We start from the raw sequence: 56941 nt of genomic DNA, 5'->3' as shown, positions 1-56941 counted from the left end.
ACATCGGGCGGCAGGCGGGCCATCGTCTTCGAGATCACGGTGGCGTGATCGGTGGAGATCTCCCCCGCGGTCAGGGCGGTGTGGGTGGCCGGCATCGACCGTGATGCGCGTGGCCCGGCGGCGGGGTTAGCGGCGTAGTCCTCGACCGGAGCGGGTGGAGTGAGCCGGTGCGCCAGATCCACGTTCGTTTTGGCGGTGCCGGGGCGCATGCGTAGCGCATCACGCAGCCACGCCGTGGTGGACGACGCGCCGAGGCGGCGGCCGAGATCGCGGGTGTCGGCCTCGGCGAGAAGCCGCAGGAACAGCTCGGCCTGCTTCGCCGCCAGCGCGTGCGCACGCACCAGCACCTCAGCCAGGTCCTCATCGCCCAGCCCCCGCGCGTGCACCTCCCGGCCGTCCGCGAGCACAGCGTCCGCAGCGTCGAGCACACCCACCACCGGGTGCACCCCACCCCCACCGCTGCTGTAACCGCCATCCTCAAACATGTGTTCGAGCATACCGGCAGCCACCGACAAGGTTCGGAGCCAAGCCGGGACCGTCGTAGGCAAACGCGGAGCACCGTGACTAAGTCAAGAAGGACTAGACAAACTGGGAAGCGAGCTCAGCTTGCGTGGACCTAGTTTGTCGCCGAAGGAGGAGCGACAGCTGATTCCACAATCAGCCGCTCGCGTGACGAACACCGCCCGCAAATGTCGGCCGCGGCCTCGCATCAGAGACCGGCGCGGCCATTGAAGACGTTCGTCGTTCGATACCGTGCAGGACTGGCCGCGTAAAAAAGGTCATATGAGGCAACCACGTCCGGCGGATGTCGCGAAGCTCACGGGACATGGCAGTGATGCGACTCCCCCGCGCCCTGTCCGCCGCATAGGCTCAGCCGCATGACCAGCAGCGTCACCACTGAAGACCAGTCGCCGCCGCTCTCGCCGCGGCCAGGCATAGGCGCCTCCCCCGTAACCGCCGTCCCGCAGCCTCACCGTCCGATGCCCAAGCGCATTTCGCAGGCCTCCTCGCTTATGGGGCTTCGCGCTGGCATCGGGCAATGCGCACACGTAGACACGGTGAGTGGGCGCTGAACGCCGCGCCGCACACGCGACGCGGAAGAGCTCAGTCGTCCAGGTCAGCACCAAGAGACCACGCCGGGTCGACCAGGTCCGAGCTGCCCGGGCCGATCTGAACGATCTGGTTTCCATCTCGCTCGATCGGCCGCACCAGCCAGCTGTGGTTCCGTGCGTTCCAGGTCAACACGTACTCCGTGTCCCGGCGCAGCATCGGTGCCCTCCCGCGTCTACATCGCTCCATGCCCACGACAACTCATGCTGTCTCCGGCTGCGGATCTCGCTCCGCAGCCGGCTGGCCATGTGTGTCTATTTTGCGAGGTCAGGCCCACTTGACGAAACCATGACCGAGCAAATGTGCCCGTTCAGCCGTGAGCCACCGGCCGAACGGACGACCCTGTCGCGCCGTCCGGTAGCCTGGCCCAGTCAACGCTGAACAAAAACGTCCCGGAGGTGAGACCGATCCACGCCATGTCACGTCGGGTGCTCTCACCTCGCGGCCCGGATTCCATCCTCGTAGGTGATTGACGAGCGCCCTTCTGGTCCAGGAAGGCACTCATGTCGGCATCGCGGTTCTCGTCCTCCTCGTCCTCTCGGCAGCTCTCAGCGGTCGTATCCCAACTTCGGGCCTTCGGCTGCGTCTACGCGGAGGAAGAGGCCGAACTGCTCAGTTGTGCGTCCAGGACGCAGGCCCATCTTGACGCGATGGTGGTTCAACGCGGCAGTGGACTGCCAATCGAGCACATCGTCGGGTGGGCAGAGTTCTGCGGGCAGCGGGTGCTGGTCGATCCCGGCGTCTTCGTCCCCCGGCGGCGCACCGAGTTCTTGGTCCACCAAGCGGTCGCACTCGCTCCCCCAGCGCCAGTGGTGCTCGATATGTGCTGCGGTTCAGGGGCCGTCGGCGTCGCACTCGTGGCGCTGCTCGGCGACGTCGACCTCCACGCGGCCGACATCGATCCGGCCGCGGTGCGATGTGCCCGCCGGAACCTCGATCCGCTGGGTGGCCGGGTCTATCAGGGCGACCTGTACGGGCCCGTGCCGGACGCCCTGCGAGGCGCCGTCTCCATCCTGGTGGCGAACACGCCGTACGTACCCACCGACGCTATTGGACTGCTCCCCCACGAGGCCCGTCTGCATGAGCCCAGGCAAGCGCTCGACGGCGGCCCCGACGGTCTCGACATCCAGCGGCGGGTGGCCGCGGCGGCCCGGCCGTGGTTAGCGCGCGGCGGCCACATGCTGGTCGAGACCAGTGAGCGGCAGGGCCCCCGCACGGCGGAGATTCTCGCCGGCAACGGCTTGGCGGTTCGCGTCGCTCATTCTGATCGCTACGACGCCACGGTCGTCATCGGCACCCAGGAATAGCACACGGGTTCTCCGACATAGGTTCAGGACTCGTCGCGGTACTTGGGTACGTCCGGTGCGTCGTCGAGGTCGTGCACGTCGCGGCCGGGAGCGTCGGACGAGACTCCCATCCCACCGGTGCGTTCCTGTCCGTGTACCAGACCGTCCTGCGCCTCTTGCACCCGAAGAGCCTCATCGGTGGCACTCTCCCGGTCGATCTCCCGCGGGTCCTCCCCCGGAGTCGGATGTTCTTTGGTTCGCCTGTCTTCGCTCATGCCCAGCCCGTTACCCCGATCCGCCGTTCAGATCCGTTACCGTCGGGCGTCGCTGCCTCGCGCCGCGCCGGTGCACGGGTCCTACGTTGTGGCCGGGTCGCGCCCGCAACGTAGGATCATGACGTCGTGTCAACCAGGGGGTCCCGATGCTGGCCGTTGATCGCCAAGCGCGCATCCTCGAGACGGTGCGCAGCCGTGGCGTGGTTCGGCTGCGCGAGCTGACCGAGGAACTGGGCGTGTCTGTGGCCACGGTCCGCCGCGACGTCACCACTCTCGCGGAGCGTGGGTTGGTGGACCGCAGCCACGGCTCGATCAAGTCCACGGACTCCGGCAACGGCGACCACTCTCCGGCACTCGCCCGGGTCGGAGAATCGGTTGAGGCCGTGCCTGGGCAGCCGGAGAAACCCGCGTTCACCCTCGGCATGCTGGTGCCGTCCACTACGTATTACTACCCGGACGTTGTCCGTGGTGCCCGGGCCGCAGCCGCGACCCTTGGCGCCCGGCTGGTTCTGGGCATCTCGTACTACGATCCCGCCACCGATCGGCTGCGAGTTGACGAGATGCTCGCCGGAGGCGTCGACGGTCTGCTGATCACTACCAGCGTGCCCCTGAGCAAGCAGGACGAGACCACCGCCTGGCTTGCATCGCTGCCGGTCCCTACCGTCCTGGTCGAACGACGGATCACCCTGGGAACCGGAATCGAGCACGTGGAATCCGTAGCCTCGGACCACGTCTACGGTGCCTGCCTTGCGGTCCGGCACCTGGTCGGTCTCGGACACAACTCGATCACGCTGGTGGTCCGTCGCGACACCCCCAACCGATGGCTGATCGAGGAAGGCTACAAGACCGGGCTCGACGAGTTCGGGCTCAAGCGGTTGCCGCCGATCACCACGCCGCACCCAGAGTATGATCCGGCGACGTTCGACCATGCCATCAAAGGCGTGGTCGACGACGTGGTGCGGGGCCGTATCAGTGCGCTTCTCGTACACAACGACCAGGACGCGATCGTTCTCATCCAGCGGCTACACGGCGCGGGTGCCCGAGTTCCGCGGGACGTAGCCGTCGTTTCCTACGACGACGAGGTCGCAGGACTGATCGACACACCTCTGACGGCGGTGGCTCCCCCCAAGCAGGACGTCGGCAGATCCGCGGTCGAGCTTCTAATCGCTCGACTCGCTCACGGCGCGGAGCGCGCCAAGCGGCACCTCATTCTGCTGCCTGAACTGCGCATACGGCAGTCTTGCGGCGCCGCGCGACGCTAGCGTTACGGGTTCGTAATGAAATCCACTCGCCTCAAAGCCTAGACAGCAGACCGCTTCTGAGTGAATGATGCGTTAACGCTCACATCGCTCAGGAGTCGCGCATGCGTCATCGCCCAGTCGCCCTCGTCGCCATGAACGAGCACATGGCCCGCCGGATTCTCACCACACCGGTGCGGGAACGTCTGGCGGATCTCGTGAATGTTGATTCCCACATGGTGGCAAGCGATTTCCACGCGACCCGCGTCCGTCAGGCCCTTGCGGACGCGGAAGTGCTCCTGACGTCATGGGGATGCCCACCGCTCACTGAGGATGTCCTCGCCCGTGCACCCCGCCTCCGCGCCATCGTGCACGCTGCAGGCACCGTCAAGCCGCATGTCACGGACGCTTGCTGGAAACGTGGAATCCGGGTGTCGTCGGCAGCCAGCGCGAACGCCGTGCCGGTGGCCGAGTACACCGTCGCCGCCGTGCTGTTCAGCAACAAGCGAGTATTCGAGATCGCTGCTGACTATCTCGTCGAGGCGAGCTGGATGTACTGGGGCGAACGGTTCCCCTCAGTCGGAAACTATCGCAAGACCATCGGGGTCGTCGGTGCCTCCCGGGTCGGGCGCCGGGTGATCGAACTTCTGCAGGCGTTCGACCTGCGTCTCCTGCTTGCCGATCCGTATGTCGACGAGGTCGAGGCCCGCACGCTCGGGGTTCAGCTGTGTGAGATCGACGATCTCGTCTCCCACTCCGACGTGGTGACGCTGCACGCGCCGGCGCTTCCCGAGACCAGGCACCTGCTCGATGCGGCCCGGCTCGCGCGGATGCGAGACGACACCACCGTCATCAACACCGCCAGGCCGTCCCTCATAGATCAGCAAGCGCTTACCAAGGAGCTGTTGTCAGGCCGCTTGCGGGCGGTCCTCGACGTTACCGAGCCGGAGCCGCTGCCTGCGGACTCGGTGTTGTTCAACTTGCCCAATGTACTGATCACGCCGCATATCGCCGGCTCGATCGGCGGTGAGCTGGCACGGATGGCCGAGTGCGCTCTGGACGAGCTGGAGCGCTACGCCGGCGGGCTGCCCTTCCGGCACGGCGTCGAACCCCAGGATCTCTCCCGATCCGCATGACCAACTGACAACGAAACACCCGGTCCCAGACCACGGACAAAGGAGTGCCGACATGACGGAAAGCCGGACCAAGACCTGGACCAGACGAGAGATGCTCCGACTCGGCGGCGGAGGCACCGTGCTCCTGACGATGTCGCTCGCCGGATGCTCGGCCTCTGGCGGTACCGCCGAGGACCCACCGGACGACGACGCACCGGTCGACCCGGACCGCCCGCTGGAGTCTCCCATGCTGACCGAGCAGGTCGAGGCCGGGGAGTTGCCTCCGCTGGAGGAGCGCCTGCCGATCGAAGCCGACCGCCTCGTCGTGGACGGCCCGGACAGTCTGGGCGTGTTCGGCGGAACATACAACGGCGCCGTCCTCGGTCAGGGCGACGACCCATGGCTGGAGCGCATGATCGGGTACGAGCCCATGCTTCGGGTGGATCCGCAACTCGAGGAGATCATCCCCGGCATCTTCAAGGACATCGAGGTCAGCGACGACGGGACCGAGTTCACCATTCACATGCGCCAGGGCATGCGCTGGTCCGACGGCGAGCCGTTCACCGCTGACGACGTGATGTTCGCCTTCGAGAACGTGTACCACAACGAAGAGATCCACCCGACGTTCCCCGGCACGTTCGCGGTCGACGGCGATCGCGCGACAGCCGAGCGGATCGACGACCACACCGTCGAACTCACCTTCCCGGGGCCCAAGGGCGATTTCCTCGATCTCGCTTCTCGCGCCGCGCAGTGGTGGGCGCACAACCTCGCGTTCTATCCCAAGCACTACCTGGAGCAGTTCCTGCCGGAGAACAACCCGGACCTGGACGCCGAAGCCGAAGCCGCCGGCTTCGGCAGCTGGGTCGACTACTGGGAGGACCGCATCCAGTGGTGGAACAACCCGGACAAGCCGGTGCTCTTTCCCTGGGTAATCACGGACACGCTCAACACCGGCACCCGCGTGGTGGCCGAGCGAAACCCCTACTACTGGAAGGTCGACTCGGGCGGTGCGCAGCTCCCCTACATCGACCGGCTGGAGTTCGAGACCGTCCACGAGGAGGAGGTGATGTTGCTCAAGGGCGTCAACGGCGAGCTCGATTTCCACTCCCGGCACTTCAACACCGACGCCAACAAGCCGGTCCTGGCCGAAGGCCGCGAAGAAGGTGACTACGACTTCGTCACCGTCCAGACCACCTCGATGAACCGGATGATCATCTCGCTCAACCTCAATCACAAGGACGACGACCTGCGGGAGATCTTCCAGAACAGGGACTTCCGGATCGGGTTGTCTCACGCCATCGACCGGCAGGACATCATCGACACCGTCTATCAGCGCCAGGGCGAGCCATGGCAGGCCGCCCCGCACCGGGAATCGGAGTTCTTCGACGAGGAGTTCGCCAAGCAGTACACCGAGTACGACGTCGACCTCGCCAACCAGCACCTGGACGCCGCCGGGCTGACCGCGAAGGACGGCGACGGCTACCGGCTGCGCCCTGATGGCAACCGGTTGCGGTTCAGCCTGGACGTCACCACCCTCTTCCCCGAGTGGGCCAACGCCGCCGACATGGTCCGCCGCTACTGGGCTGAAGTAGGCGTAGATATGCAGGTCAACCCGATCGAGCGGACGCTCTTCTACGAACGCAAGGACGTGGCGGCCAACGAGCATGACGCCAACGTCTGGGCCGGTGACGGCGGCCTGAAGGTCGAGATGCTGGAGACACGCTGGTGGTTTCCTTCCGGCGGCGAAGCCAACTACGCCATGGCGTGGGCCAGCTACTTCGACACCCGCGGCGAGGGAGAACACGCTCAGGAGCCGCCGGACTACGCGCTGCGGCAGATGGAGCTGGCCTGGCAGATCCCGCGGGAGCCTGAACCCGAAGTGCAGAAGGACTTGTTCCGGGAGATCCTGCAGATCTCCAAAGAGCAGTTCTATGTGATCGGCATCGCCTCGGCCGCGGACGGCTACGCCATCGCCAAGAACAACCTGCGCAACGTGGTCCCGAGTTTCCCGGATTCCTGGCTGTACCTGACACCCGGACCCGTGGATATCCCCACCTGGTTCTTCGAGAACTAGGACATGCACTGGCGGGACACGGACGCACTATGGCCAAAGGTGGTGTAGCGGGTGCTGAGGTACATCGGACGCCGAGGGCTGATACTGATCCCAACCCTCTTCGCGATCTCGGTCGTCACGTTCATCGTCATTCAGCTTCCTCCGGGCGACTTTCTCTCCACACGAATGGCCCAGCTGCAGTCGCAGGGTGATGGCAGCCTGGGCGCTCAGGAATTGGCGAGACTGACCGAGAGGTATGGGCTGGATCAACCGATTTACGTGCAGTACTGGCAGTGGTTCAGCAACATCATCTTCCGGGGTGACTTCGGGGACTCGTTCGACTACGGGCGCCCGGTAAGCGCCTTGCTGGCCGAGCGGCTGCCGCTGACCATTGTGCTCTCGGTACTGACGCTTGTGTTCATCTGGGCCGTGTCGTTTCCCATCGGCGTGTACTCGGCGGTCAAGCAGTACTCGGCCGGTGACTACACGTTCACTTTCCTGGGCTATCTGGGCTTGGCTATCCCGAACTTCCTGATCGCCTTGGTGCTCATGTGGCTCAGTCTCCGGTACTTCGGCACCAGCCCGGGCGGGATCTTCTCGCCGGAGTACCGGGACGCACCCTGGAGCCTGGCGAAATTCGGCGATCTCCTGTCCCACATCTGGATCCCAGTGGTCATCTGGGGAACAGCCGGCACGGCAGCGAACATCCGAGTCCTGCGGGCCAACCTGCTGGATGAGCTACGCAAGCCCTACGTGATCGCGGCGCGTGCGCGCGGAAACTCTGAGCGGTGGATGACGATCAAGTACCCGGTGCGGGTGGCGATGAACCCGTTCTTCTCCACCATCGGCTGGATCCTGCCCGGGCTGATCGCCGCGGATGCCATCACCTCACAGGTGCTCAACCTCAACACCACGGGCCCGCTGCTGTTGCAGGCTCTGCTGGCCCAGGACATGTACCTGGCCGGATCAGTCCTGATGATCAGCGCCGCGCTGGTCGTGATCGGCACGCTGATCTCCGACATCGCGCTGGCCTGGCTGGACCCGCGGGTCCGGCTCCGGTACTGACGGAGGGTGCGACGATGACGCAGCAACTACCCGGCGCCGGCGCCGCGCCGGCGTTGGAGACCGAACCCGTCACCGCCGTGGACGGCGACGACCAGAGGATCGCCGTAGCCTCCCAGTGGAAACTGGTCTGGTGGGGCTTCAAGCGGCACCGGCTGGCGGTGATATGCGGGATCATCACCCTGTTCATCTATCTGGTGGCGATGTTCGCTCCCTTCTTGGCTCCCTATAACGCCGGTACGCACAACTCCGAATACACGTACGCGCCGCCGCAGCGCCTTCACCTCTTCGACGACGGTTCCTTCAGCCCGCACGTCAACGGGTACACCCTTGAACAAGACCCGGAAACGCTTGCCCTCACCTTCGAGCTCGACGAGAACACGAAGGTCCCCGTCGGCTTTCTCGTCCGCGGCGACGAGTACAAGCTGTTCGGCCTGATCACCTGGGACCGGCATCTGATCGGGCCGAAGGGTGACAACGGCACCCCGATGTACTTGCTGGGAGCCGATTCGAACGGCCGCGACATGTTGTCCCGGATCATCCACGGGACCACGATCTCCATGTCCATCGGGTTGGTGGGAGTCTTCCTGTCACTGCTGCTCGGGGTTGTGCTCGGTGGCGTCTCCGGATACTTCGGCGGCAAGATCGACAATGCGATCCAGCGACTGATCGAGTTCATCATCGCGATTCCCACCATTCCGCTGTGGATGGCACTGTTCGCCGCCGTCCCTGCGAACTGGGGCCAGGTGCAGAGGTACCTCGCTCTCACCGTGGTGATCTCTCTGGTCGGATGGGTCGGCATGGCACGTGAGGTCCGCGGCAAGTTCTTCGCGGTCAAGGGCGACGAGTACGTGACGGCCGCGATCGCCGACGGCGCCAGCCAGGGCCGGGTGATGTTCCGGCACATGCTGCCGTCCTTCACCAGTCACATCATCGCCAACCTCTCGCTGTCGATCCCGACGATCATCCTCGCTGAGACCGCTTTGTCCTTCATCGGCCTGGGCCTGCAGACGCCGACGGTGAGCTGGGGTGTCCTACTGCAGGAGGCACAGAACATCCGCGCGGTGTCGACCGCGCCGTGGATCCTGCTGCCCGGCGTGGCCGTGGTGATCACGGTGCTTGCGATGAACTTCTTCGGCGACGGGCTGCGCGACGCCGCCGATCCGTACAAGAACTGACCGGTGCCGAGAAGCGGGAGACGCACAATGAACGGTGAACCGCTGTTGCGGATCGAAGGCCTGCAGACCCACTTCTTCACGCCGGAAGGGGTGGTGAAAGCCGTGGACGGGGTGAGCTTGAGCGTACCCACCGGCCGGACAGTGTGCGTCGTCGGCGAGTCCGGATGCGGGAAATCCATCACAGCACGCTCGGTGCTGCGGCTGGTGGATCGCCCGGGCAAGATCGTCGGCGGTTCCATCCAATGGAGCTCGAGCGGGGCTTCCCCGGTCGACCTGGCGAGCCTGGATCCCGACGGGCCAGAGATCCGCCGCGTGCGCGGCGGCGAGATCGGCATGGTGTTCCAGGAGCCGATGGCGTCCCTATCGCCGATGTACACGGTGGGCGCGCACCTGTCCGAGGCACTGCGCCTGCACCGGAAGATGTCCAAGGAACAGGCGCGGGAGACCAGCATCGACCTGCTGCGCAGGGTGGGCATTCCGCAGCCGGAGCGGCGATTGGACAGCTACCCGTTCCAGCTGTCCGGCGGGATGTGCCAGCGGGTCATGATCGCCGTGGCGATCTCCTGCGACCCCGCACTGCTGATCGCCGACGAGCCGACCACGGCGCTCGACGTGACGACGCAGGCCAGGATCATCGACCTGCTCAAAGATCTGCAGGCACAGAACGACATGGCCATGCTGTTCATCACCCATGACCTGGGGGTGGTGGCCGAGATCGCCGACCAGGTCACAGTCATGTACCTCGGCAAGGTGGCCGAACACGGCACCGCGGAGCAGATCTTCGAGGATCCACAGCATCCGTACACCAGGGCACTCCTGCGCTCGATCCCAGCCGTGCGCGGAGGCGGCACCCGTAGCCGGCTGGCGGCCATCCGCGGCATGGTGCCGCATCCACTGCACCGTCCGGCGGGATGTCCGTTCCGCACCCGCTGCGACCATGCCATCCCCGGTATCTGCGACACCGTCACCCCAGAAGCCACAAGGTTCGAGGGTGATCACGTCGCCTACTGCCACCTGCACACCGAGGCCGGCGCGGCGACACGTTCGGCCTCCGGTCCGGCCGTCGTGCCTCCCGCACCCGATGTCGGCTCACTCCAGGTCGGCCCCCTGCGCGTCATCGAGCCGGTGGCACGCACGGCTGCCATGTCGGCGGACGGTCCGATCCTGGAGGTTCGCGGCCTGACCAAGCACTACCCCATCGGAGGTGGTCTGTTCCGTGTGCCTACCGGCGCCGTCCGGGCGGTAGACGGCGTCGACCTGACGATCTTTCCTGGCGAGACTATGGGCCTGGTCGGTGAGTCCGGCTGCGGGAAGACGACGCTGGGCCGATGCGTCGCCCGGCTGCTGGATTCCACGTCGGGCGAGATCAGATACCACCGCGCCGATGGGCGCAGCGTCGATCTCGCGTCGATGCGCGGGCGGGCCTTGCAGGAGTACCGCCGCCAGATCAGGGTGATCTTCCAGGATCCGTTCTCCTCGCTGAACCCGCGGATGACGTTGCAGCAGATCGTCGGAGAACCGCTGCGGGTCAACGGCCTGGCTCGCGGCCGGGAGCTGGAGGACAGGGTGGCCGACATGCTTTCACGCGTCGGGCTTCGCCCGGAATACATGCAGCGCTACCCGCATGCCTTCTCCGGGGGCGAACGTCAGCGGATCAACATCGCCCGCGCACTCATCACCCGTCCACGCCTGGTCATCGCCGACGAGCCGGTCTCCGCACTCGACGTCTCGGTACGGGCACAGATCCTCAACCTGCTGGTCGACCTGCAAGCCGAGTTCGGACTCACCTACGTGTTCATCTCGCATGACCTGTCCGTCGTGGAGCACATCAGCGATCGAGTCACCGTCATGTATCTCGGCGAGGTGGTCGAGAGCGCGGACACCGCGGACCTGTACCGTCAGCCGAGGCATCCGTACACCGAGGCATTGATGCGGGCGGTGCCCGTGCCGGATCTGTCTCGACGGCGCCGGCGCCACGACGTGGAGATGGATGACGGTCTGCCCGACCCGGCCGCTCCCCCGCCCGGGTGCCGCTTCCACACCCGGTGTCCCTACACACGCGACGAGCTGTGCCGGACCGATCACCCTGGCCTTCGTCCGGCCGGCGACCGGCGCGAGTCGTCGTGCCACTACGCCGACGGCCTTCTGCTCACCGGGGTGGATGACGCTGGGACACCCGCCTCCGCCCGCTAACCGACGTGGCACCCGTCGCATGATCACAACAAGGTCGCAGGGCACTAGGGCGGCCGGCGCAGTGTGTGATAACCCGGTCATCGCGACAGTACGGCCATGGCGGCGTTGCGCCCCGGGATGCCGCTCACTCCCCCGCCCCGGCGGGCTCCGGCGCCGCAGACCAGCACCCGGGGGTGTCTCGTTTCGACGCCCCATTGGCCCTGCTCATCGTCGTTCTCGGCGAAGGGCCAGCTCAAATCCCGATGGAAGATGTGGCCGCCGGGCAGGCCGACCTCGTGTTCGAGGTCGAGGGGCGTGCGAGTCTCGATGCAGGGCTCGCCGTCGGGCCGAAGGTAGAGGCAGTCTTCGATCGGCTCGGCCAGGACGTCGTTCAGGGAGGCGAGCACAGAACGCGCGGCGATGTCACGTGCCGGCTCGTTACGGCCCCGGAACAGCCGGGCGGGCATATGCAGGCCGAAGACGGTCAGGGTGTGCGCGCCTGCGGCTTGAAGCTCGGGGCTCAAGATCGAGGGGTCGGTGAGCGAGTGACAGTAGATCTCACACGGCGCTGGCCGCGGCACCATGCCGGATTCTGCCTGGGCATACGCGGCCCGCAGCTGTGACATCCGTTCATTGACGTGGAACGTGCCGCTGAAGGCGGCGGCCGGATCGATGCCGTCTCGCAACCGCGGCAGGCGCCGTAGCAGCATGTTCACCTTGAGCTGCGCACCCTCAGGCGCCGGTCCGGGGTCCTCGCCGAGCAGGCGGGCCAGTTCCGCCGGCGCGCACCCGGCCAGCACGTGCCCAGCACCCACGCGGTGCTCGGTGCCGTCGTCACCGGTGAACGTCACCTCTCCGTCGGGGTCCACCGCCGTGACCTCGGCTTCGGTCAGGACCGTCGCGCCCGCCGACGTCGCAGCACGGTGCAGCGCGTCGGTCACCGCGCCCATGCCACCCACAGGGACATCCCAATCGCCAGTCCCGTTGCCCACCAGGTGGTACATAAAACACTTGTTCGCCAGCAGCGACGGGTCGTCGTCGAGATCGGCGAAGGTGCCGATCAACGCATCGGTGAGCACCATCCCACGCACGGTGTCATCGGTGAACGCCTTCGCGACGGTCTCCCCGATCGGGTCCTCGAACAGCATCCTCCAGGCGAGCTCGTCGCCTACCAGGGAGCGGGTGTCCGGCCGTGAACGCAACGGCTGCGTCATGGTGGGAAAGAGCTTGGCCATGGCCGCGCCGATCCGGGCGTAGAAGTCCTTCCAGGCCATGTACTCGCCGTCACCGCCGGTGACAGTGGCGAACGAGGCGGCCGTGCGGGCGTCGTCGTGCGTGTCGACGAGCAGGCCGGTCCGGCCGGAGGGCGTGTACGAGGAATAGCGTCGCCGACGCAACGTGATCGGCAGCCGGAGCTCCTCGATGATCTGCCGCGGAAGCAGAGACACCAGGTACGAGTATCTCGACAGCCGGGCGTCGACGCCGTCGAACACCCGGGCGGAAACAGCGGCGCCCCCGACGTGCTCCTGGCGCTCCAGAACGAGCACGCTGAGCCCCGCCCGTGCCAAGTACGCGGCGCTCGTCAGGCCGTTGTGCCCGCCGCCGACCACGACGACGTCATAGCGACCTTTCACGGGGCACCGTCCCCCTTCCGAAGGATGGCCGCCGCGCAGCGCCGTGAATGCCAGCGTGCTCCACAAGGCCATGATGCCGTACCCCCTGGTGATGAAGACGCATCGTGGGCGCCTCCGGTTCATGGTGATCAGCCTGCTGACCACCGGGGTGGGAGAGCAACCCTGAGACTCGCAGTTCAGGGGAAGGCCAGGGATGTCCCCGAGATCCGCTCAACCCACCTGTGCGCTGTGCCGATACCGCGAGACGAGTACGGACGCGGTGACGTCCAGATGCCCGGTGACGTGGGCGAGCTCCCGCTCCAGTTTCGCCTCGTCCAGGTGGTGCGCGCTCGGTCCCATCCGGATCAGGCGGGCGACGTCGGCGGCATCGAGGCACATCGTGAAGGTCACCTCCTGGCGTTCCTCGGGGGTGAACCAGCCGGCGAGCGAGGCCTCCACTCGCTCATCTTTGCGTTCATCGACGCTGAGCATCCCGAATCGTTCGATCAGCTCCGCGAGATGTCCTGCCATCGGTGTGACGACGACGAGCACCCCACCGGCGCGAAGGACCCGGCTGAACTCATCCGCGTTACGCGGCGCGAAGACGTCCAGGAGCGCCGCGAGTCCGCCGTCCGTGAACGGCAGGCCGTGCCAGGCGTCGGCGCCGACGGCGGCGGAACGTGGATGGGCCCGAGCTGCCCGGCGCAGCGCGTACGGGGACACGTCGGTCGCCACGCCGTACGCCTCTGGACAGCGGTCGAGAAGGCGGCCAAGGTAGAAGCCCGTCCCCGCTCCGATGTCGGCGACGACGTCGAGGGGGCCCACCGCGTCCGCCACCGCGCCGGACACAGCGGTGGCGATCGGGTCGAAATGCCCGGCGCCGAGGAACTCGGCACGGGCCGCCACCATGGGCGCTGTGTCCGCCGTGCCGGTGGGCCGGCGGCCGGTGTGCAGATTGACGTAGCCCTGCCGGGCAACATCGTACGAATGACCTGCGGCACAGCGCAGCGTCCGGTCCGCCATGCGCATGGCGCTCCGGCACACCGGGCAGCTCAGCACCTCGAGCACGGGATCGGGCATCACGAGCACCGATCCTCTCACCTTTGTCCCGGTGGCCTGCTCATGTGGAGTGGGCGTCGCCGTCACACCCGGGTACGGCTGCGGAAGAGGTGGCTGGAGATCGGCACGACCACCAGCAGGATAGCGGCGCACCAGAGCAGGGCGATCCACCAGCTGTTCCCGATGGGCGTGCCCATGAGCAGGCCGCGTACCGTTTCGATGATCGGCGTGATCGGCTGGTGCTCGGCGAATCCGTGTAAGGCCGCGGGCATGGTGTCGGTGGGCACGAAGGCGCTGCTGACATATGGGAGGAAGAGGATGAAGAAGGTGAAGCCGCTCGCCGCGTCCGCCGTCTTGGCGATCAGCCCGAACATCACCGACACCCACGTCATCATCAGGATGAACAGCGCCACCACGGCGATGGCGCCCACCCAGTCGAGCGGGGAGGCGGTGGGCCGGAAACCGATCGCGACGGCTATGCCCAGAACCAGCCCGGTGGCGAACAGATTGCGTGCCATGCTGGCCACGACGTGGCCGAGCACGACGGTCCACGTAGCGATCGGCAGGGAACGGAAGCGGTCGATGATCCCGGTGGTCATGTCGTTGGTGACGCCGACCGCGGTGGTGGCCGCGCCGAAACCGGCACAGAGCAGGATGATGCCCGGCACCACGTAGTTGATGTAGCCCGTGCCTACGTCGATGGCGCCGCCGAACACGTAGACGAAGAGCAGCAACAGCATGATCGGCAGGAACACGCTCATGAACAGCGCGTCGCCGTTACGCAGTGTGTGTCGCATGCCGCGGTCGATCATCACCGCGGCGTCGCTCACCGTCCAGCTGAGCCGGCGGGGTCGTGGCGACGGCCGGTCCACCCGCGTCTGGTCGAGTACGCTCATGCCGCGGTCACTCCTTCATCGGCCTTGTGCTGTGCGGAGCCGTTGTCGTCCTGCACCGAGCCGGTCACACTGAAGAACACGTCGTCCAATGTCGGCCGGGACAGGCTCATGTCGGTGATCTGGACCGGCACATCGTGCAGCGCGTTGAGGCGGCGCCGCACATCGTCGGCGCCCTCCACGGCCAGGCTGACGACGAGCCGTTCATCGTCGACCTGCGCTGACTCCTCGTCGAGCACCGCCAGTGCCGACGTGAGATCGGACGCGCGGGAGAACGAGAGCTCCAGCCGCTCGGTGCCGACCCGCCCCTTCAGCTCGTCGGCGGTTCCCTCCGCGATGATCCGGCCGTCGTCGATCACAGCCACCCGGTCGGCGAGCTGGTCGGCCTCCTCCAGGTACTGCGTGGTGAGAAGGATGGTGGTGCCGCCGGCCAGGAGGTCGGCGATGACGGCCCACATGGCCTGCCGGCTGCGCGGGTCGAGCCCGGTGGTGGGCTCGTCGAGGAAGATGATCGGTGGCACCGCGATCAGGCTCGCGGCCAGGTCCAGGCGCCGCCGCATGCCGCCGGAGTAGGTCTTGACTGCACGCTTGGCCGCATCCATCAGGTCGAACTGCTCGAGCAACTCGGCTGCCCGCCGCTTGGCCTGGGCTTTGCCAAGATGGTAGAGCCTGCCGATCATCACCAGGTTCTCGTAGCCGGTGAGGAGCTCGTCGACGCTCGCGTACTGCCCGGTGAGGCCGATGATGCTGCGCACCTGGTCCGCCTGCCGGTTCACGTCATAGCCGGCGACCATGGCGCGGCCGTCGTCGAACGGCAGCAGCGTGCTCAGGATGCGCACGGTGGTGGTCTTTCCCGCGCCGTTGGGACCGAGCAGGGCGAGCATGGTGCCCTCCTCCACGGTCAGGTTCACGCCCCTGAGCACGCTGGTGCTCTTGAACGACTTGTGCAGGTTGGTGGCCTCGATGACCACGTTCCGCCCTGGACTCACGTCTGCCGCCTATCCGTTAGTGTGCGCCGTAAACTGTATGCGCCGTATAGTTAGGTATAAGCTATACACAGTTCTACGATGGTCGTCAACCCGCAAGGCGAAGGGACCGCATGAGCACCGACCACCTCCCGCCCCAGGAACCAGCCCGCATGCTCGAGCTGCTCTGGGGGACGACGGAACCGCCTACACGTGGACCTAAACCGGGCCTGAGCGTGGCGAAGATCGTCGAGACGGCCGTGCGGATCGCGGACGAGGAGGGCCTTGCCGCGGTATCCATGCGTCGCGTCGCCGAAGAGCTGGGGTTCACGACGATGTCGCTCTACCGGTACGTCTCGAGCAAGGACGACCTTCTGGAACTCATGCAGGATGCCGCCGCGGTCCCGTCGCCGGACATCGATTTCGATGCCGTGCCGGATCATTGGCGCGACGCGGCGAAATGGTGGGCGTCGAACAACCTGGTGATGTTCCGGCGGCACCCGTGGTTCATGGACATCCCGCTGAGTGGACCGCCCATGGGGCCCAATCAGGTGCGCTGGATGGAGCGGTTCCTGCGGGCCTTGGAGCCCACCGGACTGTCGCCCGGCGAGAAGATGGGTATCCTGACCCTGATCAGCACCTATGCGTTGAGCGCCGGCCGGCTTGAGCACTCCCTCACGCAGGCCGCGTCGAAGACCGGCGTCGAGCCCGACGCCTGGGACCCCCTGTACGGTGAGATGCTGGCCAAGGTGATCGACCCGGTCGAGTTCCCGGCGCTCACGGAGGTCCTGCAGAGCGGCATCTTCAGCGGGCCGGCCGACTCCCCTCCCGACGAGATCGCGTTCGGCCTGGAAGTGATCCTCGACGGCGTCGAAGCGCTGATCGCCCGCCGCCGCGGCGAGTCCACCGCCCCGTCTCCCCCATGATCGTCACTGCCTTGACCGTGAAACACACGCCAAGGCAGTGACGATCATGGGACGCGCGGCGGGAGCGTGGATCTACTTCAGCACACCCGCGGTCAGTCCGGCCTGGACCTGGCGCTGGAACAGGATGTAGACGATCAGCACCGGAAGCAGAGCGATCACCAGACCGGCGAACAATGCCGTCCAGTCGGCCCGGAATCCGGTATTGGCCGCCAGCGTGCCCAGCCCTTGGGCCAGCACACGTTTATCGTTCTGCTGCATGATCACCAGCGGCAGGATGTACTGGTTCCAGTGGCCGAGGAAGTTGAACAACGCCAGGCTGATCAGGCCGGGCTTAGCCATCGGCAGCATGACCCGGAAGAAGAGGCTGAAGTGCGAGCAGCCGTCCACGATGCCGGCCTCCGCCACGGACGTCGGCAACGTCCGGAAGAACGCCGTGAGGAAGAAGACCGTGAACGGCATCGAGAACGCCACGTACACCAGGGCCAGGCTGACGTAGCTGTTCAAGCCGAGGAACTGGCCCACCAGCGGGAGATCACCCGTGTTGCGCACGATGAAGAACATCGGCACCAGCGCCAGGAAGACCGGCAGGACCAGGCCACCAAGAAAGGTGTAGTAGATCAGCCGGTTGCCCGGGAAGTCGTAACGGGCGAGGACGTACGCTCCCATGGCGCCGAACAGGATGGTCAGCGGCACCGACATCGAGACCACGATCACGCTGTTCACAAAGTACTGCCCGATGTTCGCCGCAGACCACGCGCGGGCGAAGTTGTCCCACTCGAGCCCCGACGGGAGGCCCATCGGATCGGTTCGGAACTCTCCGTTGGTCTTGAACGACGAGAGAATCGCCCAGAGCAAAGGGAGCGTGGTGATCAGCCCCCACAGCAGCAGGAATCCACCGTTGAGAAGACCGATCGCCTTGGCACCCGCGCCCACGCCGGGCTGGCGCTCGGCCGGCTTCACGGCCTCGGCGTTAGTCGGTCGCTCAGGATCTGTCCGGGTCGCGGTCATGCCAACTCCACCTTCTCCCGGCGCAGGCCGCGCATGAACAGGATCGCTATCGTCATGGTCAAGATCAGCATCAGCACGCCGATGGCGGCTGCATAGCCGAACCGGCTGCTCGCGAAGGCGGCCCGGTAGATCGCCACGCCGAGGACGTCACCGGCGCCATCTACGCCACCGTTGATCCCGAGCATGATGTGCACCACGGCGAAGCCGTCCATGGCCTGGATAGCCATGTAGACCCAGCCCACCTGCACTGTGTCCCAGACCAGAGGGAGGGTGATCTTGCGGAACGTGGTCATCCGATTGGCCCCGTCGAGCAGGGCTGCCTCGTAGATGTCCTTCGGGATCGACTGCATGGCGGCCGAGAACAGCACCACGTAGAACCCGACGAAGCCCCAAGTCATCACGACGACGACGATCCAGATGAGGAAGCGCGGTTCCCCCAGCCAGAGCTGTGTGAGCCCGCCCAGCCCGATCGTGCTCAGCGTCGAGTTCAGGATTCCGCCGGCCGTCTCCGGGGCGAAGACGTACTTGAAGATGATCCCGACGACGACGACGGAGAGCACCATCGGGAAGAAGTACACGACCTTGTAGATCGAGGAACCTCGCACGCCGGTCACGGCGGCGCCTTTGCTGCGCCCCCCGACGTTGAGCATCGAGGCGAAGAACAGGCCCAGGAACAATGTCAGGACGGGCACGACCAGCAGGAGGATGAGGTTGTTGCGTACCGCCGTCCAGATCTGGTCGTCGTTCCACATCCGGACGTAGTTGTCGAACCCGATGAAGTTGTAGCTGGACGTCAGGCCACTCCAGTCGGTGAACGAGATCTGGATCGCCTGGACGTACGGCGAGAGCATGTACAGCAGGTAGAGCCCGACCGGAGGCAGCAGGAAGGCCAGGATGAACGGATATTTGCCGCGGCCCATCGGGCTGCCAGCGCGGGCGCGTTTGGGGCGCGGGCGCCGCACGTCCTTTGACTGCGCGGCGCCCGCGAGACCTGTCTGGGTCATGATCGACCTTTGCTGTTACCGGGACTGCTTGGTGATGGAGTCGTCCTCGCGGATCTCCCGCGCGACATCCTCACACCGCTCGACCCACTCGTCGACGTCCGCGGCACCGCGCAGCAGGGCGCCAGTGGCCTGGTCGATGCCCGGGTTCTCCATGGTGGGATACCACGAGGTGTAGAACCAGTTGATGACGTTCTCACCGGCCGCGTTCAGCGCGGCCTGGGCCGACGACAGCCCAGGGGCGGCGATCTCGACACCCTCGGACGAGCCCAGCACCGAGGTGAAGCTGGTGACCATTTCGGTGAACCCGCGCGCGCCCTCCATGGAGAGCATGGCCCGCATGTACTCCATGCCGCCTCGTGGGTTGTTCGCCTGGGCCGGCACGAAATAGGGCTCGCCCGCCGTGGCCCGGATGGTTTCCAGAGGCATGACCGCGTCGTCGGAAAGCAGCGGCTCGGGCATCATGGCCAGCTCGAACGTCTCATCCTCGGCGATCGCGTCGGCTTCCTCGTTCTCGATCCACGAGCCCGATGGGCAGAAGACCGCCTCGCCACGTGCCCACAGGCCCTGGGCGTCGCGGAACTCCATGCCCTCCACACCTTCGAGGTAGTAGCCCTTCTGCCCCAGGTCCCACAACGCGTGTGCGGATTCCCGGATGGCCTCGTGGCCCCAGGCGCCCTCTTCGAGGTTGTCGATGGCGACCAGAATCTCCGGCCCGGCCAGCTTGGTGGCCATGGTCAGCAGCGGCCAGTTCATATACCGGGGCGCGGTGACACCCTGGTAGACCCACGGGGCGATGCCGTGATCGGCGATGTCCGCGCACACGTCGAGCATCTCCGCCCAGGTGGTGGGAACGGGCCAGCCGTTCTCGTCCATGAGCGTCTTGTTGTACCAGATACCGAAGACGGTGAAGGCATAGTTGAGCACATAGGGCGTTCCGTCTCGGGTGCCCATCTCGATCGCGCCGGGCACCAGTGTGTCCCGTACCGGCACGCTCGGGTCATCCCAGCTCGGCGCGTCGAAAAGCTCGGTCAGGTCATGCACCAGGCCGTCCGAGATGAGCTGGCTGGTGTCCATCTGCCCGTCGCCGGAGTTGTTGACGAAGTCCGGCGGCTCGTTCGCCGCAAACCGCGCCTGAAGCTCACCAGCGATGTCGACGGCGGCGTGGTGGTTGATCTCGATGTCCGGCCACCTCTCGCTGAAGATCGGCTGATGGATGTCGGTGGCGTAGCCGTCGCCGAATCCTCCGTCGAAGATGTAGATCTCCACCGGCTGGTCGGTGGGCACGCCCAGCGGGTTGTCCTCGCTGACCTCGCCCTGCGGCTCCTCGGCGGCGGCGTCGTCATCGTCGTCGCCACCACCGGTGGCGCAGGATGCCAGGAAAGCGCTCCCCGGACCGACGACGGCGCCGCCGATGGCGAGCTGCTGGAGGAAGCGGCGACGCGTGGACAGCGCCGACTGCGGTGTGCGGGTGGTTCTGTGTGTCATGTCGTTCTCCCTGATGTGAGGTCCGGACCGTATGTGGCCGGCCGGGACGCGGACGTTGGCGTGCTCAAGATCAGCCTCCGCGCCGGATCCGGCCCTCGTAGCGTTTGAGCAACGCGTCGTTGTGGCTGTCTCCGCCGGGCACGTTCGCGGAGAGGTAGACGGGAGGTTCTTCCCCGGCATCGAGGAGCCGGCGTACCACCTCCGCCGTAAGAAACTGCGCCAGGAGCGCGGACGTGATAGTGGATACCGCGCAGACCGCGCCGCCGCCTGGTAGGGGCAACGCGGCGTCACCGAAGGGTCCGCCGTTATCGAGGACGACGTCGGCCAGTTCGGACAGCTTCGCTCCGGACGGATGACGGGACTCCACCTGGCCGCTGTGATCCAGAGACGTGATGGCGATCAGTGGGTGGCCGTTCTCCTTCGCCACGCTCGCCAGCCCCACGATGCTGCCGTTGATACCGGAGTTGGAGATGATCACGAAGACGTCCGAGGGGTCGGTCGGCGTGGCGTCGTACAGCCGCTGGGCCAGCCCGGGATCGCGCTCGAGGTGAGGGTCCGCGAGGATGGAGGGGGACTCGCCGTTCTCCAGCACCAGGTCGCGCAGCGCTATCCGGTTCGCCGGGATGAGTCCGCCGGCCCGACCCGCGATCTCCATCGCGACGGCCTGCGAGTGACCGGTTCCGAACACCTGGATCACGCCGCCGCGACCGATTCCTTCAACCATGAGATCGGCCGCGCGAGCGACGTTCTCCAACTGGGTGCTGGCCACCCGGTCGATCGCCTCCTGGGCCTTGACCAGGTAGGCCCCGGCGCTGATGTCGTTCACTGGTTCGCGTTCCCCACTTTCTTGACGCGCGGTCCCTTGCGGTGGCCGCTGACCGCGTCAGCGGTCACCTTCAGTGCCGCGATGGTTTGCTCGTGGCGGCGTTGTGCCACCGCAACGTACACCAGGTCGAGCACCACGATCTGCGGAAGTCTCGAAGCCATCGGCGCGGGCCGGAACGTGGTCTCGTGCGTGGCGGTGGTGAGGAGGATGTCTGCGACCTCCGCCAGAGGCGCATCCGGCACATTGGTCACGGCCACTGTGGTGGCACCACTGCTGGCGGCGACCGAGAGCATCTCCAGCGTTTCCCGGGTGGCGCCCGAATGTGAGACGCCGATGGCGACGTCGCCCGGCTTGAGGAGAACGGCGCTGGTCAGCCCGGAGTGCACATCACCCCACGACCACGTCGGCACACCGATGCGGTGGAGGCCCAGCTGCATCTTGCCGGCCACCAGTGCACTGCCGCCCATGCCGTAGAGCTCCACCCGGCGAGCTTGGTCGATGGCTTCGGCCGCACGGGCCACGGCGTCGAGGTCCAGCTGCGCGACCGTCTCCTGGATGGCGCGGATCTCGGCCGTCGCGACCAGGCTGGCCACCCGGTCCAGGGAGTCCGTCGGCCGGATCTCCCGGCCGATGTCGATCTCCCACCCGGCGACGGACGACGAGCGGCCGGTTTCCTCGGCCATCGCCAGGCGGAGGTCCGCGTAACCCGGAAGTCCGAGGGCCCGGCAGAACCGGGTGACCGTCGCGGGCGAGGTTCCGCTGCGTTCCGCTGTCTCCAGGATGGTGGATCGCGCTACCGTTGCGGGTGCGGACAATACCTGCTCCCCTACCCGCTGCAAAGCGGTCGGCAGGTTCGGGAGCATGGAGCGGGTGCGTGCCAGGACGGCGTCGCCAGTCAACCGCACGGCGATCTCGCCGTCGTCACTGGCCCCGTCCTCGAGAGGAGGGGGAAACACCTGCTCAGTCACCTCGAGCTCCCCTTCTCCGCGCTGGTACGCACAACCGTCGGCCGCCTTACGCGACGCGGGCACGCGCAACTGATCGCAAGTTTCACGAACACCTGGATGCTGTAGTGTTCTGAAAACTATTTCTGGCATGCTTCGCATGTCAAGGCTTTCTGCCAGCGTTGCCAAAGCGTGACCGTCCGGTTGGTCAGCATCGAAGGAGGGGTCTGTGCCCACGGAGACCTTGGTTCTGGGACTCGACATCGGCGGAACGTCCACGCGCGCGCTTGTGATCGACACCGTTGGGCGGCGAATAGCGTCGGCACGCGGTCCCGGAGCCAACCTCACGTCGCATGGCGCCGAGGTAGCTCTCGCGGCCATCTCCAGCACAGTCACCGAGACTCTCGCCGGAGTGGAGGACGCAGGCGCGGTGCGCCATGCCGTCGTCGGGACGGCAGGGGCGGCGAACCTCCTGGTTCCGTCGGTGGCGGCCGAGTTCCGGCGGATGTGGCACGACACCGGCCTGATGTGCCCGTACGACGTCGTCTCCGATGCCCGGGTCGCGTACGTGGCCGGCACCGCCGAGCCGGCCGGCACCCTCCTGCTGTGCGGGACCGGAGCCTTGGCTGCGCGCTTCGAGGACCGGCGCCGCACCCACACCGTGGACGGGCACGGCTGGCTGCTCGGAGACACCGGCTCCGGATTCTGGCTCGGCCGGGAGGCTGCGCGCGTGACGCTCGCGGCGCTCGATCAGACTCAGCCGCCCGGCCCTCTCGCCCGAGCCGTGTTCAGCCGGTTACTGCCGGACGAGCCCGACCCCTGGAAGGGCGGACCCGCCACCACGCCCACCGCCCGGCAACTGCGGGAGGTGGCGTCCCGCCTGGTGCTGGCCGTACACAGCCGGGCACCGGTGACCCTGGCGGAGCTCGCTCCCCTGGTCAGCGCTGAGGTCCACAGCGATCCGCAAGCCCAGCGGCTGGTCACGGACGCCGCTGAGCATGTGCTGCGAGCAGCCGCCGCCGTGCGTGCGGAGGGCGACGCCACGCCGATCGTCTTCGCCGGGTCACTGCTGACGTCGCCGACACCGTTGCGGCGGGTTCTTGAACCCAGGTTGAACGCACACTGGCCGCATGCTCGCATTTCCGCCGCGACCGACGGCGCGGCTGGCGCGGCCTGGCTCGCCGCCGCTCATCTACTCGGTCCGGACAGTTCCGAGAGCGCCGAGCTGCATGCCCGCCTGCTCGACCAGTGATGTGAGGGGGCGAAGGGCCGGGACCCCGGCCCTTCGCCCCTACACCCTCAGCGATCCAGACCAGGCACCGGGAACCGCGCGGTCAGCTCACTGACCTCGCCGTGGACCTGCGCGACCGCCTTCTCGGCGGTGTCTTCGCCGGCGGCCAGAGCCGTGACGACCTCGTCCATCCAGCGCGCGACCTCGCGCATCTCACCTTCACGCATGCCCCGGCTGGTCAGCGCGGCGGTGCCGATGCGCAGGCCGGACGGGTCGAACGGCTTGCGGGGGTCGTAGGGAACGGTGTTGTAGTTGGTTTCCAGTCCGGCCCGGTCCAGCAGCTTCGCGGCCGGCTTGCCAGCCACGCCCTTGGAGGTCAGGTCGATGAGGACGAGGTGGTTGTCCGTTCCGCCGGAGGACAGCTGGAACCCGCGGGCCAGCAGCTCGTCGGCGAGCGCGGCGGCGTTGGCCACGATCTGCTGGGCGTACGCCGCGAACTCTGGGGTGGCAGCCTCGCGCAGGGCGACGGCGATGCCCGCCGTGGTGTGATTGTGCGGACCGCCCTGCAGGCCGGGGAAGACAGCCTTGTCGATCGCCTTGGCGTACTCCTCATTGGCGAGGATCATGGCACCTCGCGGCCCGCGCAGTGTCTTGTGCGTCGTCGTTGTGACGATATCGGCGTGACCCACCGGAGACGGGTGCGCGCCACCGGCGACGAGGCCGGCGATGTGGGCGATGTCCGCCGCGAGCACCGCCTCGACCTCGCGAGCGATCTCGGCGAACGCCGGGAAGTCGATCACGCGTGGGATCGCGGTGCCACCGCAGAAGATCAGCTTCGGCCGCTCGCGCAAGGCGATCTCGCGTACCTCGTCCATGTCGACCCGGCCGGTCTCCCGCCCGACGCCGTAGTGCACGGCGTTGAACCACGTGCCGGTGGCCGAGACGGACCAGCCGTGGGTGAGATGCCCGCCCATCGGCAGCGACATGCCCATCACGGTGTCGCCGGGCTTGACGGTGGCCAGGTAGACCGCCAGATTGGCTGGAGATCCCGAGTACGGCTGGACGTTGGCGTGCGGCGTGCCGAAGAGGCTCTTGGCCCGCTCAACGGCGCGTGTCTCGATCTGGTCGATCACCTGCTGGCCCTCATAATACCGGCGGCCTGGATAGCCCTCGGAGTACTTGTTGGTCAACACCGTCCCGCTGGCTTCCAGGACAGCCGCTGACACGTAGTTCTCCGAGGCGATCAGCTTCAGCGTGTCCCGCTGCCGCCGTTCCTCGGCGTCGATCAGTTCCGCGATCTCGGGGTCGACCGGGCGAAGTGCGTTGGTGGGGGTCATGGCGCGTGGCCACATCCTTTCCTGCTCAGCAATCGTCCCGGAGTCCCCAGGCGCGCGGTGACTCCGCTGTCAGCTCCCTCGTGGTCAGTTCCACCTCGGCCGGTGGGCGTGAAGCGGCCGAATACGCCAGTCGCCACGAACTCACCTTAGCGGCAACGCTCGTCCCATCGACACCCCGCACGTGACGGGATGCGGACTACGCTGGCCTTCGTGGCCACGATGCGTCCGCAACCTCCACACCCGTACTTCGACCACCCGGGGCCGCTGGCGCTCGCCCACCGTGGCTTCTCGCCCGACGGGCTGGAGAACAGCATGCGGGCGTTCGAGTCGGCAGTGCGGATGGGCTACCAGTACGTCGAGACCGACGTGCACGCCACCTCTGACGACGTCGTCGTCGCCTTTCACGACAGCACGCTGGACCGGGTGACTGACCGAACCGGTGCCATAGGCCAGTTGCCCTGGTCGGCGGTGCGGAAGGCACGGATCGGCGGCGTCGAACCGGTGCCGTCCCTCGAGGACCTGCTCGGCACCTGGCCGGATCTCAGGGTGAACATCGATGTCAAGACGCCCTCGGCCGTCGGGCCGACGGCGCGGGCCATCGAGCGCACGGCCGCACACGACCGGGTGTGTATCGCCTCGTTCTCCGACGCCCGGCGCCGCGACGTCGTCATGAGACTGTCGAAGTCTGTGGCGACCTCGGGCGGGCGCGCTCTGGTCTCCGGTTTCTACTTCGCTTCGCGGTCCGGGCTCGCCTCCCGGGCGCGCAGCTGGCTCCGGGACGTGCATTGCCTTCAACTGCCCGAGCGTATGGGCCGGTTGCGCGTGGTGACGCGACGCCTGGTGGCGGATGCGCACGCCGCGGACCGGCAGGTGCACGTCTGGACCATCAACGACACCGCCGAGATGCATCGCCTGTTGGATCTCGGCGTGGACGGGATCGTGACCGATCGCGCCGATCTTTTGCGCGAGGTGCTGACAGCGCGGGGCCGGTGGCCTGCCTGAACGTCAGGCCGTTATCACATGGCGGCTGTGGACAACCAGGTGAGATCCACAGGCATGCCCGTTCAGCATCGGGTCATGACACAGGACCTGTATCTGCCGGCTGTCGACGACGTCCGGGCGCATCTGGCCGACCTCCGGTCGGACCTTGAGTTTCCGCCGGGCACCTTGTACATCGTGGTCGGCGACTTCCACGGTTTCGCCGGTATCGCCGTCTTCATCGACAATGTCCCTCCCGACCAGCCGGACCGCGATCGGGGGCGGTTGCTCTCCACGTCGTTGCGCACGCTCGCCGACGTGACACCGGTCCACGGCGCGCTTCTCGCCGTCCGGGTCGACGGGCGGCCCGTGGCAGACTCTCTCGGCTCCTCGTGGCGCGACGCCTTCGCGGCGGCGATGCGAGCCCTCGGCGCTGACAACTACGGCGTCTACCTGGTGGGTGATCAACAGATCGGCCGTGTCGGCGGCCCTACGTGCTCGGCTACCGAGTGACGCCGCTCAGTCGCCGAACCAGGCGCTGCGGCGGATCTGCTTCATGGCCCCACGCCGGATGTCTGCCTCGAGGCGCTGAATGTAGACGATCCCGTTCAGGTGGTCCACCTCGTGCTGGAGGCAGCGGGCGAGCTCCCCCTCACCCTCGACGCGTACCGGCTCGCCGTCGGCGTTCATCCCCTCCACCGCGGCATACGCACTGCGCCGGGTGAAGAACCACAGCCCGGGCACCGACAGGCAGCCCTCGTCGCCGGCCTGGTCCCCGGTGGTCTCCACGAGCTCCGGGTTGAAGACCACGCCGCGCTGGCCGTCGACCCCATAGGAGAACGCCCGCGCGGAGATCCCGATCTGCGGCGCTGCCACGCCAGCCCGGCCGGGCCGGTCGAGAGTGTCCAGCAGGTCCTGCGCCAGCGTGTGACTGAACTCGCCGAAATCCGTCACCTCGGCGGCCACCGTGCGCAAGACCGGATCTCCGTAGAGCCTGATGTCGCGGACTGTCAACGTCAACTCCTGTTCTCTGTGCATGCGTAGGCGCGGTCGGGCCGCCTCTTTGGACCATCCGTTTCCCGGTCGTGATCACTCGCGCCGCGCTACCATAGGCGCTCGGCGAGCGTACTGGGCGGGTCGCATCTGGGTATGGGAGTGAGAGACGTCACGTGCCCCGGTTCGCAATGTCGCGACAGTTCCGGAACACTGGCGTAGCTCCATCCGTTCTCTTGATGCAGTACCGGTACACGACGAATATCCAGGGGTGTTACCAGCCCCGGAAGGGTTCTCACATGTCTGAGCGTTCCACCCTACGTGGCTCCCGCCTCGGCGCCCGGAGCTACGAGGACGAGCGCGGCGTCGAGTTCGCCGAACGGCAGGTGATCGCCTATAGCTGCACACTCGGTCACCGATTCGAGGTGACCTTTTCCACCGAGGCCGAGGTGCCCGCACTGTGGGATTGCCCCCGATGCGGCGCTGAGGCACTTCGGCAGGCCGGAGAACGGCCTGAAGAGAAGCCGCTGAAGCCTGCCCGTACGCACTGGGACATGCTCCTCGAACGCCGCTCGATCGATGAACTGGAAGCGCTGCTCGACGAGCGCCTGGAATTGCTGCGAGCCGGCCTGCTTCCCGGCACGGCCCACCTCGCGGCCAGCTCCCGCGATCGCAAGAAGTCAGCCTGACGTATCGTCCCGCCGAGGCGGATCGTTCGTCTCGGCGTCGCCGACCACCTCGCCCTCGATGACATCCGGCCCGGCCGACCGGTAGCCGGAGCGCCGAGGGCCAGCCACAGGAAACGTGCGCAGGGCCGCCGCCGCGAGGCGGCGGCCCGCTTTCTTGCGCACCGGCGGTGTCATCAACAGCAGAGCTATCGCGTCGCTGACAAACCCGGGAAGCAATAGCACCGTCCCAGCTAGCAGAGTGACGCCCGCGTCGGCGATCCGCTCTTCCCGCGCCTGTCCGGTGGTGATGCCGGTCTGGTCCTGAGCGTGCCCGTCCCCGCCCAGGCCGACGTCGCTCGCGGCGGCCCGGAGCGAGCGCCATGCCCGGAACCCGGCCCGCCGCATGAGCCACAGGCCTGCCAGGCTGGAGCCGATCATCAGCAGGATGGCCCACCCCAGGCCAATCCATTGAGCGACCAGGACGAAGACGACGATCTCCACGACGGCGGCGAGAAACGGCGCGAACGCGCTCAGCCGACGGCGTCGCCGGTAGACCTGCTGGTCATTCATATGCTGCTCCCCCGCATCACGGAAGTGACCATTCCGCGGAGCTGGCGCGCCCGGTGCTCGATTCCCCAGCGAGTGACCCGTGTGAGGGCCTCGCGCACGATATCCGTTCCCATCTTCGATTCTCCTTGCCGGCGCTCCACGAACGTGATCGGGACTTCCCGCACCCGCAGGCCGGCTCGGATTGTTCGCCAGGCCAGATCGATCTGAAAACAGTAGCCCTGCGACGCGACGGTGCCAAGATCGATGGCGCGCAATGTCCCCGCCCGAAAGACGCGGAAACCACCGGTGGAGTCGTGCAACTGGATCCCGAGAACGATCCGGGTGTACACATTGCCCGCCTTGGACAGGAACTCACGCCTTTTGGGCCAGTTCACTACGCTACCACCAGGTACGTACCTGGAACCCAGCACGAGATCGGCGTCGTCCAGCGCCTCGAGAAGCTGTGGCAGTTCCTCCGGCTGGTGAGATCCGTCGGCATCCATCTCGGCGACCGCTTCGTAGCCGTGGGCCAGGGCCCACCCGAACCCGGCGACGTACGCGGCACCCAAACCTTGCTTGGCCTCACGGTGCATGACATGGACGCGGTCCTCCCGCTGCGCCATCTCGTCCGCGATCTGGCCGGTACCGTCCGGGGAGCCGTCGTCGACCACCAGCACGTGCACCGCGGGGACAGCGACGAGCAGGCGCTCGACCGTTTCCCGGATGGTCAGAGCCTCGTTGTACGTGGGAATGACGACGGCAGCGCGCCCGGCGGCCCCGCCTGTGCCGGCTTGCTGTCCCACGGCAGCGCGCCTCACACGCCTGCAGGCACGGCCGCGGGCTGTTCATCCGGATCCGCGGCGGCAGGCCGACGCCGGCCGACGGCGAACGCGGCCCCCAGGGCCCCCAGGCCCACCGCCACGAGCACCCATTCCGGCGCGGGCCCGACGATCGTCGCCACCGTGCTCGCGTCGGACAGCGGAACCTCCGCCACCAGCACATCCTGTGTGAAGAGTTCCGTTCGCTGCTGCACCGCGCCGTCGGGGCCGATGACCGCGCTGACGCCCGACAGGGCCGAAACCACCACAGTGCGGCCGTGTTCCACGGCACGCATGCGGGACATGGCCAAGTGCTGCTCCGTCATAGGTGAGTCGCCGAAGGTGGCGTTGTTCGTCTGAACCGCGAGCATCTGCCCGCCCTCCGCGACGGCGTCGCGAACCACCTCGTCGACGCCCACCTCGAAACAGATGGCGAGGCCGATCAGGGCGTCGTCGGTCTCGAAGACGCCGACCTCGTCACCCCCGAGATGATCCCGGGGCTGCCTGTTGACGGCATCGGTCACCAGTTCGGCGAGCCCACGCAGGGGGATGAACTCGCCGAACGGCATCGGGCGCCGTTTGACATACGTGGCTCCGGGTCCCGTCTCGGGGTCCCACAGGATCGATGTGTTTCTCACATTGCGCTCGTCCTCGGTCGGCACGATGGCACTGACCATGACGGGCACACCGATGTCGGACACCGCGCGATCGATGTCGGCGTAGGTGCGCTCGTCGCCGAACGGGTTGATGTCCGACGAGTTCTCGGGCCAGATCACCAGATCAGGAGCCGGCACTGCGCCGGTCTCCACGTCGCGGGCGAGCCGTTGCGTGGTCTCGACGTGGTTGGCGGTCACCACCCTGGCTCGTGCGTTGAAGTCCAGGCCGAGGGCCGGCACGTTGCCCTGGATCGAGGCGACCGTGATGGTCGGCCCGTCGGCCGCCGGAGGCGACACCAGAAGCCCGGCGCCGGTGACCGCAGTGGCGGTGACGGCGGCGACCACCCTGGTCCGCATATTCGTACTGACGACCAGCCACGCGAGCAGGCCGCCCACGAGAGCCACCGCGAACGAGACGAGTGGCGTGCCGCCCAGGGCGGCCAGGCCGGTGAACGGCCCGTCGGCTTGCGAGAACGCGAGCTTTCCCCACGTCAGACCGCCCCAGGGCACCCTGCCACGCAATGCTTCGGCGCCGACCCATACTGCGGCCGCCCACACCGGCCAGGCCGGCAGTCTCTGCACCAGGGTGAAGCCGATCGCCAGCGGCACGAAGAACGCCGACTGGAGAACGGCGAGCGCGATCCACGGTATGGGCCCGACCTCCAGGCCGGTCCAGTACATCAGCGGAAGAAACAGCCCCATACCGACGAGGAAGCCGTAGAGGCCGGACCATTTCAGCGGCTGGCCGCGAACCACCAGCACCGCGGCCCCGGATGCCAGGGGGGCGGTGAACCACAGGTCGAACGGAGGGAAGGCAAGGACCAGGACCAGTCCGATCACCACGGCGCCGACCGCCCGCAGCAGAACCTGACCGGCGTCGCCGTGATTGCGCGGCCTCTGACTCACCCACATACTCCATCCACCAACGCGCTGGTTCCACGTCGGCGACGCGACGTGAGCCCGCGAGATTCGTTACCAGGTGACAGTACAACGTGTCGGCCACGCGCGAGGTGCCCAGGCTCGTGAGCCGAACGTGCGGCGGCGGGAAATCCTTACCAGGAATACGCGCCAGGGACGTGGCCCGGCTACCCTTCGGACCGAACCACGATGCCGCCGGCTGCGGCTCGCGGCCCGTTGTCTACTGGGTAGGCCGGGCCCGACCTGGTCTCACCCCGTGCCGCCACGGAAGACGTGCGGGCGCAGACAGCACAAGCGCAGACCTGGCTGCGGAGGCGACTCACGGCGTTGCCGTACACCCCTCGGCCCCGGTTGAAATGCCTGCCCGGGACGTCTCCCCGTAACGGTTCGTCCGTTGGTGGACTTCCTGTGACTCTGCTCCAGCACGCCGCACATGTCAACCACACGGCGAGCTGCGAGGATACCCTATCGACGCAGGTCACTCGGGCTCCGATCGGCTGAAGTCGATCATGAAAATAATCTTGTCGCCCGGCGTGTCGGGTGATCTCACCCGTTCGCCACGTGCTAGCTCCGCCACATTTGGGTCATCTCGCAGTCACGGACCTTGTTGTCATGGCGGCGCCCTCCCACGCCTTCCGCGGACATCCTGGCGACGGCGATGCCCGGCCCGGAGCGCGCGTCGTGCCAACATATCTCCCTGCCCGACGCATCTGCTAGCGTAAAACTTACGCACAAGCGGCGATTGAAGGCAAGAATCTTCTCTGCGCCCGCATCTCCACCACACAGCAGGAGGGTCCTCATGGTTGCCGCGCTCAGCATCCCGCCCGAGAAGGTCCATGACGCTTTGAGTGAGCACCTGCTCACTGACGGGTTCAAGCTGGTCCTTGATACCGCGGCCAGCCACGGCAGCTGGCTGGTAGACGCCCGCGACGGCCAGCGCTACCTGGACATGTACACCTTCTTCGCCTCGGCGCCGCTGGGTTGCAATCCGCCTGGAGTCGTCGGCGATCCGGAGTTCATGGCCCTGCTCGCCGAGATCGCCGCCAACAAGCCGGCCAACTCCGACGTCTACACCACGCACCTGGCCGAGTTCACCAAGACGTTCGTGCGGGTGCTCGGTGATCCCGCCCTCCCCCACCTGTTCTTCGTGGAGGGCGGAGCGCTGGCCGTCGAGAACGCGCTCAAGGCAGCGTTCGACTGGAAGAGCCGCCACAACGAGGCGAACGGGCGCGATTCCGCGCTGGGTACTCAGGTGATGCACCTGACCCGCGCCTTCCACGGGCGCAGCGGATACACCATGTCGCTCACCAACACCGAGCCCAACAAGACCGCTAGATACCCCACCTTCAACTGGCCGCGGATCAACGTCCCGGCCATGCGGTTCCCCGCCGACGAGCATCTGGAGGAGCTGGTGCGCGCCGAGCAGGAAGCACTGGAGCAGGCGCGCGCCGCGTTCGCAACACACCCGCACGACATCGCGGCGTTCATCTGCGAACCCATCCAGGGTGAGGGTGGAGACAATCACATGCGCCCCGAGTTCCTGCGCTCGATGCAGGAACTGGTCCACCAGAACGATGCCTTGTTCATCGTCGACGAGGTCCAGACGGGCGCTGGCACCACGGGAACTCCCTGGGCGTACCAGCAGCTCGGCATCTCCCCCGACATTGTGGCGTTCTCCAAGAAGGTCCAGGTCGGCGGCATCATGGCCGGCGGGCGGGTCGACGAGGTGCCCGACAACGTGTTCCAGGTGTCGGGCAGGATCAACTCCACCTGGGGCGGCGGCCTCGTGGACATGGTGCGCTCTCGCCGGATCCTGGAGATCATCGAGCAAGATGGCCTGATCGAGGCCGCCGCGGCCAAGGGCGAGCGATTCCTCTCCGAGCTGCGGGCCGTCTCCGCTCAGGCGCCGGCCGGCGCCGTCTCCAATGTTCGCGGCCGAGGATTGATGATCGCGGCCGACCTCGCCAGCGCTGAGCTGCGCGACGCCGTCCTCGCGGACATGCGTGAGAAGGAACATGTCATCGCGTTGCCGAGCGGCACCCACGCGATTCGCTTCCGTCCGGCCCTCTCGGTGTCGGATGATGAGATCGACCAGGCTGCCAAGGCGTTCGCCCGCGCCGTGAACCGACAGACGTCGTCGCCAGAGGAGCACAACTCATGACTCACCCGACCGTCACCTCCGTCATCGACGCCAAGGCCGTCGACGGTGGCCGCCTGGTGGCCAGCCGCAACCCTGCTCGCCTCGAGGAGGTCGTCGCCGAGGTCGCCTTCGCCGAGGCTGGTGCCTTCCAGGACGCAGCGGCGTCGGCCAATCGCGCGCAAGCGGCGTGGGCGGCTGTTCCGGCGCCGGTCAGAGGCCGTGCCATCGCTCACATCGGCAGGCTCGTCGAGGCCAACATGGACAAGCTCGCCTCGCTCGTCACCCGTGAGATCGGCAAGCCCTACGCCGAGGCTCTCGGCGAGGTTCGTGAGATCGTCGACACCTGTGACTTCTTCCTCGGGGAGGGCCGGCGGCTCTACGGCCAGACGGTCCCGAGCGAGATGCCGGACAAGCAGCTGTTCACCTTCCGCAATCCGGTGGGAACCGTCGCTGTCATCACGGCCGGGAACTTCCCGGTGGCCGTGCCGTCCTGGTACATCGTTCCGGCGCTGCTGTGCGGCAACACGGTGGTGTGGAAGCCCGCCGAGTACTCCGCCGCGGTCTCCGCCGCCTTGCACGAGATCTTCGTTCGCGGCGGCGGTCTGCCGCCCGGCGTCTTCAACATCGTGCACGCCGACGGCCCGTCCACGTTCGCAGGACTGGTCAGCGCACTGGAGACCGACGCTGTGCAGAAGGTCGGCTTCACCGGATCCTCCGAGGTCGGGAGGGAGATCGGCGCCCTCACCGGACGGCATCTGCAAAATGCCTGCTTGGAGCTGGGCGGGAAGAACCCCATGGTCATCACGCCGAGTGCCAACCTGGAGCTCGCCGTCGAAGGCGCGCTGTTCTCCGGGTTCGGCACGGCGGGTCAGCGCTGCACGTCCCTGGGGACCGTCATCGTGCACGGGTCCCGGCACGACGAGTTCGTCGAGCGGTTCGCCGCCGCCACGGCCAACGCCTCCATCGGTGACCCCATGCAGAATGTCCTGATGGGACCGTTGCTGGACGAGAAGTTCGCCCAGCGCTACGAGCAGTTCCTCGAGTGGGTGCAGCCCCACCACACCGTGCACGGCACTCCGGGACGCATCACGGCGGAGAATGCCCGGGCCGGCTTCGTCGGGGACCCCAGTGCCGGGCTCTTCTATCACCCGGTGATCGTCGACGGCGTCCGTCCCGGCGACGAGCTGTTCGACGTCGAGACCTTCGGGCCTATCGTCGGCGTGACGAGCTACGCGGACTTCGACGAGGCGATCGAGCTGGCCAACGCGCCAGGATACGGACTGTCGTCGTCCATCTACACCGAGAGCCCAGCGGATGCGTTCACGTTCCGGAGCCGGATCGGTGCCGGCATGGTCAGCGTCAACAACTCCACGTCCGGCGCCGAAGCTCACCTGCCGTTCGGCGGCAACGGCAAGTCCGGCAACGGATCGCGGCAGTCCGGCCTGTGGGTGCTAGACCAGTTCACCCGCTGGCAGTCGATGAACTGGGACTATTCGGGCAAGCTGCAGAAGGCGCAGATGGATGTGGCTGAGCTCGTACCGGACACGGACTTCCGACTCCCATGAGCCGACCCCTGGCATGGGTTAAGGTCGTTGCGACGTCCTATTTGTCCGTTTCTAGCGACCCTAAACCCTGGCATGCGTCGTGAATGAGCTCGAGGTTTCGCTGGTCGACGCCATGGCGGCGCTGGGCCGTGGCGATGTCTCCGAGCCCACACCTGACGCGGCGCGCATGTGGCGGCTGTTCGATGCTCAGGCCACCAGTCGTCACCTGGACGTCGTGGCCCGCGAGCTTCAGGCACAGGGCCGCGGCTTCTACACCATCGGCTCGTCCGGCCACGAGAGCAACGCCGCCGTCGCGGACGCGCTCCGCCCGGGCGATCCCGCGCTCCTCCACTACCGCTCAGGCGCCTTCTATCTGGCCCGAGCCGCTCAGGTGCCGGGGTCCACGCCGATCCGGGACATCCTGCAGGGGCTGATGTGCTCCGCCGACGAGCCCATCGCCGGCGGTCGGCACAAGGTGTTCGGGCACGCCGCGTTATCGGTGATCCCGCAGACCTCCACCATCGCCTCCCACCTTCCTCGCGCCGTGGGGCTGGCGATGTCGCTGCACCGGGCGGCGAGACTAGGTGTCCTCCGTCCGGACTGGCCGGAGGACAGCGTGGTGGTGTGCTCCTTCGGGGACGCGTCGGCCAACCACTCGACGGCGGCCGGCGCCATCAACACCTTACTGAACGCCGCCTATCGAGGGCTGCCGATGCCTCTGTTGCTGGTCTGTGAGGACAACGGCCTCGGCATCTCGGTACCCACACCTGCCGGCTGGATCGAGACCGCCTACGGGCACCGGGACGGGTTGTACTACGTGCCGGTGGACGGCGCCGACGCGGCCGCCACGGTTCGCGCCGCCGCCGACGCCGCGGCATACGTCCGCAACCGGAGGCGGCCGGTGTTCCTGCACCTCAAGACTGTGCGCTTCGGCGGACACGCCGGCAGCGACGCGGAGATCTCCTACCGCACGCCGACGGAGATCGCCGCCGACCATGCGCGGGATCCGATTCTGGGAACCGCTCGCGTACTCGTGGCAACCGGCGCGGCCACGGGAAACGATCTGGTCGCCCGGTACCGTGCCCGGCGGGCCGATGTGGACACGGCCCTCGCCGAGCTGGGAGAGGTTCCGACGCTCACCTCGGCATCCGACGTCATGGCTCCGCTGGCACCACATGATCCGGACCTGGTGGCCGAGGCGGCCGGCAAGCTGACGGCGGAGCCGGCATCGCCGTCCACCCTCGCCGAGTCGATCAATCGCACCCTCGCGGACGCGATGTCTCGCGAGCACGGCATGATCCTCTTCGGGGAGGACGTGGGCCGCAAGGGCGGCGTCTACGGTGTCACGCGCGGCTTGCAGCGCCGATTCGGCGCGGCAAGGGTCTTCGACACCGTGCTCGACGAGCAGTCCATCCTGGGCCTGGGTCTCGGCGCCGGTCTCGCCGGACTCCTTCCGGTGCCGGAGATCCAGTACCTGGCGTACCTGCACAACGCGGAGGACCAGCTGCGCGGCGAGGCCGCCACGCTGTCGTTCTTCTCCCGCGGCCGGTACCGCAATCCCATGGTGGTCCGGGTGGCCGGTCTGGCCTATCAGAAGGGCTTCGGCGGGCACTTCCACAACGACAACGCCGTTGCCGTACTGCGCGACATCCCCGGCCTCGTCGTCGCCTGTCCCGCGCGCGCCGACGACGCCGCGGCGATGCTGCGCACGTGCCTCGCGGCGGCACGTGCCGACGGCACCGTCTCCGCGTTCCTCGAGCCGATCGCCTTGTATCACGCACGCGACCTGCACGAGGACGGGGACGAGGGGTGGCTGGGCGTCGACACCGGTGAGCATGTCCCGGTCGGCCGAGCCCGGGTCTACGACGACGGCACCGGCCCGGCGGACCTGCTGATCGTGACCTTCGGCAACGGCGTGCCGATGAGCCTGCGCGCCGCGCGGCGCCTGGCCGGACAGGGCGTCCGCGCGCGCGTGCTCGACCTGCGCTGGCTCGCGCCGTTGCCGGCCGACGACGTCCTCCGGGAAGCGTCGGCCACCCAGCGCGTCCTGATCGCCGACGAGACCCGGCACAGCGGCGGCGTCGGCGAGGGCGTCCTGGCCGCGCTCGCCGAGAGCGGATTCACCGGCAGTATGGCCCGGGTGGCCAGTAGAGACAGCTTCGTGCCCCTGGGCTCAGCGGCGCGTCACGTCCTGCTCGCAGAGGGTGACATCGTGGCCGCCGCGACCGAGCTCTCCGGCCGTCACCGCACGGGCGGCGCCACGGGCATCCGCGATCGCTTCCTGCACCGACGCACAGAGAAGAGAGACGACTCATGACCGGGACATCCCCGCTGGACCTTCTCGCCACAGGTCATCTACTCGACGACGAGGAGACGGCGATCCAGCAGACCGTGCGCCGCTTCGTCGCCGATCACGTCCGCCCGCACGTGGCCGACTGGTACGAGCACGGCAGCGAGGAAGACACCGTGCGCTCTCTGGCTAGGGAGGCCGGCAAGCTGGGACTGCTCGGCATGCACCTCACGGGCTACGGCTGCGCCGGCACCAACGCCGTCTCGTATGGCCTGGCCTGCATGGAGCTGGAGGCAGGCGATTCCGGGGTACGCAGCCTGGTGTCGGTGCAAGGCTCCCTGGCCATGTTCGCCATCTGGTGGTTCGGCTCCGAGGAGCAGAAGCAGCGCTGGCTTCCCGGCATGGCAGCCGGTGAGCTCATCGGCTGTTTCGGCCTCACCGAGCCGGATTTCGGTTCCAACCCTGCCGGAATGCGGACCCGGGCCCGTCGCGACGGCACGGACTGGGTCATCGACGGAACCAAGATGTGGATCACCAACGGTTCGGTCGCCGACGTCGCCATCGTCTGGGCGCAGACCGACGACGGCGTGCGGGGGTTCGCGGTGCCCACTGACACGCCTGGCTTCTCGGCGCCGAAGATCACCGGCAAGCTGTCGCTGCGGGCGTCGGTCACGAGTGAGCTTGTGCTTGAGTCGGTCCGCGTGCCGGCCGAGGCGATCCTCCCGGAGGCCACTGGGCTGCGCGGACCGCTCTCCTGCTTGAACGAGGCGAGATTCGGCATCGTGTTCGGTGCCCTCGGCGCCGCACGCGACTGCCTCGAGACCACGCTGGAGTACGCGGCGAGCCGCGAGGTGTTCGACCGTCCGCTCTCCTCGTTCCAGCTCACCCAGGCAAAGTTCGCCGACATGGCGCTTGAGCTGCAGAAGGGTTTCCTGCTCGCCATGCATCTCGGGCGGCTGAAGGACGACGGCGCCCTGGGGCCCCAGCAGGTCAGCCTCGGCAAGCTGAACAACGTCCGGGAGGCGCTGGCCATCGCCCGCGAGTGCCGGACCGTGCTGGGCGCCAGCGGCATCACACTGGAGTATCCGGTGTTGCGCCACGCGAACAACCTCGAGTCGGTGCTGACCTACGAAGGCACGTCGGAGATCCATCAGCTCGTCGTCGGGCAGGCTCTGACCGGGCACGCGGCGTTCGGCTGACGGTCCGGACGTTCTGCCGTTGGCCGGAGAGGCTCTACGGTGGTCCACTATGAGACATCTCCCCTTCGCCGGCCTCCGCAACTTCCGAGACCTCGGTGGCTATCCGGCCGCCGGGGGCCGCACCGTCGCCTGGAAGCGGCTCTACCGCTCCGACGCGCTCTGCGTCCTCGACGGCGACGACTGGGCACGGTTCGTGGAGCTGGGCGTCGGCACGGTCATCGACCTCCGGTTCCCCTCCGAAGTGGAGCAGCACGGCCGGGTCCCGCAGCATGACTCGCTGTCCTATCACCACGTCAGCATCCAGCGCCACGGCTACGAGCAGACCGGCCTGGACGCCAGCGTCGATCCGGCGGAGTTCTTCGCCGAGCGCTATACCGAGCTGGCCACGGACGGCGCCGCGGAAATCGTCTCGGTGCTCGAGATCATCGCCGCGTCGCCGCAGCCTGTCGTCTTCCACTGCGCCGCGGGCAAGGACCGCACCGGCATCGTCGCGGCCGTGCTGCTCTCCCTGCTGGGTGTCAGCGACGACGACGTCGCCGCCGACTACGCGCTCACCGACCTGATCGCGCATGAGTTCGTCGCCGACTGGCGTGCGGACCCGCGCAACCCTCCGCAGCTGTGGCCGGGCTACGGCCGCGCGCCCGAGAAGGCGATGCGCGGGTTCCTGGCCGCCATGGCCGACACCCACGGCTCCATGCCGGAGTTCGTTCGCACGGGTGGCGTCGATGACGCGAAGCTCGTATCGGCCCTGCGCGAGCGGTATCTGGACTAGCGTCCTGCATCACGACGTACCCCGAGAAATTCGCACGACCCGCTCGGGCCTTCGGCGATAGCATCGCTCGCACGTGACGACTACATAGGGAGGTGAGGAACCGATGTCCCAAGCCATTCGCCGTTTCTCCCCAACCCGCTTCTTCGGTAGCGGCGTGGGAGTTCATTTGCTCGAAGGAGCACTCGCATGTCCGATGTCGTTATCCGCCCGCTCGCCGCGGGCGAACTGCCTTTGTTCAACGAATATTCCGTACCGTCCACAACCGGCGTAGGGGCTCGTAGCCGCACGTTCGACGAGTTCGTCGCCGCTGGAGACTATCGTCCCGCATGGACGTGGGTCGCTTTGCGCGACAGCGAAGTCATCGCTCGCGCTGCGTTCTGGGGGCCGCCGGACTCGCCTCATCCGTACAGCCTCGACTGGTTCGATTGCGGCTCGGGGCCAGATCGCGTGCAGACCGGCGCAGATCTCCTCCGAACCGCCTATGCGGCGATCGCGACACCTGACTATTGGGCGCCGCCACATCCACATGGCGGACGACCGGATTATCATCTGTTCCTCCCGGCGGATTGGCGGGAACGTCCGGCCGCGTTCGCTGAGGCTTCAGATCGGATCCGGGCGGCAGAGCTTGCTGGGCTGACCTACCACCGCGAACGCATCAACTTCAGGTGGATCCCTTCCGAGGGCGCCCCACCGGCGACGCGACGGCTCTCGTTCATCGCGGCCGACGACGATCAACGCCTCATCGACATCCTGGCCAAGATCTGCAGCGACAGCCTTGATGCCGACGACCAGCACGAGGTTGCGAGCAGCGGCCCTGAGGCGGGCGCGCGTGCCATTCTGTCGGAGGTGGGCGAGATGCCTGGTGGGCGCGACAGGTGGCGGCTTGCACGTGATACGGCAGGTGACGTGGTGGGCCTCGTCTTGCCAACGCGTAACCCGTCGACGGCGACAATTGGGTACATCGGAGTATTGCCTGAACACCGGGGCCACGGCTATGCCAGTGATTTGGTCGCCGAAGCGCAGCGCCAGTTCGCTGCCGCCGGTGAGCCGGAGGTCAACGACTCCACCGATGCCGCGAACGCACCCATGTCTGCGACCTTCGCTCGGCGTGGTTACCGGGTGACTGGCCGCCGAGTGATCATGACGTGAGTGTCTGGCAGGGTCCGCCGGGCACTCGTGGCCAGAGCACTAGGCGATGGTGGGACGGTTCTCGTAGGGCGTGGACAAGACCATCATGGTGCGCGTGGACACGTTGGCCGACGAGCGAATCTTGGCCAGCAGCTCCTCGAGAGCCACCGGCCGCTCCACTCGCACCTTGAGGATGTAGTTCTCCTCCCCCGCCACCGAGTAGCACGCCTCGATCTCGGTGATGTGCGCGAGCCGGTCCGGAGAGTCGTCAGGCTGGCTCGGATCGATCGGCTTGATCGAGATGAACGCCATGAGCGGCTGGCCGAGCGCCTCATGGTCCACCACCGCGGCGTAGCCCTTGATGACGCCGCGCTCCTCCAGGCGCCGGACCCGCTGATGCACCGCCGACGTCGACAGGCCGGTCGCCTTGCCGAGGTCCGTGTAGCTCATCCTGCCGTCCCGCAGCAGCAGCGACACGATCTGCCTGTCGATGTCTTCCACGCGCTCACTGTAAACGCTCAAGCCACACCGAGCCGCTGAACCGGCTCGGTGTGGCGCCAGATCGTGACAAGTCCGTTAAGGGGTCACGGCGGCGTGCCGATGATCCACAGCGTGCATTCGGGCCGTGCGATGATACGGCGGTGCGCATCGAGGAAGCCCAGAAGCTGTTCACCCCGGACCCCGGCTGGCTGAACACCGCGAGTTACGGGCTGCCCCCGACGCCGGCGTGGGAGGCCATGCAGGCAGCCCTGCAAGACTGGCGTTGCGGACGCACCTCCTGGAAGCCATGGGGTGAGGCGACAAGCCAGGCTCGGGCCGTCTTCGCCCGTCTCGTGGGAGCATCCGGGAGCGATGTCTCCGTGGGCGCTCAGGTGTCGCAGATGCTCGGCACGGTGGTGGCGTCGGTTGCGCCGGGATCCCGGGTACTGGTGCCGGAGGAGGAGTTCACCTCCAACCTGTTCCCGTGGCTGGCGCAGCGGGATCACGGCGTCGAGGTGCGCACGGTGCCGGCCGCGCGGCTGGCCGAGTACGTCGACGCGCAGACCGACCTGGTGGCGTTCAGCCTCGTCCAGTCGGCGACCGGCGAGGTGGCCGACGTCGATGCGATCGTGGAGGCGGCGCGCGCCGCCGGAGCTGTCACGGTGGCCGACGCCACCCAGGCATGTGGCTGGCTGCCGGTCGACGCGACTCGGTTCGACGCCTTGGTAGCCGTCGCGTACAAGTGGCTGCTCTCGCCGCGCGGCACCGGCTTCCTGGTCACCCGTCCCGAGTTCCGGGAGCGCCTGGTGCCATCGCAGGCGGGCTGGTGGGCAGGGGAAGACCCGCACGCGTCCTACTACGGCCCTCCCCTGCGTCTGGCATCCGACGCGCGGCGGCTGGACATCTCTCCTGCCTGGTTCAGCTGGGTCGGCACCGCTCCCGCGCTCGAGCTGATCGAGCAGGTGGGCGTCGGCGCCATCCACGACCACAACGTCCGGCTGGCGAATCGGTTCCGGGCAGCATTGGGCCTGCAGCCGGGCAACTCCGCTGTCGTCTCGGCCGACGTGCCTGGCGCCGAGGAACTGCTCGCTCGCGCCGGCGTTCGCGCCGCGGTGCGCGGCGGTCAGCTGCGAGCGTCGTTCCACCTCTATTCGACGGATGACGACGTCGATCTCGCGATCGATGCCCTCGGGCTCGGCGGCTAGCTGCGCCGCGGTGTCGCGAACCCGATCTCAGGGCTCGACGACGACGAGCTCACGCGGGCGCAGATTGAGCCGCTCGACGCCGTCGTCGGTGGTGACCACGATGTCCTCGATCCGGGCCCCGTACCGGCCGGCGATATAGAAGCCCGGCTCGATCGAGAAGGCGAACCCGGGCTCGAGCGCACGGTCGTTGCCGGTGACGATGTACGGCTCCTCGTGCGTCTCCATGCCGATGCCGTGGCCTGTGCGGTGGATGAAGTACTCTCCCAGGCCCGCGTCGGTCAGCACGTCACGCGCCGCGGCGTCCACCGATTCCGCGGAGACGCCCGGCCGTACGTGGTCCACGGCCGCGCGCTGTGCACGCAGCAGGGCGTCGTACTGCGCGGCGAAGTCTGCCGGGGGCTCCCCGACGGCGTAACTGCGAGTCTCGTCGGAGCAGTAGCCGGCGGCGGTGGTGCCGCCGATGTCGACGACGACGACGTCGCCCGCCTGGATGACCCGCTCCCCTGTCTCGTGGTGGGGACTCGCGCTGTTGGGGCCGGAGGCGACGATCACGAAGTCGACCCGCTCATGCCCCTCCGCGATAATGGCGGCGGCAATGTCCCCGCCTACCTGGGCCTCGGTGCGCCCGGCCTTGAGCCATTCGGGGACGCGGGCGTGTACCCGGTCAATGGCGCTCCCAGCTTCGCGCAGTGCGTCGATCTCCGCGGTGTCCTTGCGCATGCGCAGCCCGGCCAGGACCTGGCCGGCGAGCGCCTGTTCGGCCTGAGGCATCGCCGCCCGGAAGCGGAGCACCTTCTCTGCCCACATGTGGTCGTCGACGCCTATCCGGCGCGCATCGCGCAACCGGTCCGCGACGAGTGCCACGGGGTCGGCCGTCTCCGGCCACGGCTGGATCGTCACGGCCAGTCCACCGGCCGGCGAGGCCGCCGCGGCCGGCTCCTCAAGCTGAGGTACGACGAGGGCCGCCTCGCCCTCGACCGGGAGCACCAGACAGGTGAGACGCTCCAGCGGCAACGCGCGATATCCGGTCAGGTAGCGGAGGTCGGATCCCGGGGTGACCAGCAGGGCATCGAGGCCGGCCTTCGCGGCGACCGCTCGCGCCGCGGCGAGCCGGTCGTTGAAGAGATCGTTCACGGAAACAGAGCTTACGGGACAGGTGCCGCAGCGCACATACTGTCCCCACGCCGGCGATCCGTGGCAAGCTGAGCCTTGTGAACCGCCTCATGCTGCTCGACACCGCGTCACTGTACTTCCGGGCCTTCTTCGGCGTGCCGGAGAAGATCACCGCGCCGGACGGCACGCCGGTCAACGCCGTACGCGGTCTCCTCGACTTCATCGCCCGCCTGGTCACCGACCGGCAGCCGACCCACCTGGTGGCTTGCCTGGACGCTGACTGGCGCCCGGCGTTCCGGGTGGCCCTGGTCCCTTCGTACAAAGCGCATCGCCTCGCCGACGCGGCCACCGGCGCCGAGACGGTGCCGCCCGCGCTCGAGGCCCAGGTCCCGGTGATCATCGAGGTGCTCGAGGCTTTCGGCATCGCGCATGTGGGTGTCGCCGGCTTCGAGGCCGACGACGTCATCGGAACGCTCGCCGCCCGCTCCGCCGGCCCGGTCGACGTCGTCACGGGAGACCGTGATCTGTTCCAGCTGGTCGACGACGCGCGCCGGGTCCGCGTCCTCTATACAGCCCGGGGCGTGGGGCGGCACGAGGTCATCGACGAGGCCGTCGTGACGGCCAAGTACGGCATTCCGGGCCGGGCCTATGCGGACTTCGCCTCGCTGCGCGGCGACCCCAGCGACGGGCTCCCGGGGGTGCCCGGTGTCGGCGACAAGACCGCCGCGACCTTGATCAACCGGTTCGGTGACCTCAAAAGCCTGATCGCGGCCGCCGACGACCCCGGCTCGGAGCTCTCACCCACCGTCCGCCGCAAACTCCTCGACGCCCACGACTACCTCACGGTGGCCGGAGACGTCGTCGCCGTTCGCACCGACGTGCCGGTTCCGGATCTCGACGACGGCCTGCCGACCGAGCCGGCGGACGAGTCCGCGCTGGCGGACCTGACCGAGCGCTGGGGCCTCGGATCCTCGGTCACCAGAGTGAAGAGCGCGCTGAGTTTCGCCGACCACGCTTAGCTTTGCCCGCACGATCGTCGACGAACGACCGAGTCATGACGCCGTAAGTCGTCGCCGATCACGGGGACGGCCGGCAAGAAATGGCAAACGGTAGCCGGACGGCCGGGCTCTTGGAGAGGATGCGCTCCATGAAGTTCGCCGTGTTCACCGTCAGCGTCCCGGAATGGGACCCAGCACACGCTGCCGAGGAGATCGCCGCTGCCGGTTACGACGGCGTCGAGTGGCGGGTGACGGATCAGGCGGCCTCCCCGGACGGAAGGCCGGGATTCTGGGCCGGCAACCGGTGCACCTGGCCGGCATCGTCGCTGGCCGAGAACATTCCGGCGATCAAGAAGATCACCGCCGACGCCCGTCTCCAGATGCCCGCGCTCGGCACCTACCTCGCTCCGGGCGACCTGGAGGCGATCGACGCGGCCATGGTCGCCGCCAAGGAGCTCGGTGTCCCCCAGCTGCGGGTGAGCTCGGGCGGTTACGACACGTCCCAGAGCGTCGCCGGCCAGTGGAACGCCCGGCGCGCCCAGTACGGCGAGGTGGCCAAGCTGGCTGCCCGGCACGGAGTACGGGCGAACATCGAGATCCACCACCGGCAACTCACACCCAGCCCACACGCGGCGGCCGCGTTCCTCGAGGGCCTCGACCCCAGCCACGTAGGCGTCATCCACGACGTCGGCAACATGATCTGGGAGGGCTGGACCGAGTACCGGCTCGGTCTCGAGGCGCTCGGCCCGTACCTGGCGCACGTCCAGGTGAAGAACGGCTCTACCGTCCCGGCGGGCACCAGGTCGGACGGCACCGTCGAGTGGAAGAACACGCAGTTGCCGCTGCGCGAGGGGTTCGCGGACATACCACTACTGCTGCAGGCGCTCGACCAGGTCGGCTACGAGGGCTGGGTGTCGGTCGAGGACTTCTCCAGCCTGGGCGGGCAGACGAGGACCGAACGCATCGCCGCGAACCTTCAGTATCTGCGCGAGTCCGCGCCCTCGCGGCAATGACGTTATGCGGCAGCGCCTCACCGGTGAACGCGGCACCGGGTCCTCAGGTGAGCATGTCGTAGGCCACAACGCCACGCCGCAGCGCACCTACCGCGAGCCGGGCGGTGTCCCGCAGAGGTGTTCCGGCCGCGGCGTCGGCGATCTGATCGAGCTGGTCGAGCAGCTGCCGGATGGCCCGCACGAAATCCCCCGCTGTCATGCCGGCGTCCAGCAGCACCGGCTCCAGACGGTGCCCGCTGGCCCATCGCCACGCCACGGAGGCGAAGCCCAGATCCGGTTCACGCAGGAACTCGACGCCGTGAGCGGACTCGACATCCTCCAGCCTGCCCCAGATCCGCACCATCTCCGCGAGCCGCTCCTTCACCTGTCCCGGAGGCAGCGCCGGGCGGCCCGCGTCGTCCGGCTGGCGCGATTCGAACGTCAGCGCCGACGCGCATGCGGCCAGCTCCGCCGGGTCCAGGGCGTCCCAGACGCCTTCGCGCAGGCATTCCGCCGCCAGGAGATCCAGCTCACCGTAGAGGCGGGCCAGGCGGCGGCCCTGCTCGGTGGCCGCGTCGCCGTCCAGGTAGTCGAGTTCGTCGAGGACCGAGCACACCCGGTCGAACTGCCGGGCCACCGTATTGGTCCGGCCCTCGATCCGGCGGGACAGCTGGTTCACCTCACGCCGGAGCTTGTGCCAGCGCTGCGCCCAGCGAGCGTGCTCCTCCCGGTCCGGGCACGCGTGACAGGGGTGCGCGCGCATTTCCCGGCGCAGCTGAGCCAGCTGCTGGTCATCCGCGGCAGCGGCCCGCCGGCGCCGGCGCTGACGCTGCCGGTCGCCATCGGTGTCCGGCGCCTTCTGGCGCAACGCGTTCGCGAGGTCGCGCCGGGCCGCCGGGACCTTCGGGTTGAACGAGCGCGGGACCCGCATCCGGGCGAGCGACTCGACCGGATCGGGAAAGTCGATCAGGGACAGCCGGCGTACCTGCCTGCCCTCCGTCAGGACCGTGGGCCTCGGGCCTTCCTGGCGGGCCGAGCCGTTCATCCCCGGATCGAGAACCACGGCCAGGCCCGCCGACTTGCCAGCAGGCACCCTGATGACATCGCCGATGCGCAGCTTCTCCAGCGAACTCGCAGCAGCGGCGCGCCGCTGGGCCGTGCCCTCGCGAGCCAACGCCGCCTCCCGGTCCTTGATCTTCTGCCGGAGCCCGTCGTACTCCCGGAAGTCACCGAGATCGCACGTCATGGCTTCCTCGTAGCCTTCCAGGGCTTCCTCACCCCGGCGCATCTGACGGGCGAGTCCGACGACCGCGCGGTCGGCCTGGAACTGGGCGAACGACGACTCCAGGATCTCCCGCGCCGTAGCCCGGCCCATCCGGTCAACCAGGTTGACCGCCATGTTGTACGACGGGCGGAACGACGAGCGGAGCGGATAGGTGCGCGTGGAGGCCAGGCCGGCGACGGCGGTGGGATCGAAACCCGGCTGCCACAGCACCACCGCATGGCCCTCGACGTCGATGCCGCGCCGGCCCGCCCGGCCAGTGAGCTGCGTGTACTCGCCCGGTGATATGTCGGCGTGTGTTTCGCCGTTCCATTTGACCAGGCGCTCGAGCACCACGCTGCGCGCGGGCATGTTGATGCCCAGGGCCAGCGTCTCCGTGGCGAACACGGCACGCAGCAGACCCCGGACGAACAGGTGCTCGACCGTTTCCTTGAAGGCCGGAAGCATTCCCGCATGGTGGGCCGCGATTCCCCGCTCCAGTCCCTCGAGCCACGTGGCGTAGCCGAGAACCCGCAGGTCGTCGTCGGGAATCCCGGCCAGACGGTCTTCGACCACGGTCCGGATCTCGTCCCGTTCCTCCGCAGTGGTCAGCCGCACCCCCGCGTTGAGGCACATCTGGACCGCCGAGTCGCATCCGGCCCGGCTGAACACGAAGACGATCGCGGGAAGCAGGTCGGCCTGCTCAAGCCGCTCGAGCACATCGATCCGGTTCGGCGTGTACACCGATCCCCCGCGAGGTCCCCGCGGCGGCCGTCCGCGGCGGCGGTTGCCGAACCGGTCGGACGCGGACTCCTCCCGCGTATACCGGAGCAGTTGAGGGTTGACCGTCTTGCGGGCGTCCTCGGACGCACCGGTCTGCGCGAACAGGTCCATCAGCCTGGGCCCCACCATGGCGTGTTGCCACAGCGGCACCGGGCGTCGCTCCTCGACGACCACGTCTGTGTCACCGCGGACCGTGGTCAGCCATTCGCCGAACTCCTCCGCGTTCGAGACCGTGGCGGACAGGGCCACCACGCTCACCGATTCGGGGAGGTTGATGATCACCTCTTCCCACACCGCGCCGCGGAACTGGTCGGCCAGATAGTGCACCTCGTCCATCACCGCGTAGCCGAGCCCGGACAGCGTGGCCGAGCCGGCGTAGATCATGTTCCGCAGCACCTCTGTGGTCATCACCACCACAGGAGCCTCGCCGTTCACCGTGTTGTCTCCGGTGAGCAGGCCGACGGAGTCCGCGCCGTAGCGGGCCACCAGGTCGTGGTACTTCTGATTCGACAGGGCCTTGATCGGCGTGGTGTAGAAGCACTTGCGCCCTTCTTCCAGCGCCAAGTGGACGGCGAACTCCCCCACCACCGTCTTGCCCGCGCCTGTTGGCGCCGCGACCAGGACACCCCGGCCCGTCTCGAGCGCCTCACACGCGCGTTCCTGGAACTCGTCGAGATCGAATTGATACGTGGACCGGAATCGTCCAAGCGACGTCTGACGGTCTACCAGCCGGCGCCGCGACGCCGCGTACCGCTCCGCGGGCGAGCTCATGGCCCCCAGGCTACCCGTTGTGCCGCGACGTCACGCTCCCCCACGCGGGCACATCGCCGGACATTCGCAACCCCTGGCATGGGATGTGGTCGCTACACTGACCCATTTGTCCGTTTTCAGCGACCACAAACCCTGGCATGCCGTGCGAGGGGTCAGTCCTTGTCGTCGTCGATGCGGCCGATCTTGTCGAGCTCGTCGTCCGGCGTGGCCTCGTCGTCGGCGAGATGGCCCCCGAAGGCGCGTGCACGCCGACGGTCCATGACCCGGCAGATCACCACTGCCGCCTCGAACATCAGCCACATCGGAACGGCCAGCAGCATGAGGGTCAGCGGATCGCCGGTGGGGGTGGTCACCGCGCCGAAGACGAAGATGCCGACGATCACCCAGCGCCGCGCCGCCGACAGGGCTTCGTGTCGCAGCACACCGACGGCATTGAGCAGAACGATGAAGATCGGCAGCAGGAAGCCCACGCCGAAGACGAACGTGAGCCGGATGACGAAGGACAGATAGTCCCGGAACGGCACGTAGTTGCTGATGTCGTCCGGGGTGAAGTTCAGCAGGAACTCCCAGGCCCTCGGCATGACCCAGATGGCGAGGGCCACCCCGGCACCGAACATCGGCACGGCCGTGCCGACGACCGCGAACGCCCACTTCTTCTCGTTCGAGTACAGCGCGGGCGTGACGAATCCCCAGATCTGATAGATCCAGACCGGAGCGCCCAAGACCAGACCGGTCCACATGGCGATAGTCATGGGGACCAGGAGCGGGTCGGTCGCCTGCTGATACGTCGCCCGGGCGTCCGCGCCCGTGCGTTCGGCGGCCGCGATCATGGGATCCAGCAGGAACTCCATGATCTGATCGCGGAAGACAAAGCCGACGACGCCAAACAGCAGGACCGCGATGGCTGACTTGACCAAACGCGAGCGCAGCTCACGCAGATGATCGGCCAGACTCATCCGGCCTTCCGGATCACGCTCCGGGCGGGAAGACTTCCCGCGACGTCCGATGAAGGTCGCCACGTTGGTTTACGCGCCTGGCCGGCTAGGCGTCGCGGCCCGAAGACTCGTTGACACGATCGGCCGGGGTCTCCACCTTGGTGGGCTCCACGGCGCGCGCGTCCGCGCTCTTCGGCTCGCCTGGCGCCGTGGACTCGGAAACCACGGAGTCGTCCTTCGCGGAGTCGTCATCGATCAGGCCCTTCGTCTCGGCCTTGAAGATCTTCAACGACTGGCCGAGGCCCCTAGCCATCTGAGGCAGCCTCTTCGCACCGAAAAGGAGCACGATGATCGCCGCGACGATAACCAGCTGCCACCCTTGCATACCGAACATCGAACCCAACTCCTTGCGGTCTGTGCTACCGATGGTACGTCAGGACGCCCGTCTTGCCCTCAATGCACGTGTTCATTCGGGTACTGCGGTAATCCTACGGTGCGTTCCACGTCCTGGGAAAGGCTGTCCATTTCCCGAACGAAGATCTTGCTCTTCCGCCACGTGCTCCGCACGGCCAACAGCACGCCGAGCACCGCGAGGACGAACAACACCGCCACCGCGAGAAACAGCCAGATCGCCAACGTCGACATAGCTTCTTGACCTTACCTCACACCGTAGGCATCCAGAGCATTCCTGGCGTCGGCGGCGATCTCCTCCGCCAGATCAGGCGGATCGACGACGCGTCCCGTGGAGCCGAGCCGCAGAGCGAGCCTGCGCAGCCAGCGCCGGTCGCGTACCCGCAGCCGCAGCCGCATGCCGCCTTCGCTGGTCTCCTCCACACTTTCGTACGGGTAATAGTCCGACACCCAGCGGCCCCCGCGGGTCAGCTCCAGGGTCACCAGCTCGTCGTCGGGAGACGGCCGGAACAGACCACCCGACAGATCTCTGGGACGGGCGTCCTGCGGAACCTCCGCGGCGACGTCGAGCAGCGTCACACCGGCCACCCGGTCCAGGCGGAACAGCCGCACCTCTTCGGCGCGCCGGCACCAGCCCTCCATGTAGAGGCGGCCGTCGACGATCACCAGTCGCATGGGGTCGACGTCACGCTCCGTCGTCTCGTCGCGTGCGGGTACCCAGTACGACAGGTGGATCCGGCGCTTGTCGTCGAGAGCGGCGCGGATGGTGGCAGCGACCTCGGCGACGGCGTCGCCGTCCACTTGCACCTGGACCGCTCCCGCTCTCTCGGCGTGCTCGCCGGCCGCCCGCTCCAGCTTGGTGATCGCCCGGTCGATCGCCGCCCGCTCGAACGACCCAGGTACTTCCGCGAGTGTGCGCAGCGCCACGAGCAGGGCGACAGCTTCGTCGGTGCGCAGCCGCAACGGCCTGGCGAGGTAGTCGGCATTGGCGACGCTGATCACGCCCTCGCCTTCGACCGCCTCCATGTCTACCTCGATGTAGTCCCCCATCGCCAGGCCCGGGAGGCCGGAGAACCACAGCACCTGAAGGTCCCGGATGACCTGTCGTTCGCTGACTCCGAACAGCTCGGCGACCTCAGCCACTCGCGCGTACGGGTGCGAGCGAAGGTAGGGAAGCATCGACAGCAACCTCGCCACCTGGGCCGACGCGCTGTCCGGTCGTCGATGCCGCTGACCGCTCTGGCTCATCGGACCGCCCCCGCGACGTCGCCGAGCCACTCGATGACCTGCGCGCGCAACTCCTCCGGCTCCAGCGCCACCGCATCCGCGCCGTGGGCTGCGACGTCCTCGGTGAGCCGGCGCAGGGAGGAGTACGACACCGTCACCACGTCCCAGCCGGGCTCCGCGGCCGGTTCGGTGTGTACTGCCCGGCTGCGCAGCGTGTGCCCGCTACCGTGCCGGACCCTCACCCGCGCGGTGGGGAGATCGCGCGGCTCCGGTGGCACCAGGTTCGCGGCCGCGGCCCGGATTTCCTCAGGTGGCGGAACTTCGTAGCCGCCCGGCCTGCCGTCCTGTTCGACATCTCCGACGATCCGGGACAGCCGGAACATCCGCGGCGCATCCCGGTCGGTGTCATGGCCGAGCACGTACCACCGGCCGTGCCAGGACAGGACGCTCCATGGCTGCAGATGCCTGGTCATGGCTTCGGAGCTGGACACCTTGCGATGGGGGAAGCGCACCGGCTGACGGTCTCGCACAGCCTCCCACAGCGGCCAGAACGCCGGCTCCTCGCCGCCCACGCGCGGCTCGACGACGCCGAGCGCGCGGGTATCGGCCTCGACCCCGGCGGCCTGCAGCTTGACCAGCGCGTTGCTGGTGGCGGCCGCCAGCGCAGAGTGCTGCCAGACCCGGGCGGCCAAGCCGACGACGGCCGCTTCGTCGGGTTCCAGATGAATCTCGGGCAGTTCGAACTCGTGGCGGGAGATCCGGTAGCCCGGCTCCTCGTCGCCGAACGGGTCGTTCGATCCCATCTCGATGGGGATGCCTACCTCGCGCAGTTCGTCTTTGTCTCGCTCGAACATCCGGTCGAAGGCCTCGTCGCTCTGGTCGCCGTAGCCGCCGACGATCCGCCGGATCCGGCTCTTCGGAACGTAGCCGCGCGCCACCAGCAGACAGATGACCAGGTTCATCAGTCGTTCACTCTTCGCCTGCTGCGACACGTGCACCCCCTCCGCGGATCCGTTACGGCATCAACCCATCGCGAGACTACCTCAAGCATGCGCGGCGTCTCGGTTACTCTTTCGAGGTGATTCGGTGGCGCGAGGGAGTAGTACGTTCGATCGGCCGTTCCTGGCACGGCGCCGTCGAGATCATGGTCGACGGTGCCGACGGCGAGATGCGTGCCCTGGCCTTTCCGCAGGTGGTCGGCGAGCCTGTGCCCGGTGAGCGCGTGTTGCTGAACGCCACGGCACTTGAGCTGGGCTTGGGCACCGGCGGCTATGCCCAGGTGGTGGCTACACCGGATCGGCTGCCGGCTGATCCACCGCCCGGACCCGGGCATCTGGTGAAGGCCAGGTACACCCCGCTGCAGACCACCGTGCTCGGCGTGGACGAGCAGGACTCGCCATGGCACGCCACGCTGCGCGACGCCGACGATCTCGGCGGGATGCCCGTGGTGGTGGCGGATCTGCACTCCGCGCTTCCGGCCGTCGTCGCCGGAATCCGCGCGAATGCCGCTCCGGCCCGAGTGGCCTACGTCATGACCGACGGTGGCGCGCTTCCCGCGTGGTTCAGCCGCGCTGTCAGCGGGCTCCGAGACGCGGGCTGGCTGACCGGCACGGTCACCGTCGGCCAGGCGTTCGGCGGCGATCTGGAGGCCGTGACCCTGCACACCGGTCTCCTCGCCGCCCGTCACGTCCTGAACGCCGACATCACCGTAGTCGCGCAGGGCCCGGGGAATCTCGGCACCGGCACCAAGTGGGGCTTCTCCGGGGTCGCCTGCGGAGAGGCGGTCAACGCATCCGTCATCCTCGGAGGACGGCCCGTCGGCTCATTGCGTGTCAGCGACGCCGACGAGCGTCCTCGTCACCACGGAATCTCCCACCACAGCCTCACCGCCTACGGCCGGGTAGCCCTGACGTCCGCGGACATCGTCCTTCCCGACCTGCCGGGCGAGTTCGGCGAGAAGATCCGCGCCCAGGCCGGCGCCCTGCGTGGCCGGCATCACGTGGTGACGGCCTCTGTGGACGGCCTCAACGAGGTACTGCAAGCCTGCCCGATCCGCCTGTCGACGATGGGTCGTGGTCTCGACGACGACCGCGCCTACTTCCTCGCCGCCGCTGCCGCTGGCCGGCACGCGGAGTCGCTGCTGCACCATGACTCCTGACCGCGGCTACGCAGACGTCAGTCAACGTGCCCGGGGTCGACAAGGCCAGGGGTTGCGGCCGGCGCGCTGCATGTAGTTGATCAGCATGCACAACACCCGCGCTGAGACGGGTGTGGTCACCTGATCGTTTTGCGCCCACACTGTGAGACGAGATCAGGTGATACACCCGGGCCACCAGGCCAGGTTTGGTCGTCTGATCGTTTCAACGGCAACGATCAGACGACACATCGACGATCAGGTGACGAAGCTCGCGAGGCGGATGGGTCGCTCGCGGCCAGCGATGCCCGCGAAACACCTCCTCGCAGCGTCGGCACGTTTGCGATCCGCCGGCGTCAGCTACGGGCGACCTTGAGTAGGTCGATGACGAAGATCAGCGTCTTGCCGGCGAGCCGATGACCCGACCCAGGCGGCCCGTAGGCCAAGTGCGGCGGAACGACGAGCTGGCGACGCCCGCCCTCGCGCATGCCGGGAATACCTTCTTGCCAGCCCTGGATCAGTCCCTTGAGCGGAAAGTCGATCGGCACGCCGCGGTTCCACGATGCGTCGAACTCCTCGCCGCTCTCGAAGTCGACGCCGACGTAGTGCACCGTGACGTTGGCGCCCTCGAGGGCTTCGGCACCGTCGCCGATGCGCAGGTCCGTGATCTCAAGCGTCGTGGGCGGCTCTCCGCCCGGGAAGTCAACCTCAGGTCGTTCAAGTGTCATGGTTGCCGAATTCTAGTACGTGGCGAGGATGTCGACGACGAGCACCAGGGGCCTCTCTTCGGCGCCCTCCTCGGAACCTTCGGGCACCGAGTCGGGACCGCTGATCCGGGTCAGGATCCTCGAGCCCACGGTGAGTTCCTCCGACACACCGTCCCAGCCAGGAAGACTGGCAAGTCCCTCGACCGGGATCTGCTCCGGCATCCCCATGTCCCAGGTGCTCTGCATGGCATCGGGCTGGTCGTAAGGAACCTCCATCAGGTGGACCACGACGTTATCGGCGAGCTCCGCGCCTTCGCCGCGCACCAGTATCGTGGTGTCCGACTCGTCCGGAGCCTCGGCGTCGCCGAACTCCACGGTGGGCGCGCCGCTGTCGGTACCTTCGACGGAGGGCAACCCGTCGGGGAGGTCGTCCACGACTGTGCCGCTCGCGGCGGCGTCCGGTGCCACCGACTCCACGATGTCCACAATGAAGACGAGCGTGTCCTCACTGAGGTCGTGAGGCTCCTGCCCCTCGGGCGCTTCTTCGCCTTCCGGCACGCCGTAACCCATGGCGGGCGGGATGGAGAGCAACACCCGGGAACCGACCTTCTGGCCGGCTAGGCCTTCCTTCCACCCTTCGATGACCCGGTTGAGCGAGAAGCCGGAGACGGCTCCGCGGTCGTAGGAATTGTCGAAGACGTACGGGACCGGCCCGTCTCCGTCCTCGGTCTCCTCCTCTTCCGTCTCCTCGTCACCTGCCGCCGGTGGCTGTTCGGGGATGTCCGCCGGATCGCGCGGTTCCCACGTCTGGCCGAGGTAGTGGGCGATCACGAAATCGTCCGCGCCGACCTCGCTGCCGTCACCTTCGGAGAGCACCTCGACCTCGAGCTCGCTGGAGGGCTCGTCATCCGGAATCGCCACGGTGGGCTTCTCACCGAAGCTTCCGGAGACGTCGACCCCGTCCGAGGACGTGCTGGTGCCGTCTCCGTTTCCGTCACCGTCGCCGCATGCGGCGAGCAAGAGACCGGAGGCGGCGAGCAAGGGAATGATCAGGCGTTTGATGCGCACGGTGGACAATCCTCAAAGGTTGGTGAAGGGTGCGTCGAGAACACAGGGACCCAACCTTAACCCTGGACCCTGAGAACTCGCTAAGGGGTAGGTGCCCCTACCGGCCACCGGCTCGGCGTGGAGCGGCTACATGCTGTCGATCAGCCGGGACACGCGCTCGTCGGTGGAGCGGAACGGGTCCTTGCACAGCACCGTGCGCTGCGCCTGGTCGTTGAGCTTCAGGTGCACCCAGTCCACCGTGAAGTCACGGCGTCGTTCCTGGGCACGCTTGATGAACTCGCCCCGGAGCTTGGCCCGGGTGGTCTGCGGAGGCACCGATTTGGCTTCGAAGATCTCGATGTCTCGCGCCACCCTATTGACTTCTCCCCTGCGCTGCATCAGGTAGTACAAGCCACGCTGGCGGTGGATGTCGTGGTAGGCGAGATCGATCTGTGCGACCCGCGGATGGGACAGAGACATGGCGTGCTTGGCGCGGTACCGCTCGATCATGCGGTACTTCGTCACCCAGTCGATCTCCCGCTCGATCAGCGCGAGATCACCGGTGTCGACGGCCTTCAGCGTCCGCTCCCACAGCTCCAGGACACGGCCGACGACAGGAGTGTCGATCTCTCGCCGCTCGACGAAGTTGCGCGCCTTGGTGAAGTATTCCTCCTGGATGTCCAGCGCGGAGGCTTCTCGCCCGCCGGCCAGCCGAACTTTGCGGCGCCCGGTGATGTCGTGGCTGATCTCCCGGATGGCCCGGATCGGATTCTCCAGCGCGAGATCACGCAGGCCGACTCCCGCCTCGATCATGCGAAGGACCAGGTCGGTGGCACCCACCTTGAGCAGCGTGGTGTTCTCGTTCATGTTCGAGTCGCCGACGATGACGTGCAGCCGTCGATAGCGCTCGGCGTCGGCGTGCGGCTCATCCCGTGTGTTGATGATGGGCCGGCTGCGGGTGGTGGCGCTGGAGACGCCCTCCCAGATGTGCTCGGCGCGCTGGCTCACGGCGAACATGGCGCCGCGCGGGGTCTGGAGGATCTTCCCCGCGCCGCAGATGATCTGCCGCGTGACCAGGAACGGAATCAGGACGTCGGCCAGCCGGGAAAACTCCCCATGCCGGCCGACCAGGTAGTTCTCGTGGCAGCCGTAGGAGTTCCCAGCGGAGTCGGTGTTGTTCTTGAACAGGTAGACGTCGCCGACGATGCCTTCCTCGGCCAGCCGGCGCTCGGCGTCGACCAGCAGTCCTTCCAGCACCCGCTCGCCCGCCTTGTCATGGGTGACGAGGTCGGTGATGGAGTCACACTCGGGTGTCGCGTACTCGGGATGGCTGCCTACGTCGAGGTACAGGCGTGCCCCGTTGGAGAGGAAAACGTTGCTGCTGCGGCCCCAGGTGACCACCCGCCGGAAGAGATAACGCGCGACTTCATCCGGTGAAAGGCGACGCTGCCCCCGGAACGTGCACGTGACGCCGTACTCGTTCTCCAAACCGAAGATGCGGCGATCCATAAATCGACTCTAGTCGCCCGACTCGTCAGATGGGGTTTCCGTTACGTCTCGATTTCCCTGCCCCAGGAGCGCTTCCAGCGCCGCGCCACGAATACGGCGGAAGGTGCGCCGCGGACGGCTACGCTCAAGGACCGCAACCTCGAGCTGCGACGTGGTCAGGTGCCGCGTCTCACCACTCTCGTCACGGCCGAGCGCGTCGACTGCCAGACGGAGCGAGTCTTCGAGCGTTCCGCCAGGCTGGTAACTCTCCCGTACTGCGGTGGCGACGACGTCGGACGGCCCGCCCATGACGGCGAACCCCGATTCAGCCCACACCGACCCGTCATAGGTGATCCGGTAGATCTCATCGCTGGCTTCATTGGTGCCCAGCTCCGCGACGACCAATTCGACCTCGTAGGCCTTCGGATCCTGGGTGAAAATGGTGCCAAGCGTCTGCGCGTAGACATTGGCGAGCGCCCGGCCGGACACGTCGACCCGGTCGAACGAGTACCCACGCAGGTCGGCCAGGCGAACACCGGCTTGACGCAGGTTCTCGAACTCGTTGTACTTGCCGACCGCGGCGAACGCGATGCGGTCATAGATCTCGCTGATCTTGTGCAACGACGGAGAGGGGTTCTCCGCAACGAACAGGATGCCCCCCGCGTACTGGGCAAGGACCACGGACCGCGACCTGGCGATACCTTTACGGGCATAGTCGGCCCGGTCCTTCATGATCTGTTCGGGCGAAACGTATCCGAACTGCATCGACACCGGTGGTGATCCTCTCGCAGCCAGGGATGGTCAGGGTTTACAGCTAGCTCAGCGGCGCCTGTGGACCGTCGGGCCGGCCACTGCGCGCCGACACCACCCGGTCCACGAAGGGAGCGACGTCGTCGTCGGTGTAGCGGGAGAAGCCGTTCTCATCCACCACGGTGACGATGGGGAAGATCTTGCGGTACAGGTCCGGGCCGCCCGTGGCGGAGTCGTCTTCGGCCGCGTCGTACAGCGCCTGGATCGCCGCGGTCACAGCCTCGTCCGACGTGAAGTCGCGCCGGAACAGCTTTTTCAGGGCGCCCCTCGCGAACAGCGAGCCCGAGCCCACCGAGTAGTAGTCATGCTCTTCCGAGCGGGCACCGGTGGGGTCGTACGAGAAGATCCGGCCTCGCTCGTTGCCGGGGTCGAACCCCGCGAACAGCGGAACCGCCACCAGGCCTTGCATGGCGAGGCCCAGATTCGCCCGGATCATGTGCGCCAGCCGGTTCGCCTTGCCCTCGAGAGAGAGCACGGTGCCTTCGATCTTCTCGTAGTGTTCCAGCTCCAGCTGGAACAGTCTGACCAGCTCAACCGCGATCCCCATGGTTCCGGCGATGCCGACCGTGGAGTACTCGTCACCCTGGAACACCTTCTCCGCGTCTCGTTGCGAGATCAGGTTGCCCGCTGTGGCCCGGCGATCACCGGCCATGACGACGCCGCCGGGGAACGTGGCCGCCACGATGGTGGTTCCGTGCGGCGCGATACCGGAGTGGTCGCCACCGCCCTGGACTCCGGCCAGCCGACGCCCCGGAAGCATCTCCGGGGCGTACTGGCTCAGAAAGTCGGTGAACGACGACGTACCCGACGTCATGAACGCCGCGGGCAGCCGGCCGAAACCGGAGAGATCCACTTACTCGCCACCCTTCTGGACAAAGGACCGGACGAAGTCCTCGGCGTTCTCCTCGAGCACTTCGTCGATCTCATCGAGCATGGAGTCCACGTCATCCGCCAGCTTCTCCTGGCGGTCCTTGACCTCCTCGGCGGCCTCTGCCGCCTGGGCCTCTTCGGTCTCGACGTCCTCGTTGCGCCGCGGCTGCTTGTGCTGCTGGCCGCTACCCGTGTCACGCGCCATCGTCAACCTCCGATTCGTCGCCTACGTACGACCCTATCCGGGAACGGTGACAACACGCCCCCTGGGGACCG

53 protein-coding genes are annotated in these 56941 nt (G+C 67.5%); 22 read left to right on the top strand and 31 right to left on the bottom strand.

Translation table 11 applies throughout. The features are described 5' to 3' along the window. Both G1H11_RS03025 and G1H11_RS03020 read right to left on the bottom strand, forming a co-directional pair. A partial coding sequence (locus tag G1H11_RS03025; RefSeq protein ID WP_163815825.1) for a DUF222 domain-containing protein occupies window positions 1–485 on the bottom strand: 485 nt, incomplete at its 3' end. A gap of 619 nt (window positions 486–1104) precedes the next feature. Continuing rightward, the gene (locus G1H11_RS03020; RefSeq protein WP_163815823.1) at window positions 1105–1269 is read right to left on the bottom strand and encodes a hypothetical protein; all 165 of its coding nucleotides are present in this window, start codon (window positions 1267–1269) and stop codon (window positions 1105–1107) included. A gap of 344 nt (window positions 1270–1613) precedes the next feature. Between G1H11_RS03020 and G1H11_RS03015 the strand changes: the two genes are divergently transcribed. Beyond that, on the top strand, window positions 1614–2417 hold the full coding sequence (locus tag G1H11_RS03015) for a putative protein N(5)-glutamine methyltransferase (protein ID WP_163815821.1): 804 nt from the start codon (window positions 1614–1616) through the stop codon (window positions 2415–2417). Window positions 2418–2440: 23 nt separating this feature from the next. Here G1H11_RS03015 and G1H11_RS03010 read toward each other — a convergent pair whose 3' ends face one another. Further along, window positions 2441–2671 carry a hypothetical protein gene (locus G1H11_RS03010; RefSeq protein WP_163815819.1) on the bottom strand — a complete coding sequence of 77 codons (231 nt, stop codon included), beginning with the start codon at window positions 2669–2671 and terminating at the stop codon, window positions 2441–2443. Between the two features lie 146 nt (window positions 2672–2817). Between G1H11_RS03010 and G1H11_RS03005 the strand changes: the two genes are divergently transcribed. From G1H11_RS03005 to G1H11_RS02980, 6 genes are all read left to right on the top strand, one after another. Beyond that, window positions 2818–3933 carry a substrate-binding domain-containing protein gene (locus G1H11_RS03005; RefSeq protein WP_163815817.1) on the top strand — a complete coding sequence of 372 codons (1116 nt, stop codon included), beginning with the start codon at window positions 2818–2820 and terminating at the stop codon, window positions 3931–3933. 101 nt (window positions 3934–4034) lie between these two features. Further along, window positions 4035–5045 (top strand): hydroxyacid dehydrogenase, encoded by a 1011-nt coding sequence (locus G1H11_RS03000; RefSeq protein WP_163815815.1) that lies wholly within the window; start codon window positions 4035–4037, stop codon window positions 5043–5045. A gap of 52 nt (window positions 5046–5097) precedes the next feature. Next, entirely contained in the window at window positions 5098–7098 is a 2001-nt protein-coding gene (locus G1H11_RS02995) for an ABC transporter substrate-binding protein (protein ID WP_163815813.1), read from the top strand. A 51-nt stretch (window positions 7099–7149) separates the two neighbouring features. Continuing rightward, window positions 7150–8142 carry an ABC transporter permease subunit gene (locus G1H11_RS02990; protein ID WP_163815811.1) on the top strand — a complete coding sequence of 331 codons (993 nt, stop codon included), beginning with the start codon at window positions 7150–7152 and terminating at the stop codon, window positions 8140–8142. Between the two features lie 14 nt (window positions 8143–8156). Next, window positions 8157–9317 carry an ABC transporter permease gene (locus tag G1H11_RS02985; protein WP_163815809.1) on the top strand — a complete coding sequence of 387 codons (1161 nt, stop codon included), beginning with the start codon at window positions 8157–8159 and terminating at the stop codon, window positions 9315–9317. Between the two features lie 27 nt (window positions 9318–9344). Further along, window positions 9345–11510: an ABC transporter ATP-binding protein gene (locus tag G1H11_RS02980; RefSeq protein WP_163815807.1), complete on the top strand. Its 2166-nt coding sequence runs from the start codon at window positions 9345–9347 to the stop codon at window positions 11508–11510. 77 nt (window positions 11511–11587) lie between these two features. Here G1H11_RS02980 and G1H11_RS02975 read toward each other — a convergent pair whose 3' ends face one another. The 4 genes from G1H11_RS02975 to G1H11_RS02960 form a co-directional block, all read right to left on the bottom strand. Continuing rightward, entirely contained in the window at window positions 11588–13123 is a 1536-nt protein-coding gene (locus tag G1H11_RS02975) for a phytoene desaturase family protein (RefSeq protein ID WP_216843386.1), read from the bottom strand. Window positions 13124–13333: 210 nt separating this feature from the next. Beyond that, window positions 13334–14182: a putative RNA methyltransferase gene (locus G1H11_RS02970; protein WP_163815805.1), complete on the bottom strand. Its 849-nt coding sequence runs from the start codon at window positions 14180–14182 to the stop codon at window positions 13334–13336. 62 nt (window positions 14183–14244) lie between these two features. Beyond that, the gene (locus G1H11_RS02965) at window positions 14245–15057 is read right to left on the bottom strand and encodes an ABC transporter permease (protein ID WP_163815803.1); all 813 of its coding nucleotides are present in this window, start codon (window positions 15055–15057) and stop codon (window positions 14245–14247) included. Continuing rightward, window positions 15054–16043: an ATP-binding cassette domain-containing protein gene (locus tag G1H11_RS02960; protein ID WP_216843385.1), complete on the bottom strand. Its 990-nt coding sequence runs from the start codon at window positions 16041–16043 to the stop codon at window positions 15054–15056. The genes G1H11_RS02965 and G1H11_RS02960 overlap by 4 nt, the downstream gene beginning before the upstream one ends. Window positions 16044–16153: 110 nt before the next feature. Here G1H11_RS02960 and G1H11_RS02955 point away from each other — a divergent pair, with 110 nt between their 5' ends. Continuing rightward, window positions 16154–16945, top strand: a complete 792-nt coding sequence (locus tag G1H11_RS02955; protein ID WP_163815801.1) for a TetR/AcrR family transcriptional regulator — start codon at window positions 16154–16156, stop codon at window positions 16943–16945. Between the two features lie 72 nt (window positions 16946–17017). On the opposite strand, the gene G1H11_RS02950 is transcribed toward G1H11_RS02955, so the two are convergent. The 5 genes from G1H11_RS02950 to G1H11_RS02930 all read right to left on the bottom strand — a co-directional run bounded on the left by G1H11_RS02950 (window position 17018) and on the right by G1H11_RS02930 (window position 22179). Next, window positions 17018–17953: a carbohydrate ABC transporter permease gene (locus G1H11_RS02950; protein WP_163815799.1), complete on the bottom strand. Its 936-nt coding sequence runs from the start codon at window positions 17951–17953 to the stop codon at window positions 17018–17020. Beyond that, window positions 17950–18873, bottom strand: a complete 924-nt coding sequence (locus tag G1H11_RS02945) for an ABC transporter permease subunit (protein ID WP_163815984.1) — start codon at window positions 18871–18873, stop codon at window positions 17950–17952. The genes G1H11_RS02950 and G1H11_RS02945 overlap by 4 nt, the downstream gene beginning before the upstream one ends. Before the next feature lie 99 nt (window positions 18874–18972). Beyond that, on the bottom strand, window positions 18973–20442 hold the full coding sequence (gene ngcE, locus G1H11_RS02940) for an N-acetylglucosamine/diacetylchitobiose ABC transporter substrate-binding protein (protein WP_163815797.1): 1470 nt from the start codon (window positions 20440–20442) through the stop codon (window positions 18973–18975). Between the two features lie 70 nt (window positions 20443–20512). Beyond that, window positions 20513–21268 (bottom strand): sugar isomerase domain-containing protein, encoded by a 756-nt coding sequence (locus G1H11_RS02935; RefSeq protein ID WP_216843383.1) that lies wholly within the window; start codon window positions 21266–21268, stop codon window positions 20513–20515. Further along, a complete protein-coding gene (locus G1H11_RS02930; RefSeq protein WP_343074796.1) occupies window positions 21265–22179 on the bottom strand; it encodes a MurR/RpiR family transcriptional regulator in 915 nt (304 codons plus the stop codon). The genes G1H11_RS02935 and G1H11_RS02930 overlap by 4 nt, the downstream gene beginning before the upstream one ends. 262 nt (window positions 22180–22441) lie before the next feature. Here G1H11_RS02930 and G1H11_RS02925 point away from each other — a divergent pair, with 262 nt between their 5' ends. Then, a complete protein-coding gene (locus G1H11_RS02925; protein ID WP_163815793.1) occupies window positions 22442–23464 on the top strand; it encodes a BadF/BadG/BcrA/BcrD ATPase family protein in 1023 nt (340 codons plus the stop codon). Window positions 23465–23511: 47 nt separating this feature from the next. On the opposite strand, the gene G1H11_RS02920 is transcribed toward G1H11_RS02925, so the two are convergent. Then, complete coding sequence (locus tag G1H11_RS02920) at window positions 23512–24780, bottom strand: serine hydroxymethyltransferase (RefSeq protein WP_163815792.1); 1269 nt, start codon at window positions 24778–24780, stop codon at window positions 23512–23514. Window positions 24781–24999: 219 nt separating this feature from the next. Between G1H11_RS02920 and G1H11_RS02915 the strand changes: the two genes are divergently transcribed. Continuing rightward, window positions 25000–25782 carry a glycerophosphodiester phosphodiesterase family protein gene (locus G1H11_RS02915; RefSeq protein WP_163815980.1) on the top strand — a complete coding sequence of 261 codons (783 nt, stop codon included), beginning with the start codon at window positions 25000–25002 and terminating at the stop codon, window positions 25780–25782. Between the two features lie 75 nt (window positions 25783–25857). Continuing rightward, the gene (locus G1H11_RS02910) at window positions 25858–26271 is read left to right on the top strand and encodes a hypothetical protein (RefSeq protein ID WP_163815790.1); all 414 of its coding nucleotides are present in this window, start codon (window positions 25858–25860) and stop codon (window positions 26269–26271) included. A gap of 6 nt (window positions 26272–26277) precedes the next feature. Here G1H11_RS02910 and G1H11_RS02905 read toward each other — a convergent pair whose 3' ends face one another. After that, the gene (locus G1H11_RS02905; protein WP_163815788.1) at window positions 26278–26772 is read right to left on the bottom strand and encodes a peptide deformylase; all 495 of its coding nucleotides are present in this window, start codon (window positions 26770–26772) and stop codon (window positions 26278–26280) included. 278 nt (window positions 26773–27050) lie between these two features. Here G1H11_RS02905 and G1H11_RS02900 point away from each other — a divergent pair, with 278 nt between their 5' ends. Further along, the gene (locus G1H11_RS02900; protein ID WP_163815786.1) at window positions 27051–27440 is read left to right on the top strand and encodes an RNA polymerase-binding protein RbpA; all 390 of its coding nucleotides are present in this window, start codon (window positions 27051–27053) and stop codon (window positions 27438–27440) included. Here the strand turns inward: G1H11_RS02900 and G1H11_RS02895 are convergent. The 3 genes from G1H11_RS02895 to lnt are packed head-to-tail and all read right to left on the bottom strand — an operon-like array spanning window position 27432 to window position 30348. Next, window positions 27432–27989 carry an FxsA family protein gene (locus G1H11_RS02895; protein WP_163815784.1) on the bottom strand — a complete coding sequence of 186 codons (558 nt, stop codon included), beginning with the start codon at window positions 27987–27989 and terminating at the stop codon, window positions 27432–27434. The genes G1H11_RS02900 and G1H11_RS02895 overlap by 9 nt on opposite strands. Further along, a complete protein-coding gene (locus tag G1H11_RS02890; RefSeq protein WP_163815782.1) occupies window positions 27986–28771 on the bottom strand; it encodes a glycosyltransferase in 786 nt (261 codons plus the stop codon). Before G1H11_RS02890 ends, G1H11_RS02895 begins: the two co-directional genes overlap by 4 nt. Before the next feature lie 11 nt (window positions 28772–28782). Continuing rightward, entirely contained in the window at window positions 28783–30348 is a 1566-nt protein-coding gene (lnt, locus tag G1H11_RS02885; RefSeq protein ID WP_216843380.1) for an apolipoprotein N-acyltransferase, read from the bottom strand. An 811-nt stretch (window positions 30349–31159) separates the two neighbouring features. Here lnt and lat point away from each other — a divergent pair. The 6 genes from lat to G1H11_RS02855 all read left to right on the top strand — a co-directional run bounded on the left by lat (window position 31160) and on the right by G1H11_RS02855 (window position 39454). Beyond that, window positions 31160–32521 carry an L-lysine 6-transaminase gene (gene lat / locus G1H11_RS02880; RefSeq protein ID WP_163815778.1) on the top strand — a complete coding sequence of 454 codons (1362 nt, stop codon included), beginning with the start codon at window positions 31160–31162 and terminating at the stop codon, window positions 32519–32521. Beyond that, window positions 32518–34065: an aldehyde dehydrogenase family protein gene (locus G1H11_RS02875; protein ID WP_163815776.1), complete on the top strand. Its 1548-nt coding sequence runs from the start codon at window positions 32518–32520 to the stop codon at window positions 34063–34065. The genes lat and G1H11_RS02875 overlap by 4 nt, the downstream gene beginning before the upstream one ends. 166 nt (window positions 34066–34231) lie before the next feature. Beyond that, complete coding sequence (locus G1H11_RS02870) at window positions 34232–36361, top strand: thiamine pyrophosphate-dependent enzyme (protein ID WP_343074795.1); 2130 nt, start codon at window positions 34232–34234, stop codon at window positions 36359–36361. Next, the gene (locus tag G1H11_RS02865) at window positions 36358–37533 is read left to right on the top strand and encodes an acyl-CoA dehydrogenase family protein (protein ID WP_163815774.1); all 1176 of its coding nucleotides are present in this window, start codon (window positions 36358–36360) and stop codon (window positions 37531–37533) included. Before G1H11_RS02870 ends, G1H11_RS02865 begins: the two co-directional genes overlap by 4 nt. Window positions 37534–37582: 49 nt before the next feature. Beyond that, window positions 37583–38305, top strand: a complete 723-nt coding sequence (locus G1H11_RS02860; RefSeq protein WP_163815772.1) for a tyrosine-protein phosphatase — start codon at window positions 37583–37585, stop codon at window positions 38303–38305. A gap of 186 nt (window positions 38306–38491) precedes the next feature. Continuing rightward, on the top strand, window positions 38492–39454 hold the full coding sequence (locus G1H11_RS02855; protein WP_163815770.1) for a GNAT family N-acetyltransferase: 963 nt from the start codon (window positions 38492–38494) through the stop codon (window positions 39452–39454). Between the two features lie 39 nt (window positions 39455–39493). Here G1H11_RS02855 and G1H11_RS02850 read toward each other — a convergent pair whose 3' ends face one another. Beyond that, window positions 39494–39934, bottom strand: coding sequence for an AsnC family transcriptional regulator (locus tag G1H11_RS02850; RefSeq protein WP_163815768.1), 441 nt, complete (start codon window positions 39932–39934; stop codon window positions 39494–39496). Window positions 39935–40074: 140 nt separating this feature from the next. Here G1H11_RS02850 and G1H11_RS02845 point away from each other — a divergent pair, with 140 nt between their 5' ends. Beyond that, a complete protein-coding gene (locus G1H11_RS02845) occupies window positions 40075–41118 on the top strand; it encodes an aminotransferase class V-fold PLP-dependent enzyme (RefSeq protein ID WP_163815766.1) in 1044 nt (347 codons plus the stop codon). Window positions 41119–41145: 27 nt separating this feature from the next. Here G1H11_RS02845 and G1H11_RS26820 read toward each other — a convergent pair whose 3' ends face one another. After that, the gene (locus G1H11_RS26820; RefSeq protein ID WP_216843379.1) at window positions 41146–42252 is read right to left on the bottom strand and encodes a M24 family metallopeptidase; all 1107 of its coding nucleotides are present in this window, start codon (window positions 42250–42252) and stop codon (window positions 41146–41148) included. A gap of 89 nt (window positions 42253–42341) precedes the next feature. Here G1H11_RS26820 and G1H11_RS02835 point away from each other — a divergent pair, with 89 nt between their 5' ends. Continuing rightward, window positions 42342–43250, top strand: a complete 909-nt coding sequence (locus G1H11_RS02835) for a 5'-3' exonuclease (protein WP_163815976.1) — start codon at window positions 42342–42344, stop codon at window positions 43248–43250. Window positions 43251–43378: 128 nt separating this feature from the next. Beyond that, window positions 43379–44242: a sugar phosphate isomerase/epimerase family protein gene (locus G1H11_RS02830; protein WP_163815762.1), complete on the top strand. Its 864-nt coding sequence runs from the start codon at window positions 43379–43381 to the stop codon at window positions 44240–44242. Between the two features lie 43 nt (window positions 44243–44285). Here the strand turns inward: G1H11_RS02830 and G1H11_RS02825 are convergent, their stop codons facing one another. The 6 genes from G1H11_RS02825 to G1H11_RS02800 all read right to left on the bottom strand — a co-directional run bounded on the left by G1H11_RS02825 (window position 44286) and on the right by G1H11_RS02800 (window position 50601). Continuing rightward, window positions 44286–47036, bottom strand: coding sequence for a DEAD/DEAH box helicase (locus G1H11_RS02825; RefSeq protein ID WP_163815760.1), 2751 nt, complete (start codon window positions 47034–47036; stop codon window positions 44286–44288). 152 nt (window positions 47037–47188) lie between these two features. Further along, entirely contained in the window at window positions 47189–48055 is an 867-nt protein-coding gene (tatC, locus tag G1H11_RS02820) for a twin-arginine translocase subunit TatC (RefSeq protein WP_163815757.1), read from the bottom strand. 22 nt (window positions 48056–48077) lie between these two features. Continuing rightward, on the bottom strand, window positions 48078–48365 hold the full coding sequence (gene tatA / locus G1H11_RS02815; RefSeq protein ID WP_163815756.1) for a Sec-independent protein translocase subunit TatA: 288 nt from the start codon (window positions 48363–48365) through the stop codon (window positions 48078–48080). Window positions 48366–48424: 59 nt separating this feature from the next. Beyond that, on the bottom strand, window positions 48425–48616 hold the full coding sequence (locus G1H11_RS02810) for a hypothetical protein (protein ID WP_163815754.1): 192 nt from the start codon (window positions 48614–48616) through the stop codon (window positions 48425–48427). A 12-nt stretch (window positions 48617–48628) separates the two neighbouring features. Beyond that, on the bottom strand, window positions 48629–49630 hold the full coding sequence (locus tag G1H11_RS02805) for a helix-turn-helix transcriptional regulator (RefSeq protein WP_163815752.1): 1002 nt from the start codon (window positions 49628–49630) through the stop codon (window positions 48629–48631). Then, a complete protein-coding gene (locus G1H11_RS02800; RefSeq protein ID WP_216843377.1) occupies window positions 49627–50601 on the bottom strand; it encodes a helix-turn-helix transcriptional regulator in 975 nt (324 codons plus the stop codon). Before G1H11_RS02800 ends, G1H11_RS02805 begins: the two co-directional genes overlap by 4 nt. Window positions 50602–50687: 86 nt before the next feature. Here G1H11_RS02800 and G1H11_RS02795 point away from each other — a divergent pair, with 86 nt between their 5' ends. Beyond that, entirely contained in the window at window positions 50688–51767 is a 1080-nt protein-coding gene (locus G1H11_RS02795; RefSeq protein WP_163815750.1) for a DUF3866 family protein, read from the top strand. A gap of 332 nt (window positions 51768–52099) precedes the next feature. Here G1H11_RS02795 and G1H11_RS02790 read toward each other — a convergent pair whose 3' ends face one another. The 6 genes from G1H11_RS02790 to G1H11_RS02765 form a co-directional block, all read right to left on the bottom strand. Beyond that, window positions 52100–52471, bottom strand: coding sequence for an FKBP-type peptidyl-prolyl cis-trans isomerase (locus G1H11_RS02790; protein WP_163815748.1), 372 nt, complete (start codon window positions 52469–52471; stop codon window positions 52100–52102). Window positions 52472–52483: 12 nt separating this feature from the next. Beyond that, on the bottom strand, window positions 52484–53518 hold the full coding sequence (locus G1H11_RS02785) for an FKBP-type peptidyl-prolyl cis-trans isomerase (protein ID WP_163815747.1): 1035 nt from the start codon (window positions 53516–53518) through the stop codon (window positions 52484–52486). Window positions 53519–53644: 126 nt separating this feature from the next. Further along, window positions 53645–55006, bottom strand: coding sequence for a Pup--protein ligase (gene pafA / locus G1H11_RS02780; RefSeq protein WP_163815745.1), 1362 nt, complete (start codon window positions 55004–55006; stop codon window positions 53645–53647). 9 nt (window positions 55007–55015) lie between these two features. After that, entirely contained in the window at window positions 55016–55750 is a 735-nt protein-coding gene (prcA, locus tag G1H11_RS02775) for a proteasome subunit alpha (protein ID WP_174257362.1), read from the bottom strand. A gap of 49 nt (window positions 55751–55799) precedes the next feature. Further along, window positions 55800–56609 (bottom strand): proteasome subunit beta, encoded by an 810-nt coding sequence (prcB, locus tag G1H11_RS02770; RefSeq protein WP_163815972.1) that lies wholly within the window; start codon window positions 56607–56609, stop codon window positions 55800–55802. A 39-nt stretch (window positions 56610–56648) separates the two neighbouring features. After that, entirely contained in the window at window positions 56649–56870 is a 222-nt protein-coding gene (locus tag G1H11_RS02765) for a ubiquitin-like protein Pup (RefSeq protein WP_163815740.1), read from the bottom strand. Window positions 56871–56941: the final 71 nt, after the last annotated feature.

The organism is Phytoactinopolyspora alkaliphila, assembly GCF_010550695.1.
Taxonomy (GTDB): domain Bacteria; phylum Actinomycetota; class Actinomycetes; order Jiangellales; family Jiangellaceae; genus Phytoactinopolyspora; species Phytoactinopolyspora alkaliphila.
The sequence above is the reverse complement of the archived record's forward strand: the minus strand, read 5'-3'. Positions and strand labels throughout refer to the sequence as shown.

Bases quoted from the DNA above. Each gene is read 5' to 3' on its own strand.
- ngcE (WP_163815797.1), bottom strand. From the start codon at position 20,442: ATGACACACAGAACCACCCGCACACCGCAGTCGGCGCTGTCCACGCGT.
- G1H11_RS02955 (WP_163815801.1), top strand. From the start codon at position 16,154: ATGAGCACCGACCACCTCCCGCCCCAGGAACCAGCCCGCATGCTCGAG.
- lat (WP_163815778.1), top strand. From the start codon at position 31,160: ATGGTTGCCGCGCTCAGCATCCCGCCCGAGAAGGTCCATGACGCTTTG.
- G1H11_RS02765 (WP_163815740.1), bottom strand. From the start codon at position 56,870: ATGGCGCGTGACACGGGTAGCGGCCAGCAGCACAAGCAGCCGCGGCGC.
- G1H11_RS03010 (WP_163815819.1), bottom strand. From the start codon at position 2,671: ATGAGCGAAGACAGGCGAACCAAAGAACATCCGACTCCGGGGGAGGAC.
- G1H11_RS02910 (WP_163815790.1), top strand. From the start codon at position 25,858: ATGACACAGGACCTGTATCTGCCGGCTGTCGACGACGTCCGGGCGCAT.
- G1H11_RS02915 (WP_163815980.1), top strand. From the start codon at position 25,000: ATGCGTCCGCAACCTCCACACCCGTACTTCGACCACCCGGGGCCGCTG.
- G1H11_RS02870 (WP_343074795.1), top strand. From the start codon at position 34,232: ATGTGGCGGCTGTTCGATGCTCAGGCCACCAGTCGTCACCTGGACGTC.
- tatA (WP_163815756.1), bottom strand. From the start codon at position 48,365: ATGTTCGGTATGCAAGGGTGGCAGCTGGTTATCGTCGCGGCGATCATC.
- G1H11_RS02835 (WP_163815976.1), top strand. From the start codon at position 42,342: ATGCTGCTCGACACCGCGTCACTGTACTTCCGGGCCTTCTTCGGCGTG.
- G1H11_RS02825 (WP_163815760.1), bottom strand. From the start codon at position 47,036: ATGAGCTCGCCCGCGGAGCGGTACGCGGCGTCGCGGCGCCGGCTGGTA.
- G1H11_RS03015 (WP_163815821.1), top strand. From the start codon at position 1,614: ATGTCGGCATCGCGGTTCTCGTCCTCCTCGTCCTCTCGGCAGCTCTCA.
- G1H11_RS02805 (WP_163815752.1), bottom strand. From the start codon at position 49,630: ATGAGCCAGAGCGGTCAGCGGCATCGACGACCGGACAGCGCGTCGGCC.
- G1H11_RS02965 (WP_163815803.1), bottom strand. From the start codon at position 15,057: ATGAGCGTACTCGACCAGACGCGGGTGGACCGGCCGTCGCCACGACCC.
- G1H11_RS02945 (WP_163815984.1), bottom strand. From the start codon at position 18,873: ATGGGCCGCGGCAAATATCCGTTCATCCTGGCCTTCCTGCTGCCTCCG.
- G1H11_RS02860 (WP_163815772.1), top strand. From the start codon at position 37,583: ATGAGACATCTCCCCTTCGCCGGCCTCCGCAACTTCCGAGACCTCGGT.
- G1H11_RS03000 (WP_163815815.1), top strand. From the start codon at position 4,035: ATGCGTCATCGCCCAGTCGCCCTCGTCGCCATGAACGAGCACATGGCC.
- G1H11_RS02810 (WP_163815754.1), bottom strand. From the start codon at position 48,616: ATGTCGACGTTGGCGATCTGGCTGTTTCTCGCGGTGGCGGTGTTGTTC.
- G1H11_RS02900 (WP_163815786.1), top strand. From the start codon at position 27,051: ATGTCTGAGCGTTCCACCCTACGTGGCTCCCGCCTCGGCGCCCGGAGC.
- G1H11_RS02790 (WP_163815748.1), bottom strand. From the start codon at position 52,471: ATGACACTTGAACGACCTGAGGTTGACTTCCCGGGCGGAGAGCCGCCC.
- pafA (WP_163815745.1), bottom strand. From the start codon at position 55,006: ATGGATCGCCGCATCTTCGGTTTGGAGAACGAGTACGGCGTCACGTGC.
- G1H11_RS02985 (WP_163815809.1), top strand. From the start codon at position 8,157: ATGACGCAGCAACTACCCGGCGCCGGCGCCGCGCCGGCGTTGGAGACC.
- prcB (WP_163815972.1), bottom strand. From the start codon at position 56,609: ATGACGTCGGGTACGTCGTCGTTCACCGACTTTCTGAGCCAGTACGCC.
- G1H11_RS02865 (WP_163815774.1), top strand. From the start codon at position 36,358: ATGACCGGGACATCCCCGCTGGACCTTCTCGCCACAGGTCATCTACTC.
- prcA (WP_174257362.1), bottom strand. From the start codon at position 55,750: ATGCAGTTCGGATACGTTTCGCCCGAACAGATCATGAAGGACCGGGCC.
- G1H11_RS03020 (WP_163815823.1), bottom strand. From the start codon at position 1,269: ATGCTGCGCCGGGACACGGAGTACGTGTTGACCTGGAACGCACGGAAC.
- G1H11_RS03005 (WP_163815817.1), top strand. From the start codon at position 2,818: ATGCTGGCCGTTGATCGCCAAGCGCGCATCCTCGAGACGGTGCGCAGC.
- G1H11_RS02855 (WP_163815770.1), top strand. From the start codon at position 38,492: ATGTCCGATGTCGTTATCCGCCCGCTCGCCGCGGGCGAACTGCCTTTG.
- G1H11_RS02875 (WP_163815776.1), top strand. From the start codon at position 32,518: ATGACTCACCCGACCGTCACCTCCGTCATCGACGCCAAGGCCGTCGAC.
- G1H11_RS02920 (WP_163815792.1), bottom strand. From the start codon at position 24,780: ATGACCCCCACCAACGCACTTCGCCCGGTCGACCCCGAGATCGCGGAA.
- G1H11_RS02895 (WP_163815784.1), bottom strand. From the start codon at position 27,989: ATGAATGACCAGCAGGTCTACCGGCGACGCCGTCGGCTGAGCGCGTTC.
- G1H11_RS02995 (WP_163815813.1), top strand. From the start codon at position 5,098: ATGACGGAAAGCCGGACCAAGACCTGGACCAGACGAGAGATGCTCCGA.
- G1H11_RS02970 (WP_163815805.1), bottom strand. From the start codon at position 14,182: ATGCCCGATCCCGTGCTCGAGGTGCTGAGCTGCCCGGTGTGCCGGAGC.
- G1H11_RS02950 (WP_163815799.1), bottom strand. From the start codon at position 17,953: ATGACCGCGACCCGGACAGATCCTGAGCGACCGACTAACGCCGAGGCC.
- G1H11_RS02980 (WP_163815807.1), top strand. From the start codon at position 9,345: ATGAACGGTGAACCGCTGTTGCGGATCGAAGGCCTGCAGACCCACTTC.
- G1H11_RS02830 (WP_163815762.1), top strand. From the start codon at position 43,379: ATGAAGTTCGCCGTGTTCACCGTCAGCGTCCCGGAATGGGACCCAGCA.